The organism is Nocardia sp. NPDC055002, from assembly GCF_053608825.1.
In genome coordinates this window covers 1,296,104-1,352,958 of sequence record NZ_JBSGWE010000001.1, presented here as the reverse complement: position 1 = coordinate 1,352,958, position 56,855 = coordinate 1,296,104, and the positions used below count along the sequence as shown (strand labels likewise).

Annotated in this window: 53 protein-coding genes, 1 tRNA gene and 1 pseudogene (2 of these 55 running past the window's edge); 22 read left to right on the top strand and 33 right to left on the bottom strand. The window is 65.1% G+C overall.

Annotation, left to right across the window (positions count from 1 at the left end; genetic code table 11):
- Positions 1–1,395 carry the 5' portion of a molybdopterin-dependent oxidoreductase gene (locus ACWF99_RS06440; RefSeq protein ID WP_452535127.1) on the bottom strand. It extends 1,137 nt beyond the left edge of the window, so 1,395 of the gene's 2,532 nt are visible here — the first part of the coding sequence; the start codon lies at positions 1,393–1,395; the stop codon falls past the left edge of the window.
- A gap of 227 nt (positions 1,396–1,622) precedes the next feature.
- Between ACWF99_RS06440 and ACWF99_RS06435 the strand changes: the two genes are divergently transcribed.
- The gene (locus ACWF99_RS06435) at positions 1,623–2,030 is read left to right on the top strand and encodes a helix-turn-helix domain-containing protein (protein WP_378630344.1); all 408 of its coding nucleotides are present in this window, start codon (positions 1,623–1,625) and stop codon (positions 2,028–2,030) included.
- Between the two features lies 1 nt (position 2,031).
- On the opposite strand, the gene ACWF99_RS06430 is transcribed toward ACWF99_RS06435, so the two are convergent.
- Together ACWF99_RS06430 and ACWF99_RS06425 are read right to left on the bottom strand one after the other, a co-directional pair.
- Complete coding sequence (locus tag ACWF99_RS06430) at positions 2,032–3,084, bottom strand: fused (3R)-hydroxyacyl-ACP dehydratase subunits HadA/HadB (RefSeq protein ID WP_452535125.1); 1,053 nt, start codon at positions 3,082–3,084, stop codon at positions 2,032–2,034.
- A gap of 49 nt (positions 3,085–3,133) precedes the next feature.
- Positions 3,134–3,625, bottom strand: a complete 492-nt coding sequence (locus ACWF99_RS06425) for a DinB family protein (protein ID WP_452535124.1) — start codon at positions 3,623–3,625, stop codon at positions 3,134–3,136.
- Between the two features lie 432 nt (positions 3,626–4,057).
- Between ACWF99_RS06425 and ACWF99_RS06420 the strand changes: the two genes are divergently transcribed.
- Positions 4,058–4,131, top strand: a tRNA-Pro gene (locus ACWF99_RS06420).
- 572 nt (positions 4,132–4,703) lie between these two features.
- On the opposite strand, the gene ACWF99_RS06415 is transcribed toward ACWF99_RS06420, so the two are convergent.
- The 12 genes from ACWF99_RS06415 to ACWF99_RS06360 all read right to left on the bottom strand — a co-directional run bounded on the left by ACWF99_RS06415 (position 4,704) and on the right by ACWF99_RS06360 (position 18,381).
- Positions 4,704–5,066, bottom strand: coding sequence for a hypothetical protein (locus ACWF99_RS06415; protein ID WP_452535122.1), 363 nt, complete (start codon positions 5,064–5,066; stop codon positions 4,704–4,706).
- Between the two features lie 946 nt (positions 5,067–6,012).
- On the bottom strand, positions 6,013–6,831 hold the full coding sequence (locus ACWF99_RS06410; RefSeq protein WP_452535120.1) for an alpha/beta hydrolase fold domain-containing protein: 819 nt from the start codon (positions 6,829–6,831) through the stop codon (positions 6,013–6,015).
- Between the two features lie 35 nt (positions 6,832–6,866).
- A complete protein-coding gene (locus ACWF99_RS06405) occupies positions 6,867–8,168 on the bottom strand; it encodes an MFS transporter (protein WP_452535118.1) in 1,302 nt (433 codons plus the stop codon).
- 159 nt (positions 8,169–8,327) lie between these two features.
- A complete protein-coding gene (locus tag ACWF99_RS06400; RefSeq protein WP_452535116.1) occupies positions 8,328–9,680 on the bottom strand; it encodes an amidohydrolase family protein in 1,353 nt (450 codons plus the stop codon).
- The gene (locus ACWF99_RS06395; RefSeq protein WP_452535114.1) at positions 9,677–11,182 is read right to left on the bottom strand and encodes an FAD-dependent oxidoreductase; all 1,506 of its coding nucleotides are present in this window, start codon (positions 11,180–11,182) and stop codon (positions 9,677–9,679) included. The genes ACWF99_RS06400 and ACWF99_RS06395 overlap by 4 nt, the downstream gene beginning before the upstream one ends.
- Positions 11,183–11,217: 35 nt before the next feature.
- A complete protein-coding gene (locus ACWF99_RS06390; RefSeq protein WP_452535112.1) occupies positions 11,218–11,769 on the bottom strand; it encodes a carboxymuconolactone decarboxylase family protein in 552 nt (183 codons plus the stop codon).
- Positions 11,770–11,773: 4 nt separating this feature from the next.
- Positions 11,774–12,220, bottom strand: a complete 447-nt coding sequence (locus ACWF99_RS06385) for a nuclear transport factor 2 family protein (protein ID WP_452535110.1) — start codon at positions 12,218–12,220, stop codon at positions 11,774–11,776.
- The gene (locus ACWF99_RS06380; protein ID WP_452535108.1) at positions 12,217–13,767 is read right to left on the bottom strand and encodes an FAD-dependent monooxygenase; all 1,551 of its coding nucleotides are present in this window, start codon (positions 13,765–13,767) and stop codon (positions 12,217–12,219) included. The genes ACWF99_RS06385 and ACWF99_RS06380 overlap by 4 nt, the downstream gene beginning before the upstream one ends.
- Before the next feature lie 108 nt (positions 13,768–13,875).
- Positions 13,876–14,961, bottom strand: coding sequence for an alpha/beta hydrolase family protein (locus ACWF99_RS06375; RefSeq protein WP_452535106.1), 1,086 nt, complete (start codon positions 14,959–14,961; stop codon positions 13,876–13,878).
- Positions 14,958–16,550 (bottom strand): bifunctional 3-(3-hydroxy-phenyl)propionate/3-hydroxycinnamic acid hydroxylase MhpA, encoded by a 1,593-nt coding sequence (mhpA, locus tag ACWF99_RS06370; protein WP_452535104.1) that lies wholly within the window; start codon positions 16,548–16,550, stop codon positions 14,958–14,960. Before mhpA ends, ACWF99_RS06375 begins: the two co-directional genes overlap by 4 nt.
- Before the next feature lie 28 nt (positions 16,551–16,578).
- A complete protein-coding gene (locus tag ACWF99_RS06365) occupies positions 16,579–17,502 on the bottom strand; it encodes a VOC family protein (protein WP_452535102.1) in 924 nt (307 codons plus the stop codon).
- A gap of 27 nt (positions 17,503–17,529) precedes the next feature.
- Positions 17,530–18,381 carry a fumarylacetoacetate hydrolase family protein gene (locus ACWF99_RS06360; protein WP_225280744.1) on the bottom strand — a complete coding sequence of 284 codons (852 nt, stop codon included), beginning with the start codon at positions 18,379–18,381 and terminating at the stop codon, positions 17,530–17,532.
- 257 nt (positions 18,382–18,638) lie between these two features.
- Here ACWF99_RS06360 and ACWF99_RS06355 point away from each other — a divergent pair, with 257 nt between their 5' ends.
- Entirely contained in the window at positions 18,639–19,340 is a 702-nt protein-coding gene (locus ACWF99_RS06355) for a GntR family transcriptional regulator (protein ID WP_452535100.1), read from the top strand.
- A 48-nt stretch (positions 19,341–19,388) separates the two neighbouring features.
- Here ACWF99_RS06355 and ACWF99_RS06350 read toward each other — a convergent pair whose 3' ends face one another.
- Positions 19,389–19,838: a cupin domain-containing protein gene (locus ACWF99_RS06350; protein ID WP_452535098.1), complete on the bottom strand. Its 450-nt coding sequence runs from the start codon at positions 19,836–19,838 to the stop codon at positions 19,389–19,391.
- A 13-nt stretch (positions 19,839–19,851) separates the two neighbouring features.
- Entirely contained in the window at positions 19,852–20,298 is a 447-nt protein-coding gene (locus tag ACWF99_RS06345) for a lipocalin-like domain-containing protein (RefSeq protein ID WP_378660308.1), read from the bottom strand.
- A 309-nt stretch (positions 20,299–20,607) separates the two neighbouring features.
- Here ACWF99_RS06345 and ACWF99_RS06340 point away from each other — a divergent pair, with 309 nt between their 5' ends.
- From ACWF99_RS06340 to ACWF99_RS06330, 3 genes are all read left to right on the top strand, one after another.
- Positions 20,608–21,876, top strand: coding sequence for an MFS transporter (locus tag ACWF99_RS06340; RefSeq protein WP_452535096.1), 1,269 nt, complete (start codon positions 20,608–20,610; stop codon positions 21,874–21,876).
- A gap of 24 nt (positions 21,877–21,900) precedes the next feature.
- Complete coding sequence (locus ACWF99_RS06335; protein WP_452535094.1) at positions 21,901–23,511, top strand: FAD-dependent monooxygenase; 1,611 nt, start codon at positions 21,901–21,903, stop codon at positions 23,509–23,511.
- A gap of 165 nt (positions 23,512–23,676) precedes the next feature.
- Complete coding sequence (locus tag ACWF99_RS06330) at positions 23,677–24,375, top strand: hypothetical protein (protein WP_378660379.1); 699 nt, start codon at positions 23,677–23,679, stop codon at positions 24,373–24,375.
- 147 nt (positions 24,376–24,522) lie between these two features.
- Here ACWF99_RS06330 and ACWF99_RS06325 read toward each other — a convergent pair whose 3' ends face one another.
- Entirely contained in the window at positions 24,523–24,921 is a 399-nt protein-coding gene (locus ACWF99_RS06325) for a hypothetical protein (protein ID WP_452535093.1), read from the bottom strand.
- A 173-nt stretch (positions 24,922–25,094) separates the two neighbouring features.
- Between ACWF99_RS06325 and ACWF99_RS06320 the strand changes: the two genes are divergently transcribed.
- Both ACWF99_RS06320 and ACWF99_RS06315 read left to right on the top strand, forming a co-directional pair.
- Positions 25,095–25,820: a response regulator transcription factor gene (locus ACWF99_RS06320; protein WP_452535092.1), complete on the top strand. Its 726-nt coding sequence runs from the start codon at positions 25,095–25,097 to the stop codon at positions 25,818–25,820.
- Positions 25,820–27,232, top strand: a complete 1,413-nt coding sequence (locus ACWF99_RS06315; protein ID WP_452535090.1) for a sensor histidine kinase — start codon at positions 25,820–25,822, stop codon at positions 27,230–27,232. Before ACWF99_RS06320 ends, ACWF99_RS06315 begins: the two co-directional genes overlap by 1 nt.
- Before the next feature lie 103 nt (positions 27,233–27,335).
- Here the strand turns inward: ACWF99_RS06315 and ACWF99_RS06310 are convergent, their stop codons facing one another.
- From ACWF99_RS06310 to ACWF99_RS06300, 3 genes are all read right to left on the bottom strand, one after another.
- Positions 27,336–27,689, bottom strand: a complete 354-nt coding sequence (locus tag ACWF99_RS06310) for a carboxymuconolactone decarboxylase family protein (RefSeq protein ID WP_452535088.1) — start codon at positions 27,687–27,689, stop codon at positions 27,336–27,338.
- Positions 27,690–27,770: 81 nt separating this feature from the next.
- The gene (locus ACWF99_RS06305; RefSeq protein WP_452535086.1) at positions 27,771–28,415 is read right to left on the bottom strand and encodes a 3-oxoacid CoA-transferase subunit B; all 645 of its coding nucleotides are present in this window, start codon (positions 28,413–28,415) and stop codon (positions 27,771–27,773) included.
- Positions 28,412–29,173: a CoA transferase subunit A gene (locus ACWF99_RS06300; protein ID WP_452535084.1), complete on the bottom strand. Its 762-nt coding sequence runs from the start codon at positions 29,171–29,173 to the stop codon at positions 28,412–28,414. Before ACWF99_RS06300 ends, ACWF99_RS06305 begins: the two co-directional genes overlap by 4 nt.
- A 173-nt stretch (positions 29,174–29,346) precedes the next feature.
- On the opposite strand from ACWF99_RS06300, the gene ACWF99_RS06295 reads away from it, so the two are divergent.
- Both ACWF99_RS06295 and ACWF99_RS06290 read left to right on the top strand, forming a co-directional pair.
- A complete protein-coding gene (locus ACWF99_RS06295; RefSeq protein ID WP_452535082.1) occupies positions 29,347–30,135 on the top strand; it encodes an IclR family transcriptional regulator in 789 nt (262 codons plus the stop codon).
- A 534-nt stretch (positions 30,136–30,669) separates the two neighbouring features.
- Positions 30,670–30,921, top strand: a complete 252-nt coding sequence (locus ACWF99_RS06290) for an ATP dependent DNA ligase (protein ID WP_378660376.1) — start codon at positions 30,670–30,672, stop codon at positions 30,919–30,921.
- 15 nt (positions 30,922–30,936) lie between these two features.
- On the opposite strand, the pseudogene ACWF99_RS06285 reads toward ACWF99_RS06290, so the two are convergent.
- A pseudogene (locus ACWF99_RS06285) lies at positions 30,937–31,388 on the bottom strand (IS21 family transposase); the annotation flags it as partial.
- Between the two features lie 302 nt (positions 31,389–31,690).
- On the opposite strand from ACWF99_RS06285, the gene ACWF99_RS06280 reads away from it, so the two are divergent.
- From ACWF99_RS06280 to ACWF99_RS06270, 3 genes are read left to right on the top strand one after another with little or no spacing between them, the layout of a single operon-like run.
- Positions 31,691–32,317, top strand: a complete 627-nt coding sequence (locus tag ACWF99_RS06280; protein WP_452535080.1) for a hypothetical protein — start codon at positions 31,691–31,693, stop codon at positions 32,315–32,317.
- 36 nt (positions 32,318–32,353) lie between these two features.
- Positions 32,354–32,824 carry a hypothetical protein gene (locus ACWF99_RS06275; protein ID WP_452535078.1) on the top strand — a complete coding sequence of 157 codons (471 nt, stop codon included), beginning with the start codon at positions 32,354–32,356 and terminating at the stop codon, positions 32,822–32,824.
- Positions 32,825–32,828: 4 nt separating this feature from the next.
- A complete protein-coding gene (locus tag ACWF99_RS06270; RefSeq protein ID WP_452535076.1) occupies positions 32,829–33,299 on the top strand; it encodes an NUDIX domain-containing protein in 471 nt (156 codons plus the stop codon).
- 330 nt (positions 33,300–33,629) lie between these two features.
- Here ACWF99_RS06270 and ACWF99_RS06265 read toward each other — a convergent pair whose 3' ends face one another.
- Entirely contained in the window at positions 33,630–34,649 is a 1,020-nt protein-coding gene (locus ACWF99_RS06265; RefSeq protein WP_452535074.1) for a PucR family transcriptional regulator, read from the bottom strand.
- A gap of 48 nt (positions 34,650–34,697) precedes the next feature.
- Between ACWF99_RS06265 and ACWF99_RS06260 the strand changes: the two genes are divergently transcribed.
- Complete coding sequence (locus tag ACWF99_RS06260; RefSeq protein WP_452535072.1) at positions 34,698–35,114, top strand: hypothetical protein; 417 nt, start codon at positions 34,698–34,700, stop codon at positions 35,112–35,114.
- Here the strand turns inward: ACWF99_RS06260 and ACWF99_RS06255 are convergent, their stop codons facing one another.
- From ACWF99_RS06255 to ACWF99_RS06235, 5 genes are read right to left on the bottom strand one after another with little or no spacing between them, the layout of a single operon-like run.
- A complete protein-coding gene (locus tag ACWF99_RS06255) occupies positions 35,115–36,650 on the bottom strand; it encodes an AMP-binding protein (RefSeq protein WP_452535071.1) in 1,536 nt (511 codons plus the stop codon). It lies immediately after the preceding gene.
- Between the two features lie 15 nt (positions 36,651–36,665).
- A complete protein-coding gene (locus ACWF99_RS06250; RefSeq protein WP_452535069.1) occupies positions 36,666–38,141 on the bottom strand; it encodes a carboxylesterase/lipase family protein in 1,476 nt (491 codons plus the stop codon).
- Positions 38,138–39,223 carry an acyl-CoA dehydrogenase family protein gene (locus tag ACWF99_RS06245; protein ID WP_452535067.1) on the bottom strand — a complete coding sequence of 362 codons (1,086 nt, stop codon included), beginning with the start codon at positions 39,221–39,223 and terminating at the stop codon, positions 38,138–38,140. The genes ACWF99_RS06250 and ACWF99_RS06245 overlap by 4 nt, the downstream gene beginning before the upstream one ends.
- A 9-nt stretch (positions 39,224–39,232) precedes the next feature.
- A complete protein-coding gene (locus ACWF99_RS06240; RefSeq protein WP_452535065.1) occupies positions 39,233–40,378 on the bottom strand; it encodes an acyl-CoA dehydrogenase family protein in 1,146 nt (381 codons plus the stop codon).
- Between the two features lie 28 nt (positions 40,379–40,406).
- Positions 40,407–41,456 (bottom strand): phosphotransferase family protein, encoded by a 1,050-nt coding sequence (locus ACWF99_RS06235; RefSeq protein WP_452535063.1) that lies wholly within the window; start codon positions 41,454–41,456, stop codon positions 40,407–40,409.
- 34 nt (positions 41,457–41,490) lie between these two features.
- On the opposite strand from ACWF99_RS06235, the gene ACWF99_RS06230 reads away from it, so the two are divergent.
- From ACWF99_RS06230 to ACWF99_RS06220, 3 genes are read left to right on the top strand one after another with little or no spacing between them, the layout of a single operon-like run.
- Entirely contained in the window at positions 41,491–42,609 is a 1,119-nt protein-coding gene (locus ACWF99_RS06230; protein WP_452535062.1) for an esterase/lipase family protein, read from the top strand.
- Positions 42,610–42,618: 9 nt separating this feature from the next.
- Positions 42,619–44,139, top strand: a complete 1,521-nt coding sequence (locus ACWF99_RS06225; protein ID WP_452535061.1) for an MFS transporter — start codon at positions 42,619–42,621, stop codon at positions 44,137–44,139.
- A complete protein-coding gene (locus tag ACWF99_RS06220) occupies positions 44,136–45,491 on the top strand; it encodes a QsdR family transcriptional regulator (protein ID WP_452535059.1) in 1,356 nt (451 codons plus the stop codon). Before ACWF99_RS06225 ends, ACWF99_RS06220 begins: the two co-directional genes overlap by 4 nt.
- A 103-nt stretch (positions 45,492–45,594) precedes the next feature.
- Here the strand turns inward: ACWF99_RS06220 and ACWF99_RS06215 are convergent, their stop codons facing one another.
- The 3 genes from ACWF99_RS06215 to ACWF99_RS06205 form a co-directional block, all read right to left on the bottom strand.
- Positions 45,595–46,386 carry a class I SAM-dependent methyltransferase gene (locus ACWF99_RS06215; protein ID WP_452535057.1) on the bottom strand — a complete coding sequence of 264 codons (792 nt, stop codon included), beginning with the start codon at positions 46,384–46,386 and terminating at the stop codon, positions 45,595–45,597.
- Positions 46,387–47,664: a serine hydrolase domain-containing protein gene (locus ACWF99_RS06210; protein WP_452535055.1), complete on the bottom strand. Its 1,278-nt coding sequence runs from the start codon at positions 47,662–47,664 to the stop codon at positions 46,387–46,389.
- A 138-nt stretch (positions 47,665–47,802) separates the two neighbouring features.
- A complete protein-coding gene (locus tag ACWF99_RS06205) occupies positions 47,803–48,387 on the bottom strand; it encodes a TetR/AcrR family transcriptional regulator (RefSeq protein ID WP_452535053.1) in 585 nt (194 codons plus the stop codon).
- Positions 48,388–48,475: 88 nt separating this feature from the next.
- Here ACWF99_RS06205 and ACWF99_RS06200 point away from each other — a divergent pair, with 88 nt between their 5' ends.
- Positions 48,476–50,197, top strand: coding sequence for an ABC transporter ATP-binding protein (locus ACWF99_RS06200; protein WP_452535051.1), 1,722 nt, complete (start codon positions 48,476–48,478; stop codon positions 50,195–50,197).
- A gap of 46 nt (positions 50,198–50,243) precedes the next feature.
- On the opposite strand, the gene abc-f is transcribed toward ACWF99_RS06200, so the two are convergent.
- Together abc-f and ACWF99_RS06190 are read right to left on the bottom strand one after the other, a co-directional pair.
- A complete protein-coding gene (gene abc-f, locus ACWF99_RS06195) occupies positions 50,244–51,851 on the bottom strand; it encodes a ribosomal protection-like ABC-F family protein (protein WP_452535049.1) in 1,608 nt (535 codons plus the stop codon).
- Between the two features lie 236 nt (positions 51,852–52,087).
- Positions 52,088–52,576 (bottom strand): DUF6326 family protein, encoded by a 489-nt coding sequence (locus ACWF99_RS06190; RefSeq protein ID WP_378630521.1) that lies wholly within the window; start codon positions 52,574–52,576, stop codon positions 52,088–52,090.
- Positions 52,577–52,735: 159 nt separating this feature from the next.
- Between ACWF99_RS06190 and ACWF99_RS06185 the strand changes: the two genes are divergently transcribed.
- The 4 genes from ACWF99_RS06185 to ACWF99_RS06170 form a co-directional block, all read left to right on the top strand.
- The gene (locus tag ACWF99_RS06185) at positions 52,736–53,875 is read left to right on the top strand and encodes a sensor histidine kinase (protein WP_452535047.1); all 1,140 of its coding nucleotides are present in this window, start codon (positions 52,736–52,738) and stop codon (positions 53,873–53,875) included.
- A complete protein-coding gene (locus ACWF99_RS06180; RefSeq protein WP_452535045.1) occupies positions 53,872–54,528 on the top strand; it encodes a response regulator in 657 nt (218 codons plus the stop codon). Before ACWF99_RS06185 ends, ACWF99_RS06180 begins: the two co-directional genes overlap by 4 nt.
- 250 nt (positions 54,529–54,778) lie before the next feature.
- Positions 54,779–55,615 (top strand): CPBP family intramembrane glutamic endopeptidase, encoded by an 837-nt coding sequence (locus ACWF99_RS06175; RefSeq protein WP_452535043.1) that lies wholly within the window; start codon positions 54,779–54,781, stop codon positions 55,613–55,615.
- 136 nt (positions 55,616–55,751) lie between these two features.
- Positions 55,752–56,855 carry the 5' portion of a sensor histidine kinase gene (locus ACWF99_RS06170; protein ID WP_452535041.1) on the top strand. The gene runs 72 nt beyond the window's last position, so only the first 1,104 of its 1,176 coding nucleotides appear in the window; it begins with the start codon at positions 55,752–55,754; its stop codon lies off the right edge, out of view.

Here is a 56,855-nt window from a genome sequence, read left to right as displayed (position 1 = left end):
CCGCAACCGGTCGGGGTGGTCGGTGAGGATCTCGTCGGCGATCGAGTTGCACGGGATCAGGCCGTAAAGAATCCGGGCCCCGGAAACCGGTGTGCGGGTGGGACCGTCGACCATGCTCAGCGTGTCCGCGATCGTGCGGGCGATCGGCACCGCCACAGCGTCGAAGAACACGTCGAGCGTGGTGCTCGCCGTCAGTCCGGCCACGTTCCGCGAGATCGCGCCACGTCGCGCGGTCGCGGCGATCAACCGGCGCGCGGGCGTGGCACCGTAGCGCATCGCCATGGTCGCGACGCCACGCCGCAGGCGCTGCGCCCTCCCCGCCCCGGCCTCCTTCGGGATGGCGTGCCAACGTCCGGCGAGCGGAAACATCCACGAATGGATATGCACCCCACCGGGTTTGGCGAAGTTGCCGGTCAGGATCCACAACATCTTGTTCAGGTAGGCGACCAGGGTGCTGTTGGGTGACTGCTGCACGCCGAGGTCCTCATAGGTGGCGACGCTCTTCGCGGCGGCGATCCGGCGCGCGACGGTGCGGATCAGCGTCTCGTCGAGACCGCAGCGGTGCGCGTTCGCGCTGATGTCGACCGCCCGCAACGCTCGCAACACCGGTGCGACACCGGTCGCGTGTTCGGCCAACCACCCCTCGTCGTGCAGGTTCTCCTGCACCAGCGTCGCCGCGATCGCCGACACGCACCACGCGTCGGTGCCCGGCTTGACCTGCAGGTGATAGTCGGCCAGCGCCGCGGTCTCGCTGACGCGCGGGTCGATGACGATCATCGTCCGGTTCGGATCCCGCGCGATTTCGCGCAGCACCGGCCGCGCCTGCGCGATGCCGTGGGACTGCCAGGGATTCTTGCCGACGAAGATCGCGACCTCGGTGTGCTCGAAATCGCCGGTGGTGTGATTGCCGTAGAGCTGGGAATCGACCCAGGATTCACCGGTCTTCTCCTGCGCCAGCGCATTCGACATATACCGGCCACCGACCGCGTGATACAGCGCCCGGCCGTAGGCGCCACCGAGGTGATTGCCCTGCCCGCCCCCGCCGTAGAAGAAGATCGACTCGCCCCCGTGCGTGTCACGAACCCCGGCGAGCTTGGTGGCGATCTCATCGAGCGCGGTGTCCCAGTCGATCGGCTCGTACGTACCGTCCGCGGTGCGTCGCAGCGGAGTGTCGATGCGGTGCGCGCCCGACTGGTACTTGTCGAGCCGTAGCGGCTTCTCGCACGTGTAGCCCGCCGACCCCGGATGTTGTTTGTCGCCACGAATCTTCACCAGGTTGCGGCCATCGGTCTGGATCTCGAGACCGCAGTTGCATTCACAGAGAATGCAGGCCGTCTTGCGCCACCGCGCGGTCTCGGCGGTGTTGTCATCGGATTCCGGGCTGGTCAGACGCATGCTATGCAGTATTGCATAGAACAGGACATCGGCGCGGGCTGATGGCGGTCAACGCGGTCGCTGACCTGGTCTTCCGCGTCGGCCGACACGAATCGGCGGTCGTTATCCCGAACAGTCCAGTGGTGGAGATTTTGTGACGAGCGCCGCAAGTTTGCTAGGACTATTGCCGGGAACACAGTGCGCGTCTCATGATGGTCTTCTGACCAACTTGACGCCGAGGAACTGCTGTGACGCACTTCGCCGCCCGCCTCAACGAACTCTTCGACAACCCCTCGGGTCCGGACGTGCGTCAGTGCACAAACCGCCAAGTGGCGCGCATGCTCCAGGCGGCCGGTCACAGCATCTCCGCACCGTACCTGTCCCAGCTACGATCCGGGAATCGCGAGAATCCCTCGGCGAAGACTGTTTCGGCGCTGGCCGACTATTTCCAGGTCACGCCCGATTACTTCTTCCTCGCCCCGCATCATCCGGGCGTCGACGATCACACGCTCATCCGAGCGCTCGAACTCGAGGAACCGCGCGCCCTGCTGCTGCGTGCTGTCGGCTTGTCGAGTGAGGCCATGGACATCCTCGTCGCGATGGCCGAGCGTCTCCGTGTGAGTGACAGATTGCTCGCCATTTGCCTCGACGATTGACCTAGCGGTCCGCGCACTGGATCACCGCAACCGCTCGTCCGAAGATCTTCCTGCCGTCCTGTGTGGCGGTGACCGCGATCGTCGCGGTCTTGCGGTCTGCGTCGACCGCCTTCACCCTGCCGGTGTATTCGACGATCGCTCCGCTGCCGGAGACGTAGACCGGGCTGGTCGATCGCACCGCGTATTCGGTCACCGCACCGGGACCGCCTGCCCATGAGGTCACGTACCCCGCACCGATCCCGATCATCAGCATGCCTTGCGCGACAGGCGATTCCAGATTCACCGACGCCGCCGCCTCCTTGCTCCAGTGAATGGGGTTCGGGTCGCCGGCCACGCCCGCGTAGTTGACCAGGTCACCGAGCGTCACAGCCACGATCCTGGGCGGCAGCTCGTCGCCGACGGCGACGGTGCTGAACGGCACCATATTCCGGCCCGGGTCCGCGGTCGGTGCCGGGCGCGCCGGCGCGGCATGCTCGGGTGTGTGGTGCTGTCGCGGAATCGACGCGCCATGACGGAAGTTCTGCATCACCAGTCGATCGCATATTCGCGCCGCGGCGACGTTCACCTCCGGCCGGCCGGCGAACGACGTGCGGGTGGTGACGACTTCCTTGCCGTACTGGTCGGTGACCGCACACTTGAATCCGAAGATGTCGCCCCCGAACGCTTTTCGGCGTGATTCGAGTTCGACCTCGAAGCGCAACGAATCGCCCGCGAGGATCGGCCTGTCGATGATGAGGCCGTAGTCGGTCTGCATGATCTGGGTCAGGTCATAGCCTTCGGCCACCCGATCGAACATCTCGATCTGGGCCAGAAACGCGGGGATCGAGACGAAAGTCAACGGCGCGACCAGGCCACCGTAACCGTGGTCTTCGGCCGCTTGCTCGCAGTGGTGCGCGGGATGATCATCCTGAACCGCACGGGCAAACTCCCGGATCTTCTCGCGCCCGACGACGTAGCAGTCGCCGGTTCGATAGGACTGCCCGACCGTCGTCGCGGAGGCCACCGAATCGGCGGGTGAATCGAGCGATCTGGAGTCGTCTGGAGTTGTCCGCACACTCAGCAAAGTAACCAATTGTTAGCCGTGCGAGCGATATTTGCTGTTCTCAGAGTGTCGTAGTCCGATCGATCTGCTCGCGCAGGATGTCACCGTGGCCTGCGTGGCGCGCGAATTCCTCGATCATGGCGAGCAGAGTCCACCGCATGCTGACAGTCCCCTCCCGGGGATTGCGCTTGGTGTCCTCCAGGTCGAACCGCGCGGCGATCGCCCGTGATCGGCTGCTCGCACGCTCGAACTCCGCGATGACGTCGGCCAGCGACTCGTCGTCGGCCACGGCGAACGTGCCCTCGTCGCGTTTCGAGTATCCGTCGCATTCGGCTTCGTCGAGCCCCGCCCAGAACCGCTGGAACCAGATCCGCTCCGCGGCGGCGGCATGTTTGATCAAGGAGATCGGTGTCGTCAACGACGCGACAAGCCGTCGCCGAGCATCGGCGTCGGACAACCCGCGTGCGGTCGCGATGAGCGCCTCGCGGTTGCGATCGAGCGCGTTCTCGATGATCGTTCGCTCGGTGCCGGTGGTAATCGTGTTGGTAACCATAAACTTTCACTCCATTCTCTTGCTGATCGAAGGCCCCGGGGTGGCCGGCAGTCGGCAGGGCACGGCTCGGCGCGTCCAGTGACGGAGGCGAACCAGGGGAGGGGGAATCTGATGTGTTCGTCGCGGAACGCGCGCTCACCAAGGCGATGCGGGTCGATCTTCACCGCAGCCGATACCGGTCGAGCGCCGAAGAACTCGACGCCGCCTGTCGTCAGTCTGTCATGCCACTGCTCAGCGCGGAACCCCGCGCGCCGAACCTGGGAACCTTCACGGAACCGGATGGGACCCCTACGAACTCGACGCGGTTGCAGGCTCCGCCGCAAGTCCGCCGACACTCCTCCGGATCGACAAAAAGGTGCATCTACCAGCCGATTAGTACCTTCGCCAAGAGGTGAGGTAATCTTTTCGAGCACCCGGAGACGGGGGCAAGAACGGGCTGTGGCGCAGCTTGGTAGCGCACCTGACTGGGGGTCAGGTGGTCGCAGGTTCAAATCCTGTCAGCCCGACAGTAGAAAACCCTCTCTGACCTTGGTCGGAGAGGGTTTTCTTGTACCTGGTCATTTGACGTTTTTTGCCCCGCCACCACAGAAACCCCTCATTTTTGAATATGATCGGTTGTCCAGGATTGGTGGAGGCCTCACCGTGCGTCCTGATCTTTCGGCTCGCTCCTCCTTGGACCCGGACAGCGCCGACGGTGCTCCTATCGAGTGCTTCCTTCAAGCGATAGCGGGCGATACAAGGAGGATGTACGCGTGCCGCTCGCCATAGTGTGTGAAGGTCCCCTCGCTCGGTGATGGTGGATGAAGCGTGGCTCGCGTGATCGAGGTACCCATCCGCATAGGGTGGGACCGCCCCGCGACGTGGCGGCGGCGCGTGGGTGAATGGGGAAGGCTCGTCTCGGCCGATCGATCAGCCGAGACGAGCACGTTCGCGCACGAGTCGAGAGCGCCAGCCTGGGTTCCAACGAAAGACGCGCCTCGTCGTTGTGGTTATGCCGGGCAAACGATGTCCACAATCTCATCGCGGCGGCGATCGGGCCCGGCCCGCAGACCAGGCGTGCCTGGCCGGATCGCCACCTCTAGGCGTGGTAGTCGGATAGGGCGAGTGGTTGTGGTTCCTGCGTCAGTGTTGCCAGGGCGGTAGCGATTTCGTGGATATCGGCCTTGACGTAGGTAGCGGTGGTGCCAGGTCGGTGGGTGGTGTGGCCGGCGTAGGCACGGGCGGTGGCGTAGCCGTAGTGGCGTTCGACCCAGGTGAGGGTCGTGTGCCTGAGCCAGTGTGTGGTGACTTGTTGTGCGGCGACCCAGGGGATGTGGGCGGCCAGTCTGGACCAGAGGTTGTCGTAGCGGCGGGCGGTGAGGGGCTGTTTGTTGCCGAAGCGCAGTAGCGGGGTGCCGGGGGTGCTGCCGCGTCGGGTTCCGTGGCGTTTGAGGTGGTTCATGAGGGCCCTGCGCTGAGTTACGAAGGTGATTTGTTGGTCCGGCTTTCGAGGGTTGCCGAAGTGGTAATGGCGCTGGAAGAGCGGACCGTTCGGCCACGACCGACTTCTGGTAAGTGCTCAGGCGGCCGCATGATCGGTGAGCGACGTAGAAAGATACTGCTGGGTCGCGACCCGTGGCAGTTGCCGGCCCGCGCGCAGACACAGGTGGTCGTAGCGTCGACGCGTAGCCCCGGCCGCACGCGCTACGACGTCCAGGTCAGGCTGAAGAGTGGGTACCACGCTCGTGCCGAGTTCCGCCACGGTGCCCGGTTCGGAAGTGGGGCACCGACTGGACCACCATCACACGCAGGCAGACGTCGTCGACCTTTCCGCTCGGACAGGGTCTCGGCCAGCGGCACACCCTGCTGGGCGCGCAGCCTGCCGGTTTCCTTCGGCGGCTCGGATCCACTGGTTCGGCGGCGGTGGAGTGCTGCACCATCAGTGTCAGGTTGCGGGTGCAGGAGGTGCGGATCGCTTCGAAGGGAACCTGGTTCTCGTTGCGGTAGGTCTCGAGTTCGTAGACGAAGCGCCGGCCTTGGCGATGCTGGTGCTCACCGCCGAGCCGACGACGTTGGCGATCAGCGGGCCGACGCCATGGAGGGCGAAGAAGAACAGCACGTAGGTGATGTTGCTCGACCCGTTACCAGGGAAGGCTGCATGAGCTGGAAAATCACGCGATCGCCGCGTAGAAGCTCACGCCCTGTTGGGCCGCGATGCAGACGATGGTGGGCGCCGCGGTGAGTAGGGCTACGCCGGGCAAGCGGTCGCCGTGATCCTCGAGGATCTCGAAGCGACGACCGGGTGGAACGAGACCGGGGTTGACCGAGCTATTGGCGCGGGCCCGCCGGACCAGAGCGTGATAGGCCTGATCAGCGCTGAGTACCGGTTTCTTGTGGATGTCGAGATGTCACGACAAATGTGCCTTCAGCCACGCCGCGGTGAGCTCGATGTTGGCTCTGGTGTCGAATTCATGGCCTTCGTGCCCTGCGTTTCCGAGTACACAGAACGTCGACGGAACTCCTGCCCGAGTCAATGCGTCGTGCAGGTATCGCCCTTGCGATTCGGGAACAATTCTGTCGCGGTCGCCGTGTGCGATGAGAAATGGCGGTGCGTGAGGGTGTACTCGGTGCACTGGGCTCGCTGCTCTGACGCGCTCGTCATTGGCGGCGATCGGCCCGTGGCCGAAGAGTGAGTCCTCAACGGGCGGTTCGAGGATGAGCTGTTCGAGCCATGAGCGCCGACTGTTGGCTATCAGGTCCGTCGGTGCGAACCAGGTGGCTACCGCCTGGACCGAACTCCGCTCTTGAGGGTGGTCACCGACATGACCGTCGAGATCTGGGTCGTCGGCACTGAGCGCAACCATCGCTGCCAAACAGCCGCCCGCCGAGGCTCCCCACAGTCCGATGTTTTGCACGGCCAGTCCGTAGTGGGATCCGTGTGCGCGCAGCCAGCGCACCGCGGCTTTCACATCGTGAACCGGCGCCGGGTAGGTCGCTTCGGGTGCGAGGCGATAGTTCACCGAGGCGACGGCGATTCCTGTCCGAGCCACCGCCGCCAATCTGTCCTCGGAGTTGTCGCGTTTGTCGCCGGCTTTCCAGCCGCCGCCGTGGAGGTAGACAACGACCGGAACATCGGTATCCGACTGCGGTCGATACAGATCCAATGCCAGCGTCGTCTCGTCGACGACGGCGTAGGGAATGTCGTACTCGGTGGTGCTGGGGCGCATAGTTGTCCTGACTGGTTCGTCGATGCCCAGATGCCTCACGCGGAGGTTTCCTCGAGCGAGCGGTTGCGGGTTTCGATGGCGCCGAAAGCGACAGCGGCAAGTGCTATCGCGGCGGCGACACCGAGGGCGGTGAATACTGCTGGTGTGCCGCCGTGCCCGGAGAGCATGAATCCGAAGATCGTCGGGGCGATGATCGATGCGAGTTTGTTGAGGCTCGCGGTGGCAGAGGTGGCCCAGCCGCGCATGCGGGTCGGGTAGAGCTCGCTGGTGTAGAGGTAGAGGAAGACCGCGGGCACGGTGGTGCCGACGACCATGGTGCAGCCGCTGACGAACATGATCTGCCAGGAGGTGTGGCCGAGGAGTCCGATTGCGATGAAGCCGTAGAGTGCGCCGATCGCTGCCACGGCTAGACCCGCGATCAGTAGTGGCCTTCGGCCGACGCGGTCGATCAGGGATACCACGATGTAGATGACGACCAGTTGCAATCCGCTGGTCACAATGGCAAGCAGTAGTGACTGTGATTGAGGCAGTCGACCGACCTGGACGTACATGGTCGGCAACCAGCTGAGACACCCATAATTCACGAAGAAGGTGGCGAACCAGACTACGGCCAGCATCAGCGTGCGAGCGCGGTACGCAGGGGAGAGCAGTTCAATGAATCTGAATGTGTCCTCGGTCTGCGTCGACGATTCCTCCGGCTTCAGGAGTTCGGTGCCGTGCCCGGCAGCGTCGTCTTCCATCGCCCGCACGTAGCTGTCGGCCTCGGCGGCACGACCTTTGACTGCCAGCCAGCGCGCGGACTCGGGCAGTGCGAAGTAGGCCCATGCCGCGATGACCAGGGGGAGCGCGCCGATCGCGAGCAGCACCCGCCAACCGGTTTCCGGTCCGAACGCACTGGTCGCGGCGAGCGCGGTCAACGGTGCGAAGAAGATTCCCCAGGCAAACAGTGACTGGTAGATCCCGAAGGAGCGACCGCGACCGTGTCGTCCGAGATACTCGCTCAGCAGGATCGCAGCGATCGGGATCTCCGCGCCGAGACCGAGTCCCTGTACCAAACGAAAGACCAGCAGGCTTGTTTCGTTCCACGCGAAGGCGCATGCGAGTGACATGCCGCCGAAGAGTACGAGGGAGATGATGAATGGTCGGCGCCTGCCGACCCGGTCGGCGAGGGCCCCGGCCAACAGCATTCCGATCCACTGCCCGACGTAGCCGGCGCTGATGATCAGGCCCGCTTCGGCGAGGCTGATGCCGAAGGACTTCACGATCAGCGGCAGAACGACGGCGATGGTCATCGCGTCGAAACCGTCGAAGAAGGTGCCGGCACCCAGTTGACTCATCAGCCGAGTATGAAAGCGGCCGAACGGAATTCGGTCGATCCGTGCAGCGATCAATGAGGGACTCGATGCCGGGGCGATAGTGACGGTATCTGTTGTGGAAAGTTTGGGGTCGAGCATGGTGGTCCTCCAGAGGGCGTGCGTGTGGCTGGACTCGTGGCGCTACGCGCGTTGCCGAGCTGGTGGCCGGTTGCGGGCGAGGATCTGCTGCTGGGATCGCCGAGCCGAATCCATCAAGGTCGCGGGGTCGATATCCGTGAAGCGGCCGTCGCGTTTGACGACACGGCCTGCCACGAGGACCGTGTCGACATTGCCCTCGTGCGCGGCGAGCACGACCGAGTAGACCGGGTTGGTCACCGGCCCGAGATTCAGGTCGCCGGCGCGGAGTAGGACGATGTCGGCTTGCTTGCCCGGCGTCAGGGAGCCGATCTTGTCGCTCATCCCGATCGCTCGAGCCCCTTGGACCGTGGCGAATTCGAGGAGATCACGCACCCGCAACTCGGGCACACCGTCCACCGAGGAGTGTCCGCCACCCATCCAGGAGCGGTGGTAGGCGTACAGCATGCGCATCTGGGTGAACATGTCACCGCTGCATTTGGTTTCGGTGTCGCCGCTGAGGCTGGGTCGGATGCCGCGGGCGAGGAGCTTGTCGAGTGGGATATCGCCCATACCTTGGGAATTGAGTTCGCAGTGCACGCCGAGCGATACGGTGGCTCCGGCGTCGGCGATCATGGCGAACTCGTCGTCGTGGCTGCGGCTGCAGTGCACGAAGGTCATGTCGTCGCAGAGCAGGCCGAGGCCGGCGTACTGGGCGACGGCGCGGTGGGGAGCGTTGTGGGGGTAGGCGCCGACGTGCACTGTTGTCCGGATGTCGAGTTCCCGTGCGAGCCGCAGATCCGCAACCCAGGTGTCCTCGGCTGCCATCTCGGGGCCGCGTGCGGCCATTGCCAGCGTCAGTAGCTGGTCGTCGCTCGCGAAGTATTCGGCGCGCAAGCGGCGAATATCGTCAGGATGGCCGAGTTCACTGCGGTTGGTCCAACGGTCATCGGTCAGCAGTGGCCAGCCGTGGGCGAAGACCGCGCGGATGCCGGCCTCTCGCAGACCGGTGATGGCGGCGTCCGAGTGCGCCGGGGTGTTCTGGATGTGGGACCAGTCCACCATGGTGGTGGTTCCGGCGCTCAATGCTGCTGCTGCGCCGAGCTTGTTGCCGATATGGACGTCATCGGGCTGGTAGGAGGCGCCGATACCGACCAGCATCTCGGCGAAATACCGTGCCGGATCCATATCGGCGTAGCTGTGGCGCACCGCGCTCTGCCAGGTGTGGCGATGGGTGTCGATCATCCCGGGGATGGCGATCAAGCCGGTGCCGTCGATCACCTCGGCGTCGGAGATGTCCAGGCGTTCGGCCATGGCCGAGATCTGGGTGCCTTCGATGAGGATGTCGCCGACCAGGTCGCCGAGATCGTCGTCCATGCTGACGATGTGCGCTCCGCGCAGGAGCAGCCGCGCGGTCATCGCTCGACCTTCAGCCATCGCTCGATCTGCGCCACGGCGCGTTCGGGGGTCGGCGTGGCAGTATCCGCCCACGCTACATAGCTGTCGGGGCGCAACAACAGACTGCGCACATCGTGCAGTCCCGCTGGTGCCGGGGCCATAACCCCGGATACGACGCGGACCGGTGTCCGGCCGAATTTCAGTTCGTCATAGTGGTTTTCACCCGTGCAATCGATGAGCACGAATTCGTGGCCACGGAGCAATTCGCCGGTCCTGACGAGGCCCTCGCGAGTCTGCAATACGAGGTCGGGTGCGCGCTCGCCGACGAACGGATGATCGGTGGCCTCGCGTGGATAGGGAAAACTCAGGCCGTTCAGATCGCGAACCAGCGTCCGACCCACCTCGGGCAGGGGGAAGAGGCGCTGTTCGAAGAAGCGTCGGTAGGCAAGTCCCTCGGGGCTGAAATCGAACTGCATAGCGCACTGTGCGGCAACGCTTTCCAGCAGCGCTTCGGTCACCGGTCGTCGCTCGGCTTCGTAGGTGTCGAGCAGCGATTCCTCGGCGACACCATTGATCACCGCGGCCAGCTTCCAGCCCAGATTGAACGCATCCTGCAGGCAGAAGTTCATGCCGACACCGCTGGCGGGGTAGTGCACCCGGGTACTTTCACCGACCAGCACGATTCTGCGGTCCCGGAAGCGCGAGGCGGTACGGGTTTCGTCGGTGTAGCGCGAACCCCAACGCAGTTCGGTGAAGTCCAGGGATTCTCCGAAGATCTCGCGCACGCACTGGTGAACCTCGGCGACGGTGACCGGCTCGGATTTGTCGGCGTGGCGACGTTGCTCGTGCACGATGTTGAACCGGGTGATGTGACCGGTCTCGTCGAAGGGAAAAGCCGCGGCCCAGCCGTGCTCGTTGTGCCCGTTCGCGCGAGGTGCGTCCCACGGGAAGTCGAGGACGACGTCGGCCACCATGCCGGTGAATGTGGCGTCGTGGCCGTCGAATTCGATACCCGCCGCCCGTCGGACGATGCTGCGGGCACCGTCGGCCCCGACGACGTATCTGGCGGAGTAGGTCTGTTCGGTGCCGTCGGTCAGCCGTGCTCGAACAGCGACGCCCGCGTCGAACTGCTCGATGGTTTCGACCGCTGCCCCGCGCACGATGCGCGCTCCCTGTGCGGATGCGTGTTCGGCGAGCAGCTCCTCGGTGATGTTCTGCGGCAGGATGAGCCGGTAGCCGAACCGTGATTCGAGATGGCCCCAGTCCAGCGGCTGGAGCCCCGCCCAGATGTGGAACGGGACCAGGGGGTTGTCCCGGATCGCCCGTGCCCGGTCGATGAAGGTCTGTGCCAGATCTCTGGTGTCGAACAGTTCGAGCACGCGGGGCAATATGGTGCCTGCCCTCGATCCCACCGGCTCGGACCGGCGTTCCAGGACAACGACATCGACACCGGCCGCGGCCAATTCGGCAGCCGTCATCAGTCCAGATGGGCCGCCACCGACGACCACTACGTCCACGTTCATGGTTCTTCCTTAGGTTGGGGATTGACGGAATCGGCTCAGTTGGGGTCGGCGGGCGCTCCGATATCGAACAACCCCATGAGCTGAGCCAGGGTGCGGTAGTAGCCGACCAATGCCGTCACCTCGGCGATCGATGTCCGGTCGAGCGGCTGTGCTGTGACGCGGTCGATCCCGGTGAGCGTCGGCTGATCCACCGCCCATGCGGTGAGCATCGCGACGGCGGCCTCTCTGGCGTCGGCCGTGACGAATGTTCCGGCATGTAGTCGAGCGAGTTCCGTCTCGTCCAATCCGGCTGCGCGACCGGCAGCTTCGTGCGCATACCGTTCGAATGAATTTGCGGTACAGCGCGCGACGGTGAGGATCGCGATTTCGCGCTCTCGACCGGTGAGGGTGGTTCGGTAGCGCAGGGCGGCACCGAGTGCCTGCAGCGGTCCGCCGATCTCGGGGAATTCGACCATGAGGCCGAAAGGGCCCTGGAGCTGACCGGCCGCATCGACGAGTGGAAAGTGTTGCGGCCCAGATGCTCTTGGTCCGTTCACGATCGCGTCGTACACCTGTCGCTGCTGTCGGCTCAGTTCGTCGGTGTCCACGGGTTCAGACCTGTGCGACGTAGGTGCGATGGAACCAACCACTGGGGGCGGATCCCTCGACGACGATGGCGCGTTCCCGAATGAGCCAGCTGGTGTCGGCTTGCTTGCGGAAGGTGTCGCGCCACATGCCCCAGTGGTCGGGGGCTGCTTCATCGGTGATGGCGAAGAAGAAGGTGTCCACCTGTGCTTCAGTGGGGCCGGTGAAGCAGATGTCGACAGTGGTGATGTGGTGGCGAATGTAGGCGGCCTCGCCGTCGCGGATGACTTTGCCGAGTTCCGACGGTGGGATGGGTGTTCCGTCGGGCAGGACCAGCACGGCGTCGGTGGTGAACAGTGCCAGCATGTCGGCGAAGTCCATCTTGTCGCGGGCGGTATGTGCGTAGCGGTGGACTACTGCGTGGATGAGCGCCCGGTCATCGGTGCGTGCGCGGGTAAAGCTGCGTTCGGTCATCGGGGTTGTCCGTTCAAGAGATTTGTGCTGAGTGAGTGTGTGTTTCGAACGTTGAGCCACTGTTCGAGCCGGCTCAGTACGTCGGCCGGGTCGGGCGGCAGTTCGGTCGTCCAGGCGAGGTAGGTGTCAGGGCGGACAAGCAGGCACATGGCCTTGTCCAACGCTTCCGGGAGCTTCGCGGGGTGTGCTTGCACCAGACGGACCGCGGGGGAGTCGAGGTCACCAAGTGTCCCGGTGCCGCTGAGGTCGAGCAGCACGAATTGTCCGTCGCGCAGCAGCTCGTAGAGGCGGACGGTGGATCCATCGCTGCGAAGCAGTTCGAAGTCGGGCACAGGGTGCCCGACCATGGGGTGGCCGGGCCCCACCGACGGATAGGGAGTTTCGAGGCCGTTCAGCTCGAGCTGCAGGAGGGAGTTGACCGCCGGTATCGGGAGGAATTTCTCTTGCAGGGCGGTCGATAGTGTGAGGCCCTCGGGGCTGAAGTCGAACTGGATCGCTACCTGCGCGTCGACGCTGCGCAGTAGATCGAGGCTGATCGGTCGGCGCTCTGTCTCGTAGGTGTCCAGCAGCGCTTCATCGGCGTGGCCTTGCAGGACGGCGCCGAGTTTCCAGCCCAGATTGAACGCGTCCTGTAGGCAATAGTTCATGCCCATTCCGCTGGCGGGGTAGTGAATTCGGGCGGATTCGCCGACCAGGAATACTCGGTCGCTGCGGAATCGGGTCGCGATCCGCTGTGCGTCGGTGTAGCGGGAGGACGCCCGCAATCCGGGGATGCTCACGGTTTCGCCGAGGATCTGGCTTACGCATTCGGTCAGGCCGGCGAGGGTGACGGGGGCGGACTTGGGTTCGGTGCGGTCGTCACGGTGGACCATCACGAACCGTGTGAGTCCGGGACCGAAGGGAAACGTGGTGAGCCAGCCGTATTCGTTGTGCCCGACACGAAGTCCGCCCGGCCAGGGAAAAGCCATTTCGGCATCGGCGATGACGCCGGTGAACGTGGCATCGCGGCCCTCGAAGGCGATGTTCGTCAGTTTGCGGACCGCGCTGTGCCCACCGTCTGCGCCGACGACATACCGTGCACTGGACTGGCATGGGTGCCCGTCGGAGTCGAGGGAGGTGACCAGCACCCTGTCTGCGTCGTCGTACTGCAGGTCGACGACTTCCTGGTGGAACCGGATGTCGACACCCTTGTCGGTCGCCCAGTCGTGCAGGATCAGTTCGGTCTCGTGTTGCGGGAGGAACAGCGTGAACTGGAACCGTGAGTCGCGGGTCGTCCAGTCGATGGGGTGCATGCCGCCCCAGATGTGCCAGCTTTGAAAGGGGTGCGGATTGATCTCGCAGGTCCGGCTGATGAATCGGTCTGCGATGCCGCGGGCGTCGAAGAGTTCCAGCGGTCGCGGCAACAGTGTGCCCGCCCGCGACACCGGGTCGCTGCTGCGCTTTTCGAGGACGAGAACCTGCGCGCCGGTGGCCGCGATCTCCGCGGCGACGGTCAGCCCGGAGGGCCCGCCGCCGACTACGATCACGTCGACGTCATTGTCGGTCATGGTGTCTCCTTAGAGACGAGTCGTGCACCCGGACAGCAGTGCTCGACGTCGTTGGATATGTTTCGTTGGATGGGCATCGGGTCGATGAGGCCGACCCGGCGGGTGGGCTCAAGCGTCGTAGAGTCGGTCCGCGAACCAGTCGGCGACGATGACATGCTTTTCGTGCGAGTGGTTGTAGAGGCAGTGATCGCCGTCGGCCCACTCGTCGAACCGTTTGTCGACACTCGCGGCGCCGTCGTATAGCGCGCGTGCGCTCTCGATCAGGAACACTTGGTCCGGGGTGCCGTGCAGCACAAGCAATGGGCAGGTGAGGTTTTCGAGCAGAGCCGGTGTCAGCCGGAACTCCTCCATTGCCTCGCGGGCCTTCACGGGATCGTCGATCCCGGTGACCGCGGTGATCTTGGTGATGAAGCGGCGGTAGCGATCCAGGATTTCGGCAGGTCGCACGGTGCCACCGTTGACACAGCACGCCGCGACGCGGTCGTCGGTGGCTGCTGTCAGCGCAGCCAGGTAACCGCCCATGCTGTTGCCCCAGATGCCTACTGTCCCGGCGAGGCGCCGGTCGTCGAGCAGATGGTCGATCACCAGCGAATATGCCTGTGCGACATCAGAATCCATATACAAGCCCTGGACCAGGCGGGTCTCGCCCTGGCCCGGGCCGTCCACGAGGAACACCGCGACGTTGCGTTCGAGCAGGTATTGCGCGCCGACGTGGTACTCCTCGCGCCAGCCGTCGAATCCACCTGTGACGATGACGACCGGCGGAGCGGGGACATCCGGCGGTCGCAGCAACCAGCCACACACAGCGCCGTCGCGGTACGGAATCTCGACATGGTCGACCGCCGGCTCGCTGAGCGCACCCGCGCGTCCGAAGTGCTCGATCAGCAATCGATACATAGCCAGCTTGCGCGGGTCGTTGTCGGGCAGTGGAACTTGGCCTACCCGATAGCAGGCCGAGGAAAGCAGGTGCCACTGCCGTGCGCTCTTGGTATATCCCCGGGACAGAGCCACCGCGGCGCGCTGACCGTTGATCGCGCCGAGTTCAGCCGCGGCTTCCGCCCACGACTGCCCGGCGTCGACACGGGCGTACAGATCGACGACATCCGCGTAGTCCATGCCGTTGCCGGTGAGTCGTTGCAATGGCATGGCGCGTTTGTGCGCCTCGGCCTCGGCGCGCCACGCAGGCTCGGTCATCGAGCGACCTGTGCCGGAACGGCTACGTCGAGGCTCGTCTCGATTTGATCGACGAGCGAGGCGATCGCCGCGAGTTCATCGGTGGCCGCGAAGATGTAGAAGTCGGGCCGGTACAGGATGGCGACCACTCGGTGTTCGGCAAAGTAGTCGGCGTAATAGCCGTCGATATCGACGACCTCGCCACCGGATCCGGGTGCCGACAGCGTCACTACCTTGCCGCCGAGATGTTCCAGCACCGCGGTGCGATGGGCGTCGATGTCGACGTCACTGCCCGGCGCCAGCAGCAGGACCCAACCCGAGCCGAGCACGTCGTCGAATCGCCCGATGGTTTCCCCGATGGCGATGCGGCCTTGCGGGGCAAGGGTTCCCGCGATATCCGTACCGGCGTCGGTGCCGAGCAGCCCCGCCTCGATATGCGGGAAGGGCGGCGGCGGCGGTACATCGCCCCGACGGAAGGCTTCATCTCGTGCGGCCGCTGTGTCGGGATCGAACGTGCAGGAGACTCGCCCTGCCTCGATGGACATCCCGATCAACGTGGCCACGTGCGGTGCGCGCTCGGTGCGGTAGGAGTCCAGCACATTGGTGCCGCCGATGCCACGCATCGCGAGATCGAGGCGCCACGCGAGTGCCTTGGCGTCACGTACACCGGAGCACATGCCCTGCCCCATGAACGGCGGCATGACGTGCGCCGCGTCGCCGACGAGGAAGATCCGGCCGTCGTGCCAGCGATCGGCGAGCTTGGACTGAAAGGTGTAGATCGCCTGTCGAACGAGTTTCGCGTTCTTCTCGGTGACGCCATAGGGCGCCATCAACTCCCATGCCACCGCGGGGTTTTCCATCTGCGCGGCAGTTTCTCCCGGCAGCAGGGCGAATTCGAAGCGTCGATGGTTCTTGCCCAGCTGGAACAGACAATGCGGGCGTGCCGGATCGCAGATCTGGCCGTTGTCGAAGCCGAAATCGAGCGGCTCGAGCGGCTCCAGATCGCAGACCAGCCAGGTTTCGCGGAAACCGAAATCCTGCTGCCCCGCACCGATCTGGCCCCGGACGAAGCTGTTGGCGCCGTCCGCCCCGATCAGATACCGCCCCCGAACGATCCGGACATCGTTACCCAAGACCTTCTCGCCCTCGGCGCCCAGGTGCACCGAACGGAACTCCACCTCGACGTGGTCGGGGTGGCGTACCAGCGCGACGGCCTCCCATCCCTGATGGATGCTGACCGTGGGTAGCGCACGCACGGCGTCGTCGAGAGCCTCCTCGATCAGAGGTTGGTACATGATGTAGTCCGACGGCCAACCGGAGATGCCGTCACGGTCCCAGTCGAAGGTGATCAGTGTTTCGCCCGCGGCGTTGCGGAACACGTACTTGGTCGCGCGAAACATGTCCTCTTCCAAGCGTTCGGCGATGCCGAGCGATTGGAAGATCCGCATGATCTCGTGGTCGATGTGCCCTGCCCTGGCCCGCCCGTACAGCGTGGGCCAGCGCTCGAACACTGCCACCGAGTACCCGGCCTTGCCGAGCAACCCGGCCATGGTCTGGCCGACCGGGCCGTAACCGACCTGTACGAAGTCGTGAATTTCTTGCTGGGACATCATCGTCTCCTGGATGGATGAATCGGGATCAGCCGACGTGGTGTGCGCCGGTCATCAGCGCGGCCAGGTCTTCGGGATGCAGAAACGACGGCGGCGGTGGCGGTCCCCAGTTGAACAAGCCTTTAGCGCCTTCGAAGGCTTGCGGCGTCCACAGTTGGTCATCGACGATGCAGTCCATGTCGGAGTAGTACTCGGAGAAATTGCCCGCCGGATCTTTCAAGTACCAGAAGAAGTTCGATCCCGCGTGGTGGCGGCCGAGCCCCCATACGTGCCGTTCGGGGTTGCCTTCCAACATGGCGGTCGCGCCGCGCCCGACGTCGTCGATGTCGTCGACCTGCCAGGAGGTGTGGTGGAGGAAGTTGACCGGTGCCTTCAATACGAGCACGTTGTGGTGATCAGTCGAGCACCGCAGAAACGCCCCGTGGCCCTTGATCTCGTCGGAGAGCTTGAACCCCAGTCCGTCGGTGAAGAATCGGCGGGTGGCATCGAAGTCGATCGTGCCGATCACGACATGGCCGAGTTTGCGCGGACGTACCGGATCTTCCCGCAAGACACCAGGGGCGCGGAGGTTACTACGTTCGATCCGGCCGGGTCCGTTGTAGGCGGTGGCGGGTTGCACCGACTGCGCCAGCCGGTCGTCGACTCGAATAACCGCCCGGAAGCCGGCGACCGGTTCCAGCGCGGTGACGGACCCACTCGTCAGGTCCACCGGCAGTCCGAGCCCCCGCAACCGGATGGCTGCCGCGGCGATATCGTCGGAATCGTCGGCACCGATCACGATCTCGACCAGGCGGCGACTAGGTGCGGTGACTAGCCGCAACTGGTCACCGGCGTCTCGGGTCGCCAGCCAGCCGTCGTCGGCGGGGGCGAGGCCGAATTCGGTGTAATAGTCCCGAGTGGTCGTCGGGTCCGGAACCCCGATGGTGACCGAGGACAGTCGATGCAGCGCCATTGCCTGCTCCTTCGAAACGTTGTGCGGTCAGTGACCGGCGACCAGGAGGTGCCGCATCTCGCCGACGCCACGGACATAGCTGGTCAATTCGTCGTTCGGTGCGAGAAACCGTTCGGGAGTGCGCCCTAGACCGACGCCGGCGGGAGTGCCGGTAAAGATGACATCGCCCGGCAGCAACGGCGTGATCGCCGACAGGCGTGCGATCAGTTCCGGCACCGGGAAGACCATGTCGGAGGTCTTGCCCTTCTGCATCTGTTCGCCGTTGATCAGGCAGCCCAGTTCGAGGTCGTCGGGGTTGTCGAATTCGTCCGGGGTGACCAGCAGTGGGCCGATCGGGCCGAACCCGGGATGCGATTTGCCCATGCTGAACTGCGGGGCAGGGCCCACGCGCTGGCGGTCACGCTCGGAAAGATCCTGTCCTACCGACACGCCCGCTACGTAACGCCAGGCGTTGTCGGCCGGGACACGGTGTGCTTCGCGGCCGATCACGACCACGAGCTCGACTTCCCAGTCGACCTTCCCCTCGGGGAGCTCGATGGTGCCGTACGGGCCGGCGAGTGAGGTCACGAACTTGGTGAAGACCGGTGGTTCCTCGGGCACAGCGAAAGATGACTCGGCTGCGTGATCGGCATAGTTCAGTCCGATCGCGAAGACCTGACGCGGCTGTGGCGCCGGATTGCCGAACGCCGACGAGGGGATATCGGCGAGTGGTCGACCCGAGTCGGTGACGGTGGAGCAGAAGGTGACCAGTTCGTCCCACCGGCCATAGGCTTCCTGCATCGTCGAGCTGAACCGGTCCGAGCTCGCCTGCGCGATATCCACGACGGTGTCGGATGCCGTGACCAGTGATAGTCGGTCGGAGATGTTGGCGAATCGCACGATGCGTGCTCCCTGGTTCAGGGGGAGGGCTATGCCATCCCCGCGCGTTGTTGTGCCTTGAGTCACTTTCGAAAGTAGCAACCTTGTTTCGATAGTTCAAGTGGCTTTCGTAAAACTGGCACGTGTTGCCGCGGGGTTGCGGGTAACCCTGGGTCTCCAGGTTCGCTCGGCGCCGGGGATGTGGACAGGTTACTTTCGAAACTATCGATCGAGTTTCGATACCTTAATGGTGTTTCGTATGGTGCTACCGTGGTCGCATGGTGAAGAGCAGCGGAACGACTCGCACAGACGGCGTCTACCAGGCGCTGCGGGCCGACATTCTCGGTGGGCGGCTGATTCCTGGGGCGCGGCTGAAGTTTCCGGAGCTGTCGGAGCGCTACAAGGCGAGCGTGGGTGCCACGCGCGAGGCACTGACAAAACTGGCGGCCGAGGGATTGGTAACGACGAAGGCCCATCAGGGTTACCTCGTACGGCCGCTGTCGCATCAGGATCTGGCCGATCTGACCACTGCTCGCGTCGAGATCGAATCCCTGGTGCTGAAGCTGTCGGTGCTCGACGGCGACATGCACTGGGAGGCGGATGCCCTTGCCGCACACCACCTTCTGGAACGAGCGCAGTTCCGAGACCCTGCTGACCCGAATCATCCGACCGATGAGTGGTCGACAGCGCACGTCGCATTCCACAATGCCCTCTTGGCCGGCTGTGGCAACCGCCGGTTGCTCGACACCGCGCAAGCGCTGCGTCAAGAGGCCGAGCTCTACCTGCAATGGTCGGTGTCCTTCGGCAACGAACCGGACCGCGACCTGGCGGGCGAGCACCGCGCGCTGCTGGACGCCGCCTTGTCCCGCAAGGCCGACCTCGCGCAGGAACTTTTGCGCGATCACATCGCACACACCGCCCAACTGCTGATCAGTTGTGCACTGGATGAACCGAATTCGGCGGTGGTCGAGCCCCGGTAGGAAGTCCCACACCAAGGGGCAAGACTGTGGTCGGTGGGGGCTGGCCGTTCACGAGATCGGTTCGGCGTCCAAGAGTACGAACAGCACTCGGCAGGCTCGGTCCGAGCGATTCACCCATCCGTGATTGGTTCCCCGCTGTATCAAGACGTCGCCAGCGTGCATCAATGTCGAGTCGTCGTCCATGACAGCGTAGATCTCGCCCTCGATGATATAGGCGTAGTCCAGCGACGCGGTGCGGTGCATGTCGGGTGCGGATTCAGTTTCCGCCGGGGGGAAGTCGACAATTCGCAAGACGGTGCCTCTGTCGGGTGGTTCGAGCGGGACGGCTGCGATGACAGGGTCTGCGTACTCGCTGGTGTTGTCGGGAGCGCCACGGTGCAACCACAGGTTGGTCGTCTCGACGCCGCGGGTCAGTTGCGGCCGGGCTTTGCCGTCGGCAACGAAGACTGCTCTGCCGGCCTTGTCGTGACCAGTGACGATTCGCCGAATGTCAGACATGAGTTGTTGCCTCCTATTTCGTTCGCTGCCACAGGATGTAGCTCGCCAGCGGCTCGCCGCCGAAGTTCATCGGTGGAGTGTCGAGTTTGAGCGTGTCTGCTTCGAACACGCACGTGCGTCGCAGGTCCCGGCCGACGAAGTTGGGAAACGTGGAGAACTGCACGTGGTGGATGACGGTGCCGGCCGTTTCATCGACGTCGAATGTCCCGCAGTAGTTGATGATCGACTCGTAGGCCCTGCGCTTCTCCGTCGCTGTGCCACCATCGAGCGAGTCGTCGATGAACGGCGCACGGTCCACGGCGGACAGGGTCGTGCTCATCAGCCCGCCGTCTGTGTAGAACAGCAGGCCTCCGCAGGCTTCGACTGGACCCAGTGGCGGGTCAAGTGCTTCGCCTCCACGAAAGATCCTCCAGTCGATCATCTTCCAGCTCCCCACGAGCTGCTGGCGGACTGTGGTCATTCGATCTCCTCGGTCGGTCATGTCGGTTGGTGCACTTCGGCGGTACCAAACATTCGAGCAGAAGCTTCTCATGCGAAAATCTATTGATGTGTCGAATATCGCGTGATACTTTCGAAAGTGATTCGGGACACATCAACGGCCCTCTCCTGGACGCCCGCGGCGACTGTGCACCACGACCGCTCTTGGAAGGTGATGCTCAGCCGCGGCGCAAGTCGTCGCGATGCTGAAGGTGCGCGCTCTGCTCAGTCGAAGCGCTGACGCTGTCCGGACCCGAATCCTCTGCTCTGTTCTGGGAAGGACACCTCTGCGATGACGCAGCCCACCGACCGCCTGGCAGCCTCAACTCCCCGCTGGGCGTTGCCCATCGGCGTGTTGATCCTTTTCATAGATGGCTACGACCTATTCGTCCTCGGGGCGGTCGGTCCATCGCTGCTCGACTACTCCGACTGGGACGTCAGTTCGTCCACGCTCGGGCTACTCGGCAGTGTGACCGCGCTCGGCATGCCGTTAGGAGCGTTCGTCGCGGGCCGTGCGAGCGACACCTGGGGGCGCAGGATTCCGATCACGGTGTTCCTGACGTGGGTTTCGGGCTGCATGATTATCACCGGTCTGGCACCCAACCTCACGGTCTTCGGCGTCGGCCGTTTCCTGACCGGAATCGGGCTGGGAGCTCTGACGCCATTGGTGGTGGCCTTCGTAGCCGATTGGGCAGCACCGGCACGTCGTAGCTTGCATGTCGGTACCGCTCTGACCGGAATCGCCGTCGGCGGGATGGTGGCCGCGTCCGTTGGCCGGGCGGTGCTGCCCGACCTGCATTTCCAGTGGTTGTTCCTGGTTGGGGTACTGCCATTTGCACTCGTTCCGCTGTGTTGGAAGCTGATCCCGGCGGGATTGCCGACCGACGACCGGGCGAACACGCTGGAAACTTCACTGCCCGAGACGACACCACTGCGGGACGTGTTCGCACCCCGAGTGCGTGCCGCCACCTTGCTGTTCGCGACCGCCGGATTCTTCGGCCTGGTGCTGGTATACGGCGCCAGCACGTGGCTACCGACACTGATGATCCGCGCGGGGTACGACCTGCATTCCGCGTTGGAGTTCACCATCGCATTCAATGGTGGTGCGATCGTCGGAACGCTGGCCGCCACGGTCTTGGCGGATCGTGGCGGCCATATCAAGGCCATCACGGTCGTGTCGTTCCTCTGTGCCGCGATCGCCATGTTGGCGTTGAGCACACACCAATCGAGATGGCTGGTGCTGGCGATGTCGGCGGTAGCGGGACTGGGCGCGCTCGGCACGCAGAACTTGATCAACGCCTATGTCAGCCAGTATTACCCAGCCCGGCTGCGTGGCACGGCGCTCGGTGTGAGCCTGGGCCTCGGTCGACTGGGCTCGATCGTCGGGCCGAGCTATCTCACGCTCGTCACCGTCCTCATCGTCGCGCCCGGCGCGGGCTTCTACGGGTTCGTCATTCCCGCTGTCCTCGGCGCCGTCGCCATCAGCCTTGTACCCGTTCGCCGTCGCGCGCAGCAGCAACCACAACGGACGACAGGCGAACTTGCCGTGGAAACGCCTTGAAACACAATGCATTTGGAGACCGTCATGAATTCGATGAGACCGAAGACGTACACCACTGACGTCGTGATCGCCGGCGCCGGACCGGTCGGCCTGACATTGGCCCATGAACTGGGGCAGCGTGGTATCGCCTGCGTTGTCATCGAGCCCCGCATCGTGGCGGGGGCCGCGTCGCCGCGGTGTAAACAGATCAACCCCGTGTCGATGGCCACCTATCGTCGGCTCGGCGTCGCGGACGCCATTCGCGCCAACGCGCGCCTGCCCTTCGGCTGGTCGGATTCCGCGGTCTTCTGCACCAGCCTCACCGGACACACCATCGAACGCTTCGACGGCGTCTTCGCGCTCTCGGATATCCAGCGCGACGCTCTTGCCGAACCTGCTCAATGGTGTGCACAGAACCGGCTCGAAGAAGCACTCCGAGACAGCCTGGGCGTCCGCCAGTCGGTGACGACCTGGTGGGGATACGCACTCGACGAGCTACGTCAGGATGATTCCGGAGTCGACGCCGTCGCTGTCGGCCCAGGTGGGGAGCGTCGGCAGATCCGCGCCAAGTACCTCGTCGGTGCGGACGGCAGCCGTAGCCGCGTGCGCCACGAGATCGGTGCTCAGCTCTCCGGCCGCGGCCACGAGGTGCAAAACGTCCAAGTCATCTTCGACGCCCCGGAACTCTCGCAAAGGCACCCGCAAGGCCGCGCCGTGCAGTACTGGGTGGTCAATTCCGAAACCAACGGACTCATGGGGACGTTGGACACCGAAGACACCTGGTGGGCCATCATCGTCGATGCGCCACCCGATCTCACCGAGGAATCTGCCCGCCGCGCCGTTCACGCCATGATCGGCGAAGAATTCCCGATCAGCATCCGCAGCCTGGACCCCTGGCAAGCTCGGATGCTCGTCGCCGATACGTATCGAAGCGGTCGCTGCTTCTTGGCCGGCGACGCCGCACACCAGAACCCGCCCTGGGGTGGATTCGGCGCGAACACCGGCATCGGCGATGCTGTCGATCTCGGTTGGAAGTTGACCGCTGCCATCGAGGGTTGGGCAGGTCCACATCTGCTCGATTCCTACGAGTTCGAACGCCGACCTATGGCACTGCGTGCGATCGCCGAGGCCGAGCGCAACATGCAGGTACTCACCGGCGAGCTGGTCCAGCCCGGGCTCAACGGGGACAGCGACGATGGCATACAAGCCCGGCTGAAGACTGCGGAGTTGATCCGGCAAACCAAAACTGCCGAAATGTACACCCTCGGTTTCGTACTCGGAGCGACCTACCAGGACTCGCCGATGATCGACTCACCGAACACGATCGTGGACCAGGGCCCGACGTCCAACTATCGACCATCCGGAACACCAGGATCCCGGCTGCCGCATCTGTGGCTGGATCGCAGTCGGTCGCTATACGACGTCCTCGGACCGGGTTACACCCTGCTCGAGATCGCCGCGCCTGCCGTACCGGAATGGGACGCCGCCGCGCAACAGCGGCGACTCCCGTTCACCCGATATCGGCTACACCGACCTGACCTGCACGGCTACTTCGGTGCTCGATTCGTTCTGGTTCGCCCCGATCTTCATATCGCGTGGCGAGGCGACACCACCCCGAACGCAGGTTCGGTACTGGACCGGGCTCGGGGTTTCTGACCCGACGGCTCTCGAAACGTTCCACTCGGAGTGCAAGCAGCTCGGCCGACCTGGACCGATTGACATCGCACCAAACAAATACTTCGTCCGATGCGCGTGCTGGCTGGGGCGACGTTCAGGCGCGGCCGAAAGACCGTGCAACACCATTCAGAGAAAGTAGTCATGATGAGGAAAGTTTTGGCAGGGTCGGCGTTGCTCGCCACCGCCATCTGCGTGAGCGCGGGCGCTGCTTCGGCGGTGCCGGGTAACCAGTCGACCGTGAATTACACGCTGAGCGCGACTGATCGGTCCACCCTGATCAGTACCGACGCGGGTTCGATCACTGCTGATGACGGGGTTCTTGCGATCAAGGCAGCGAACGGGGCGGTGCTCGGTGGAACCGAGTTGTCGTTCAGGGTCGATGATTTCGAGTTTCCCATTGCTGCGGAGGTCAAGGACCGGACCGCGACTTTGACCCCGCAGTTCGACGTGGCGCACGCTGTTTACAAGCCGGTCGCGTTGCCGTATGAGAACCAGGCGCCGTGGAAGTCGGAGTACGAGCGTGAGCAGGCGGCGTGGTCTCGGTTGACCAGCACTATCGCGTTGGGTGCCTCGGTCGGGACCACGGTCGGTGGTCTTGGTGGTGCGGCGATCGGTTGTGTGCTCGGTGGTATCGCCGGTGCGACTGTTGCTTCGGCCACGATTATCGGTCTATTCGGTGCGTTCATTCCGGCTGCTGCGGTTGGTTGTATCGGTGGGATTGTGGCGATCGGAGCGATCGGGACGGTGTTGGGTCAGCTGTTCGTGACTGCTCCGGTCGCGATTATGGCTGCGGTGCAATATTTTACGACGATCAACGCCCCAGCCCCGGTCCCCACGAAGTGAGAAACAGCCCTGCGGCACGGCCAGGTTAGCCGTGCCGCAGGGCTGTTCAATCGCAGTCGGACGCTTCATCGGGTCGACTGGTCGTTCCTGTCGACCGCTGCGGGACCACCACGCGATGGTCGCCAAGTCCGGTCTGTCGCAGCTACGTCACGGCCGGGAGATGCCGCATGCCTCGAAGGCTGCCTTGGCCGACGCGATCTGCTCGTCCGAAGGTTTGCCCTCCCGTCGGTTCCCACGACTGAAACCGGCGTCGCTGAGACACTGCTTCTGCTCATCGGTGAGCTGGGGCCGCTCGGGCATGGGGATCCCGCATGCGGCCAGCGCCGCCTGGATCGCATCGATCTGTTGCTGAGAGTGCTTGCCGTCCGGCCGGTTTTCCCGGCTGAGGCCCTGGCCGGCCAGGCACTGCTTCTGCTCATCGGTGAGCTGGGCATGGTGGCCCTTCCCTTCGCCCGGCGCGGCCGATGCGGATCCGGCGCCCAGACCTGCAGACAGAGCCATCCCCATCATGGCGATGGCCACGAACGAATTGCGGACGATACGCATACCGACGATTCCTTTCCTCGACTCAGTCGCCGCGAACGCGGCGACTGCCTGAGTCTCGACGGCGCGGCTGGCGGGCTCTCGAGGAGTTCCTTGCGGTTTCCTGGGCACCGGTTCACAGGAGATCGCCAGGAAACCTCGAGCCACCTCACACCGTCGACGGGCATCCTGTCGCTATGCCCGCGACACCGACGCCACTGCCCGCAGGCGAGTCATCGTCGACGCCACCGCGGGTCCTCGTGGTCGACGACGAAGAGAACATCGCCTATCTGGTCGGCACCGGTTTGCGCATGGCCGGGTGCACGGTGGAGATCGCGTCGACCGGCCGGGAAGCGCTGGCGCTGGCGGACAGCTATCGTCCGGACGCGATCGTGCTCGACATCATGCTGCCCGACGACGACGGCTACGTGGTCCTGACCAAACTGCGCGGTCGCGGATGCGACGCACCGGTGCTGTTCCTGGCCGCGCGATCCGATACCGCCGAACGAGTCCGCGGATTGACCAGCGGCGGTGACGATTACATCGTCAAACCGTTCGTCCTGGAAGAAGTTGTCGCCCGCGTCCAGGTCGCGCTGCGCAGGAGGGGCGCGATCACCGAACTACCCGCGCAATGGCGGGTGGCAGATCTGGTGCTCGACGACGAAGCACACCGCGTGTGGCGGGGTGACGAGGAAATACATCTGACGGTCACCGAATTCACCCTGCTGCGATGTCTCATCACCAACGTCGGCCGAGTGGTCACCCGAGCACGGATTCTGGATCATGTGTGGCAGTACAACTTCGACGGCGAGTCCGCTGTCATCGAAACATTCATCAGCAGCCTGCGTAAGAAGATCGACCGCGGCGGCCCGAAGCTCATCCACACCGTGCGCGGGGTGGGTTACTGCATCCGGGACGTCTGATGTCGCTGGCGAGGCGGCTGACCCTGGCGCTCATCGCATTGACCCTGACCATGCTGGCCGCCGGTGGCGCGGTTGTCGTGATCCAGCGCCACTACCTCGTCCAGCAACTCGACACCCGACTGTCGCAACTGGCACAGAATCCGATGGTGCCGTTATTGCTGAGCCAGCGGTCGAGACAGGTCAGCAGGTTCCCAGCCGCATTCGCCGACATCTACCTCGGCATTCGCAACGCCGACGGCACACTCACCACTATTCAGGCACCCACTGACGACCCGAGCGTGGAGCCGAATCTGCAAGGCATGCAGTCACTTCCCGTGCCGTCAGGTCGCCCGACCACGGCGGGAGTCGCGTCGGAGATGCGGGTGATGACAATCGAATCCTTCGGTGCCACCGCGGTCATCGGGATCTCGGCCCAGAACGCACGCGATGCGACGTCGCGGTTGATCCTCGCACTGGCGGCGGCCGGTGTCATCATCGGACTGGTTGTCGGTTCGGTCGTCTGGTGGGTGCATCGGCTCGGCTTGGCGCCCATCGCGCGGATGACAGAGGCTGCCGATGCGATCGCCGCCGGAGCCACAGATCGTCGTGTCGAGGCGTACCGGCCGGGGACCGAGGCTGCCCGGTTGAGTCAGGCGTTGAACACCATGATCGACACCATTCAGGCCACCGAGGACCGGATGCGGCGATTCGTCGCCGACGCATCCCACGAACTCCGCACGCCACTGACAACCTTGCGCGGATACTCCGCCCTGTACTCGTCCGACGGGCCCGTCGATACGGACGGGGCTCAAGACGCGGTGCGTCGAATCAACGACGAAGCCCGTCGAATGGCGGGGATCGTAGAAGCACTGCTGGACCTGAACGATCTGGACGAGCACGGCATCGCCGATCGTGGACTGGTCGACGTCGTGCCTCTCGTCGCGGCTGTCGTCGACGATCTGCATGTCATCCAGCCCGAGCGCTGCATTCGTGTCGAAATTCCGAAATCCCTTTGTGTCACCGCAGTTTCGGATCGGGTGGTCCAAGCAGTGCTGTCGCTGGCTACGAACGCGCTGCGGCACACCCCCAGTGATGCCACGATTACCATCCGCGTCATCGGAATCGACAATTCGGTAAGGATCTCGGTCGATGACACCGGGCGGGGTATCGCGCCCGAGCACCTCCCGCATTTGTTCGACAGGTTCTATCGAGCCGACAGCGGCCGGGCGCGCAGTCGGGGCGGCAATGGTCTGGGTTTGGCGATCGTCGCCGCGATCATGCACGCGCACAACGGTACTTTTGGAGTCGACGCCCAGCTGGGTCGCGGTAGCAGCTTCTGGATCGAATTCCCCCGAGGTATCCCGGAATGCGGCGATGTCGGTCAGCGTGGTCGTTCAACGCGCACCAGGCCCGACGCGATCACTACCAGTTGAGTACGGTGGCGGACAGCCCAGTTTTCGTCATCGCCCGCTGGACCTGAGTGCGTGCGGTCAGCGGGGCTCACCTACCTCTGTTCGGCTCGGGTCGATTCTTCACCTACTCGGCGTCCGCGTCGAAGGTCTGTTGCACGATGCGCATGGCTGAAAGTGCTGCGGGGGCACCGCAATACCCGGCGGTGTGGATGATCGATTCGACGATCTCTTCGCGCGTGAGGCCATTGGTGAGTGCGCCACGTACATGGCCGGCGAGCTCCTCGTGCGCTCGCAGCGCAGTCAGCATCCCGAGATTGAGCAGACTGCGGCTGCGGCGGTCCAGTCCGGGGCGAGTCCACACCGCGCCCCAGACGTGTTCGGTGACGAACCGCTGCAGTTCGGCCGATTCGGTTCCCTCGGTCAGGGCCAGCGCCTGGTCGACGAACGAATCGCCCATCACCTCCCGGCGAACCGACATGCCTGTCTCCGACAGCGCGGATTCGTGTTGGGGGCTATCGGCAAACGGCACTGCTACCTCCTGGTGGCATAGGGCGAGTTCTCAGCCGAGGACTGTACCGATGGTCAGTGGCGATCCGGTGGCGCGGCGCACTTGCTCGACGCTCACCCCGGGCGCGGTCTCGCGCAGAATCACCTGGCCTTCGGCGATGTCGAGCACAGCGATGTCGGTGATCACCCGCTGCACAACAGCTTGGCCGGTGAGGGGCAGGGTGCACGTGTCGACGATCTTGGGTGAGCCGTCGCGGGTGGTGTGCTCCATCAGCACGATCACTCGGCGGGCTCCGTGTACGAGGTCCATCGCGCCGCCCATGCCTTTGACCATCGCGCCGGGCACCATCCAGTTCGCTAGATCACCGGTTCGCGAGACCTGCATTCCGCCTAGTACCGCGGTGTCGATGTGTCCGCCTCGGATCATGCCGAACGAGAGCGCCGAGTCGAAGAACGATGCACCGGGTTCGACCGTCACGGTCTCTTTGCCCGCGTTGATCAGATCGGCGTCGACGTCGTCCTCCGCCGGGTAGGGGCCGGTACCGAGGATGCCGTTCTCGCTGTGCAGCACCACCGCTACTCCGTCGGGTAGGTGGTTCGGGATCAGAGTGGGCAGGCCGATGCCGAGATTGACGTACTCCCCGGGTGAGAGCTCCTGTGCCGCGCGGGCGGCCATTTCTGTGCGGGTCCAGCTCATCGGGTGGTCTCCTGTCGAACGGTCCGCTTCTCGATTCGTTTGTCCTGGGCGCCGGTGTGCACGATCCGCTGGACGAACACCCCCGGGAGATGAACGTGTGCTGGGTCGAGTTCACCGGCCGGGACGAGCCGCTCGACCTGGGCGATGGTGATCCGACCGGCCATCGCGACCAGTGGGTTGAAGTTCAGGGCCGACTTCTCGAAAATCAGGTTTCCCTCGGTGTCGCCGAGGGCGGCGTGAACGAGGGCGAAATCGGCGACGATGCATTCTTCGAGGACGTAGCGGCGGTGTCCGAACTCCCGGACTTCCTTCGGCGGCGAGGCCAGCGCCACCGACCCATCCGGTGCGTAACGCCACGGGAGGCCGCCGTCGCTGATCGGGGTCCCGACACCGGCTGGGGTGTAGAAGGCGGGTATGCCCGCTCCGCCGGCGCGAAGGCGCTCGGCGAGGGTTCCCTGCGGGATCAGTTCCACCTCTAGCTCGCCGCCGAGGTACTGGCGCGCGAACTCCTTGTTCTCACCCACATACGAGGCGGTCACCCGTGCGATTCTCCCGGCCGACAACAAGATTCCCAGGCCGTAGTCGTCGACGCCGCAGTTGTTGGAGAACACTGCGAAGTCGGTGGCTCTGCCCTCGGTGATCGCCGCGATCAGTGCGTCCGGGACACCACACAAACCGAACCCGCCGACTGCCAACGTCGCCCCTGAGCCGATATCGGCTACGGCGGCGACTGCCGTATCCACCACTTTCGAGTTCATCCGGGACTCGCCTTTCATCTAACCGTCCATTCTTTGGACGTCTGTTTCCTTCGTGCCTACACAACACTCCGGCGCTTCATACTGGCAAGATGGATATCCATGGGAGGTGAAATTGCTCGGCGAGTGGACAGGTTGGTGGTATGTCGTCCATTGAATGGACGTAGGATGCGGGCGTGAGTGGAGAGCTGAATCCATCTGTGCTCGGGCGCGCGGCGTCGCTGCTGCGTGCGATTGCGGCCGGCGGTGATGTGGGAGTGTCGACCAGTGATCTGGCACGGCGGGCCGATCTCGCGAGGCCTACCGCGCATCGGTTGCTCTCTTCGCTGGCCGAGGAAGGTTTTCTCGACCGCGACGTGGGCTCGGGTCTGTGGTTTCTCGGACCGGAACTGTTTCTCATGGGCTCGCTCGCGGCGGAGCGTTACGACATCATCGACGTGGCTCGTCCTGTGCTGCGTGAGCTGGCCCGCGAGACCGGGGAAAGTGCGTTCCTGTCCGCCCGGCGCGGCGACGAGACAGTGTGCCTGGCGGGCGAGGAAGGCAGCTTTCCGCTGCGCTCGCACGTGCTGCACGTCGGCATTCGGTTCCCGCTCGGTGTCGCCTCGGCAGGCCTGGCGATTCTCGCCCATCTACCCGACCGTGACATCGAGGACTACCTCGGCCGCACGGACCTGAGTGCGCAATGGGGTGCGAGTCATGCTCGTGACGAGCTCGTTCCGCGTATGGACGCGATCCGAGAATCCGGCTGGTGCGTGAACCCGGGCCTGCTTGTCGAGGGAAGCTGGGGGATGGCAGCGGCGGTGTTCGACCGCCGCGACGAACCCCGGTGGGCTTTGAGCCTGACCGGGGTCGAGAGTCGGTTCCGCGCCGAGCGTCACGACGTGCTGGGTACGCTGTTGCTCCGCCACGCCCACGCACTCTCCGTTGCGCTGAGCCGTCGCGGGTCCGGATCATCTACTCGATGAATCTGCTGATTGCGCCGCGTCCCGAACCGTTTCGTGAAAAGCCCTGGTGCTGAGCACTATTGGGTCCTGACGGGTAGCTTCTGAACAACTGGAACGCGCGCCAGGCGGTCGCAGGTTCAAATCCTGTCAGCCCGACAGTAGAAACCCTCTCTGACCTGGGTCGGAGGGGGTTTTTCTGTGCCTGGAGATTTGACGTGGTTTGCCGATTTCTCACAGAAACCCCACAGTTTCGATTCTGATCGTTCGTCCAGTAGGGCCTCGATGGCTCTCTCGCGGCCCACGTTTTCCCCGGTCGGCTGTCGTTGGATATACACATCATCGGCGGGGTGCATGCGCCGACGGTGACGCGGGGTAAAGCGCTCTGGCGGCAGTTCCCGCCTAGTTGTCGAGTGATGCCTGGCGACGGCCCACTTCGAAGGGTGATTAGGTCAACCGGAGGTGACATCGTGAGGTGACCTGCGGCCATCGTGCAGCGGGGAGTGTGACACGTTGGCGGGTCGGCGCGCGGGACAGATCGGGTCGTTGCTGGTCGCGGTGCCTGATGATCGTGGCAGTCTCGAGTACGCCGGTAGTGTGGGGGCCGGCGCCGCGATGCTCATCGATCTGCGTGAACGCCTGGTACCGCTGCAACAGTCGGACCCGCCGATTCCTGGCCTCGGACCCACCCCGGACGGAGTGGTGTGGGTCCGGCCCGCGCTGATCGGGGAGGTGGCGTTCACCGAATGGACCGGCGACGGCCGGTTGTGGCATCCCAGCTTATGTAAGTGGTTTGAGACTGACCGTTGACCGCTGGCTGGGCGGTGTTGCGGGAGTCAGCCGGGGGCTTCCGGGACGTGATGATGGCCAGTCGGGCGAGATCCGATCACACGGCGCGCAACCCACGCGCGGCGAGGCCGGGTGTTCACCGCCGCCAGCCACTGACCAACTTGGGCGTTGAAATCGGTTGGGCCGGTGAATGTTCGGCCGGGCAAGAAGGAACGTTTTGGGTAGTCGCGGGCCCGCTCGATGATGCCCTTCGCTTCGGGGTCATCGGGCCGGCAAATGACGACTTTCGTTCCCAAAGTTCCTCGGAATGCGTGACATTCGATGGTGAGCTCGCTGCGCCCATCACGCCACCGCCTGATCGCGCCTTCACCATCCCACACCAGCACTCGCGGCACCACACCCAACCGTCCGATCAACGTCCACCACCCCGCGAACAGGTCCTCGGCGTGACGGCTCGGGATCAGCACCACGGAGCGCCACCTCGAATACCCCATCGACGATGGTAGGGAATCGCCGACATGGATCGCCGACGAGCGCCTGAGCTCCGACACAGATCACAGGCCGCAGCCGGGCGCACGATGCCGGTCGGCACGCTGGAGGGGAAGAGGTCACCATTCACCCAAATCATTGCCCAGCGTAAGGAAAATCGGTGTGTGGGAGGGCTTGCGGCAGTAATGTCGGAGGCTCTTCGGGGAAGCGCGGACCAACCTCGCTGCAGGTGTGTCATCGGAACTTGGTGGGAGGGGCGATGGTTGGTAGGGCGCTGGCGTTCCTGGTCGGGGCCAGACTGGTGGTGTTCGCGCTGGCGCATGCCGTGGATCCGTTTCACCAGACGCGTGAGTATCGGCATCAGGTGGCATGTGAGAAGAGTGCAGGCAGCTGCTTCGACGAAGAGATCGTCACTATCATCGAGAAAGATACGTCCACTACGACTTCCACCCACTTCAACAGCGATGGAACCACCAGCACGACCACGACGAATCACCTCACGATCAGGTGGATGCGCGACGGGACGCAGCACTCGCACGACGTGAACGGCGAACTCTTCGCCAAGGCCCGGGAAGGTGGGCAGGCGACACTGCGGACGTGGCAGGGACAGGTCGTCGGCGTCGTCATCGACGGGCAGTCCGATTCCTACAATCCGCGTCAGACCGGGCGTCTGGGGTGGTGGCTGTGGCTGGTGTTCGTGGGGGTCGGGCTGGCGTTGGTAGGGATATTCGAGCCGGTGGGGGTGTTCATGGGGGCGTTCCGGCTGGGTGCGTGGGCTTTCGCCGGAGCCGTGCCGCTCGGAGTGTTCGTGCCGACTCTGCTTGCCAACGGGATGGAGCCGAATTTCGGGTTCTTCGTCCTGGCGGGGGTCACGGTGCTGTTCACCGGGGCCGGGATGACGATGCTGGTCACCTCGGTTCGCGACTGAGCTTTCTACGACCGGAGAGCAGATGTGTCGGCGTCGATGTTCGTCAACCTGCTCGCGCCGGCGCGAGACCGCATCGACATCCCGGTCTATGCGGTGGTCTTCCTCCATGAGGCGTATCCGCGGCTCAACGATCTGTTGACCGAACGCGCCGAAGCGGGTTTCGCGTTGGGGATCGCGGTGGGCGACGCCGACAGCGCTAACGTCCAACAACGTGGCATGGAAGAAAGATTCGGGCACGGCATCGAATCACGCTGTCGTCTGGCCTTGATGCATTATCGGGCGTTGGAATCAACGCCGGGCATCGAGCTGCGGACCCACGACACGACGCTCTATAACAGCATCTTTCGCGCCGACGACGAAATGTATGTCAATGCCCACGTGTGGGGTGTGAACGCATACGGTGCACCCGTGTGGCAGCTGCGCCGTACCGTCGACGGTGGCCTGTTCGGCACCTACACCGCCAGTTTCAACGCGGTCTGGCAAACCGGCCGACCGGTGAAAGGCTGAGCCGATGGCGCGTACCGAATACTATGACGACCCAGCCGCGCCGGAGCCGAACAGCCTTGTTGTCGCGGCGTCCGCAGTGGTGTGCGACGACGTCGGTCGTATCCTGCTGCAACGCCGCACCGACAGCGATCTGTGGGCATTACCGGGCGGCGGGATGGAAATGACCGACAGTCTGCCCGGCTGCGCGGTGCGAGAGGTCAAGGAAGAGACCGGACTCGACATCGAAATCACCGGTCTCGTCGGAACTTACACCGATCCGCGTCACGTGATCGCCTACAGCGACGGTGAGGTGCGGCGCCAGTTCAACGTGTGCTTCCTGGCTCGCATCATTGGGGGCGACCTCGCCATCCCCGACGAGTCCACAGAGCTGAGGTTCGTAGTCCCCTCCGTACTGGACAGCCTCGACATGCACCACACGCAGCGGCTCAGGCTGATCCACTACCTCGAGGGGCGAAGCGCGCCATATCTTGGCTGACGATTCGGCGACAACCGCGCGTGAGTGCGTCAGATGGCCGCGCGCATTGCTCGCGACGGTTGAAGCTGCGCGTGTCAGCTGCCCGACCTCGCCACCTGTGGGTGTGACCGGTGCGCGCGGGTCAGTTCGTGCGGCCCTCGGACGTGACCGCGCCCGTTGGGCACATTCTCGAAGTGGTCAACCGTTGTGTCCGATTTCTGACCACTGATCAGTGGGTCTTACCGGGCGTCAATTCGATCGGCTGCGACGCTATCCCGCTGTCACCGGGAGGCAATTCGCCTCGGGGGCCGCAGCGATTGCGCCACCTCGGGCATCGACCCGACTGTCGGGTTACCCATTGCGCGATCCGGGGCCTGAGATGTCGAGACGGCGATCACGGCCGGCCCGCGGAGATGGGGAGAACATCGAATGACCGGTCGACGCCGTTTCCGTGATCCCGAACCGATACTCCGTGGTTGAGCGCTGCGCACGCCATTGCCCTGAGATTCGGTAGGCCTCGAGGGCCACAAGAATTTGTCCGGCGTCGATCGGTGTCGCCGTGCTGTATCCGGTCAGCTCGGCGACCCGATTGAGTCGATAGCGCACCGTGTTCGGGTGACAGAAGAGCCGTTCGGCAGCGATGCGGGTGTCACCGCCAACATCGAACCAGCAGCGCAGTGTCTTCAGAAAGACATCGCGCATGGGTGGGGAGAGCTCGAGGATCGGTCCGAGCACCGAGAGCTGGATCTCGGCCGTCGCCTCGGGCGCCGCGGCCAACAGCACGCCGATCGACGGACGGTCGTAGCGAACCACCGCGTTCTCGGTGGGGTAGGCGGCGCTGCCGGCCGTCCTCGCCTGGCGATGTGCATTCGGAGTGGCAGCGAGGCGCTCATAGATCGAGCTGATGCCGACGCCGCCTTCCAATCGCGCTCCGATCAGTGCGCACGTCGTGTTCAGCGCACAACCGTTGGGTAGTGACAAAATTCCATTGAGTCCATCTGAGCGCAGAACCCACGATGAGCGAACACCGTGGCTGTCGAGTTCGCCTACAAGGTCAGCGATACCGATGACTCCGGCGTCAGCCGCTGCGGCGGCGACGACGAATTGCCCGTGATGCGGAAACCGAAGGATTGCTGCGCATTCGACGATTTCGGCCTCGGTCATGGTGTGGCAGGTGAGCAGTGCCTCGTGCGCTGTGCGATGCGCTGGTGAGTAGTCGCTGACCCGTGCCACGGATGCTGACGGGTAGACGAGCAAGATCGCGCGCACGCAGTCGTCGACTGCGGCCCACAAGCTCGGACTCGCTGCCAGCAATTTCGAGCCTGCGTCGGCGTCGTCGGTGACGTAGCCGACCATCGCCTCCCACAGCATGATCGCACCGAGGCGAAACGCCCGACCGACCGTCGCAGCAGGAAGCTGGTGTGCCGCACCGAGCCGACCGATCGCCTTCGGCACTTCCAGATCGACCGCGCTCGTCGACGCCAGGGTGTGGAGGACGGTGGTCATCGCTGTCAGCGCAGTGGTTCTCAGAGCGCGGTGCGCGACAGTCGCCTCACACCCGAAGCCGGTCAGCTCGTCGACCATACGATCGGCGAAAGCTGTGGCCAGCTTTTCGATATCGCGCATCAGCTGCTCACACCATTGCTCGGCGAGATCGGCAGGGATAGCCAGCCGTGGATTGGCGAACTGTTCGCTGCTTGCGTCGTCGGGCATCGTCTTCCTCAATTACCTCGAGCAGTCCGGGTTCAGGGTTGTCGGTGTTCCAACCGAATCGGTGTGTCTATCTACTGGTCGATAGCCAACGGTGTCGTATCAGTGCAGAAGAAGGCGCTGTGATCACGGTGTTGTTCGAGGGTTGTCAGATACAGTTCGAGCGAGCGTTTCGCGATCGATGGCCCGCTTGAGGATCTTGCCCGTCGCACCCTTCGGCAAGGCCTCGACGAACTCGATCACGCGCGGAACCTTGTAGGCGGAGAGTCGCTCGCGCGCCCAGTCCGACACATCGGTGGCCCCGAGCGTCGAGTCCGGGCGCCCCACGATGACGGCGGCTACCTCTTCGCCGTAATAGTCGTCGGGAATGCCGATGACGGCCACCTCGACGACGTCGGGATGGGTGAAGAGCACCTCTTCGACCTCGCTCGGGTAGACGTTGTACCCGCCGCGGATGATGAGGTCCTTGGCCCGGTCGACGATGCGCAGGTCGCCGTCAGTGTCGGTGGTGCCCAGGTCACCGGTGCGGAACCAACCGTCGTCATCGAGAACGGCGGCGGTGTCGGAGGGCCGTTGCCAGTAACCTTTCATCACCGTCTCACCGCGGATGAATATCTCGCCGATCCTCGACGGCGGGCACGGCCGGCCTTCCTCGTCGCGGACCTCTATCCGGGTAAACGGTGTCGCGCTGCCGACCCAGCCGACCTTAGCGCCACGGTCGATGTCGGTGAAGGCGCCGAACGCCGTGGTTTCGGTAAGTCCGTAGCCCTCGAGGATGGTGCAACCGAATCGCGCTTGAAACTCCTTCGTCACCGCGGCGGGCAGTGACGCGCCGCCGGAGATCGCGATCCGCAGTTGAGCGAAATCGGCCGAATCGGCCTCGCCCGCCGTGTGCAGCATCGCGTTCCACATGGTCGGCACCCCTGCCAGCACGGTGAGCCGGTCGCGACGCAGCATCGCTGTCATCGCCGCCGCGTCGAACCGGGACAGCAATGACAACGAGCTGCCCGCGGTGAAGGTCGTCATCATCACTGAGGCCTGGCCGAAGACGTGGAACAGCGGTAGAGCCGTACCTGTGCGGTCCGATCGCGTCGACCGGCTGCATGCGACGCCGATTTCGCCGGCGGCCAGGAGATTGGCCACGGTCAGTTGCGCGCCTTTGGGTCGTCCGGTGGTGCCCGAGGTGTAGAGGATCGCCGCTGTGTCGTCGCGGTCGCGGTCGCGGACCGGTGTCGTCGCCGGACCCGAGTCAGCCCCCGGTCGCAGTGTCCGTATCGGAAGGCCACGCGCGATCGCGGCTGAGGACGCGGCGGGACCCAGTGCGTGCCAGGCGATCACGAGCGCGCATCCCGCGTCGCTGAGGATGTAGTCGATTTCGTGTCGAGTCGACATCGTGTTGACCGGAACAGCGACAGCACCGGCGACTTGAATACCCATGTACGCGACGACGAATTCGGGAACCGACGGTGCGATGAGCAGGACTCGATCGCCGACCTGAAGCCCGGAGTCGATCAGTGCCGCCGCGTAATTGATACTGACCGAACGTAATTGGTGGTAGGTCCACGCGCTGACATCGCCGGTGGCTGCGCCTTCGCCGCGCATCGCGACTGTGTCGGGGTGGGAGTCCGCGTGTCGGCGGACGGGATCGAAAAGGTTTGGCATGGGTGTGTCCTGTCGTCAGGGGTACCGGGTCGCGCATTCATCCGGGCGCGGATTACCGACCAAGGCCGACCGGGGCTCGTCGAAGGTCATGACCAGCTGGTTCTCGGCGTAGGAAGGCCAGCCGGGGTCGCCGTTGGTGGCGAAGCCGATCCAGGCCGAGTGCATTTCGTCAGCGATCCGCTGGGGCGGGTTCGGGCCGGTGAGGCTGGTGGCTACGGCCAGGGTGTCGAACACGAACGGCACCTCTAGTGCGTGCATCGCGCCCAAACCCTCGCGCCGCCAGCCGAACTCGTAGAGGTATGCGGGAGTATCGACAGCGGCCTGTAGCTCGACGAGTTGCCTGGTCGGATTACGGAACACGGCGTCGGTGGCAATTGCTGACAGCAAGTCTCCGGCGGTTGCGTCAGGGCGATTGGTCGCGTAGGGCGTGATCGCCGAAGCGTCGATGCCCCAGCGTGCGAGCGCGAACGGCAGTGTGTCGGCGGTGATCGCGTCACCGAGCCCGGTCGGTACGGTGAACAGCCGGAACTCCTCGGTGGTGTAGCCCGCGAGCAGGGCGATTCCGCGAGCCGAGCCCGCCGCGATCGCCTCGACCGGCACCGTGGGAACAACGTCACCGTCCACGACGGGAAAGAAGCTCATGCCGGCACCGACAGTCAGCACCGACGCACCCCAACGTGTCGGGTTCGGGTCGCGGGCGAAGTCCACGCGCACCGCCTCCTGCGCGAGCAGCAGAGCCGAGGGCGACACTGTGGCAAAGGCTTCCGCAGTCGCGGGTACTCCTAGTGCCGCGGCGAGTTCGCCGCTGAGCAATCGGGCGTCCTCGACAGTCGCCGCCATCGCGGGATTGCCGCTCTGCATGATCGCGCGAGCGAACAGGCCGCGCGCTGCCGGTGAGCCCAGCAGCGCGGCGATGCTCATCGCGCCCGCTGATTGGCCGAAGACGGTCACCTTGTCGGGGTCGCCGCCGAACGCAGCGATGTTGTCGCGGACCCATGCCAGGGCGAACAACTGATCGAGCAGGCCGCGGTTGGCCGGTGCGCCGCCGAGCACGGCGAATCCCGCGGCGCCGAGGCGATAGTTGATGGAGACGAGCACCACGCCGTCGCGGGCGAAACCGGCGCCGTCGTAGGCGGGTACTGCGTTGGCGCCGTGGACGAACGAACCTCCATGGATCCACACCATGACCGGCAGCCCGCCACCACCGGGCGTCCAGACATTCACGTTCAGCGATCCCGCGCCTGCCACGGTGTGAGTGCCGAGGATCTCGTCGATCCTGTTCGGATAATGGCCCTGTAGGCAGGTGGGCCCGTGTGTGTCCGCGTCGCGAATCCCGTCCCAGCCCACGACCGGTTCGGGCGCGCGGAACCGCGCCGGCCCCACCGGGGGTGCGGCATAGGGCACCCCCAGAAACGCGCTAACGCCGTCGACGGTCGCACCCCGTACCTTGCCACCGGTCACTTCGACCACCGGTCGGTCGATGCTTGTCACAGATCCACCAGGTCGTAGTCGGCGACGCGATCCATCAGGAACCGCAGATGGTCGTCGGAACTACCCAGCGTCTGCTCGATGGCGGTGAGTCGGGCGAAGTAGTGCGATATCGGGTGCTCCGTGGTCATTCCGATGCCGCCGTGCAACTGAACAGCCTCCTGGCCGACGAAGCGCGCCGACCGACCGACCCGCAGCTTCGCGCGCGAGGCCACCGTCTGATCGATCAGGCCGTCGGCCAAGGCCGTCGAGGCATACATCGACATGGCGCGGGCCAGCGTGACCGCGATGTGCAAGTCGGCCGCGCGGTGGGAGAGTGCCTGAAAGGTCCGCAGCGGTGCACCGAATTGTGTTCGGGTGCAGAGATATTCGGCAGTGATCCGAAGGGCCTCGGTCATCGCGCCCACCGCTTCGCCGCACAGCGCGGCCTGTGCGGCGACCTGTGCGGCTTCGATCGCGTCCTCGGCGCGGCGCGAAGCAAGCGGTTCGGCCGCAGCGTGTTCGAGGACGATGTCGGCTACACGGCCTCCGTCGTGGGTCGCGCTGCCGCGTCGCGAGACGCCGACATCGGTGGGGTCGACAACGAACAGGCCGATGCCATCGGGTGCGGTCGCGCTGACAACGAGCAGGTCCGCTTCGTCGCCGTAGAGAACGGGTGATTTGTGCCCGCTCACCCGCCACGAGTTGCCCTCTCGTCCCGCAGCGGTCGTCAGTGTCCGCAGTGGCCAGCGCGAGCCCGGCTCCTCGTGGGCGAACGCGAGCCGCAGCGCCCCGGCCGCGACTTTCGGCAACAGGTCACGACGTTGCGCGGGACTGGCCGCTTCGACCAGCAGGCCGCCAGGCAGATAGGCGCAGTCGAGCACCGGTACTCGGGCCAGACCAGCGCCGAGTTCCGACATCACGATCATCGCCTCGATCGGGCCTGCGCCCTGGCCGCCGTCGGATTCGGGAAAGGTCAGTCCGAGCAATCCGAGATCGGCGAAGGTGGCCCAGAGATCATCTGCTGCCGTAGGGACATGGTCGGCCAAGACGTTGTTGACAGTGTCGCGCAACATCGTCTGTTCGGCTGTCGGTTCGAATTTCATGGCCTGGGCTCACAATCCGAGGATCGTCGAGGCGATGATGCTGCGCTGCACCTCGGTCGATCCTCCGTAGATGGATGTCTTGCGGCAATTGAGGTAGGCGGCTGTGGTGCGACCGGCCCAGCGGTCGACATCGGAGTGCAGCGCGCCGGGACCGGCGAGCTCCATCATCAGTTCGGTGGCGGCTTGCTGAAGTTCGCTGCCGCGCAGTTTCAGAACCGATGACGTGGGGGCCTTTACTCCGGAGGCTGCCCCGATCTGGACCAATTCGAGTGCGAGGGTCTCGTTTTCGAGTTCAGCCAGGCGTGCCGCGAAGATCGGGTCGTCCAGCAGGGTGCCCGCGCCCATGCGGGTGTGCCTGGCGCGCGCTTTGATCGTGGACAACCGGACCTTGGTGCGTCCGACTGCGGCCATGCCGGTGCGCTCGTTGCCGAGGAGGAATTTCGCGTAGGTCCAGCCGTGATTCTCCTGTCCGACCAGATGCTCGGCAGGCACCCGGACGTCATCGAGGAAGACCTCGTTGACCTCGCGGCTGCCGCCGACGAGCTCGATCGGGCGCACGGTGACACCGGGTGTGTCCATCGGGATCAGCAGCAGCGAGATCCCCGCTTGTTTCTTCGCCGCAGCGGGGTCGGTGCGGACGAGGCAGAACATCCAGTCCGCGTATTGGGCTGCGCTGGTCCAGATCTTCTGCCCGTTGACGAGGTAGGTCACGCCGTCGCGCGTGGCGGTGGTTCGCAGCGAGGCGAGGTCCGAACCGGCTTCAGGCTCGGAAAAGCCTTGGCACCACCAAATGTCGAGGTTGGCTGTCGGGGGGAGGAACCTGGCCTTCTGTTCCTCGGTGCCGAACCGGGCGATGACCGGGCCGATCATGTCGACGTTGAAGGTCAGGGGCTCGGGTACCGAGGCCAGGGCCATCTCGTCGTACCAGAGATGTAGTTGGATGGGTGTCCAGTTCCGTCCACCCCACTGCTGTGGCCAGTTCGGCACCGCGAGGTGGTGGGCGTTGAGGATGCGCTGGGTGGTGATGAGCGCCTCGCGGCTGAGATCGCGCCCTTCGCGCACGCCATCGCGGATCTCGGGCGGGATCTCCTTGCGGTACAGCGATCGCAAGTGATTGCGGAAGGTGATCTCATCGCTGGTCAGTGCCAATTGCATTGTCGTTGTTCACTTTCTGCGCTGGTGGTCACATGCCGGTAGTAGTGGCCACCACGTCGGCGAGGTCGACGAGGTGATCGATTTGGTCGGTCGCCGGTGCCCCGGCATGGGTGCTGTTGTCCGGGTTGTCGAGAACTCGGCGGCGGACGCCTTCGGCGATGATCGCCAGCTTCCAGAGCCCCAGCGCGTGCCAGAAGGCCAGAGCGGCGGGGTCACGGCCGGTGTGAGCGAGGTATTCGTCGACGAGTTCTTGCCGGGTGGGGAACCCCGCCAGCGTGGTCATCTCGAACCCGGCGATCGATGGTTCGCCGGGTTCCGGCCAGTAGGCGAGCAGACTGCCGAGGTCGGCGAGTGGTTCGCCGAGGGTGCACAGCTCCCAGTCCAGGACCGCGGTGATGGTGCCATCGGCTGGCGCGGTGATCATGTTGCGCAGGTGGAAGTCGCCGTGCACCAGGGTGAGTTCGTGCTGTTGAGGTATGGCGGCGCTCAGTCGCTGGGTGAGCTGATCGACCTGTGGCAGGTCCCGGGTGCGGGATCGGTCCCATTGCCTGGACCAGCGGCGTAGCTGGCGTTCGGCGTAAGGACGATGGCTGGCCAGGTCGGTCAGTCCCGTGGCGGCCAGGTCGACGGCATGTACTTGGGCGAGCGCGCGCGCCAGCGCCAGCCCGGTCGAACGGCGCTGATGCGGGGTCAGGGTCTGCGCGACAGCCACGTCTTCGATGACCTGGCCCTCGATGTGCTCGAGCAAGATCATCGGGACGCCTTCGTGTGCACCGACCCCGAGCACCTGCGGCACCGGCACGCCTGTGCCCCGCAGGGCGCCCACGACCCGCGCCTCGCGGACTACGTCGTGTGCGGAGGCCAGCAGGTCGCCCAGCGGTGGTCGGCGCAACACCCACCGTCGACCGGCTGTGTCGGTGACCAGGAACGTCAGGTTGGAATTGCCCGCCCCGATCCGAGCGACCTCGACTGGGCCGGCGCATCGCACACCGAGCGAGATCAGCCACTCACCCAAGAACGGACGGTCGATGGCCAACTCGGCAGCGCTGCCGGTGTTGTGCGCGGATGGCGGAAACACGTCGTATCACTCCTTGCTATGGAACGAATGCTCTATGACGTTCCATCAAAACGAGGCGCTGTGTCAACAGGTCGAGCGCATTTGCCTGAAAAATAACGATTCCAGCTTTATTGAGAGTAAAGCAATGCTAGAACTGGGGCAGAACAACGATGTCCTAGGAGTCCACATGTCTTCCCTCGTCCGAATCGCTTGCCCTCGCCGTCGCCTCGGCTCCCTGAAACGGCTGGTCCTGGCCGCGACACTGGCCGGTCTCGCTGTTGCCGGCACGCCCGCCACCGCACAGGCCGCACCGCAGTACCCCGTCCCGTACGGGCTGATCGACGGAATCGCCCACTTCGTCGACCGGTCCTCCCCGCCCGCCGCGAACGACTGGAGCTGCCGTCCGAGTGCCGAACATCCAGAGCCGGTGGTTCTGGTTCACGGCCTCACTGCCACGATGGCCGCCAACTGGCAGACCATCTCACCGCTGCTGGCCAACAACGGCTACTGCGTGTTCGCTCTGAACTACGGCTTCGACCCGGCCGCGCCCGTGCCGTTGAACCTGATCCCGGCAACCAAGTCGATGCGCGAATCCTCGATCAATGATCTGGCGCCGTTCGTGGATCGTGTGCTGGCGGCCACCGGCGCACAGAAGGTAGACATTGTCGGCCACTCCGAAGGCACTGTGATGCCGCGCTGGTTCATCAAGCACGGCGGCGGAGCTGCCAAAGTCGCCAAGTCGGTGAACCTGACCCCGCTCAACAACGGCACCCAGGCCGGGGGGCAAGGCCTGATCGCGCTTGCCCTCGACGCGCTCGGCGTCTGGGATGACCTCCAACTCCGTGCCGAGGCTTACGGATTCGGGGCCAGCCTGCAGATGACGACCGGTTCGGACTACCTCGAAGACGTGAACTCCGGTGACGCCTACCCGGCCGGTATCGACTACACCTTCATCATGACCCGCTGGGATCAGGTCGTGGTTCCGCACACCAGCGGCATGGGACCGATCGCCCCGAATGTGACCAACATCGTTGTGCAGGACCAGTGCCCGCTCGCCCTCTTCGAACACGCGGGTGCGGCAGGGGATGCTGTTGTCGCACAGCACATCCTCAACGCACTGGACCCGGCGAACCGGGTCCCGGTGAACTGCTTCGGCCGCCCCCGCAACGGCTGACCCGCGACCATGACGAGTTCTCCGTTCGAGATCTGGAATCGACAACTGGATCGGTTCCCCGCCAACGGAAAGCGAGCGATGTATCTGGCGATCACCGTCGCCGCGACCGTGGTGCTGTACTACCAGCTCTACGTCCAAGGCGCGGTCGCGACGAAAGTCCTCGCCGACCTGGACATGTCGTTGACCTACTTCATCCTCGGCCAGGTCGTCGGTGGCCTGATCGGGGTACTCGGCTCGCTCGCGGCCGGCCTCGCCGATCGGTGGGGACGCGCAAATCTGGTTGTCTACGGCTTGATCGTGGTGTCGCTATTGGTCGGGATCGCGGCGCCGAACGTCCATAGTTCCCTTGCCTACATGGTGGTTTTCGGGCTGATCGCCGGGGTCGAAGGGGTCGTGCTGGTGGCGACTCCCGCCCTCATCCGCGACTTCTCACCACAGCTCAGCCGTGCATCGGCCATGGGGTTCTGGACCCTCGGGCCGGTGCTCGGCAGCTTGCTCGTCACGGTCGTGTCGAGCAACACCCTCGATACTCACCATGATTGGCAATTTCAGTTCCAGGTAGCCGGAGTAGTCGGGGCGGTGATCTCGCTGGTCGCTTTCGTCGGGCTGCGCGAACTCGCACCCCAGCTGCGCGATCAGCGGATGGTGAGCCTGCGTGATCGTGCGTTGCTGGAAGCGCGGGCACGCGATATCGCCCCAGATCAGTCGACGCGCGGGCACTGGCGGCAGATGATGACCAGCCGGATCCTCATTCCGGCCGGTGCGATCAGCTGCTATCTGCTGTTCTACTACGTCGCTGTCGGATTCTTGGTGCTGTTCCTGGTCACCACTTTCGGCTACAGCGACGCCCGTGCGAACAGCCTGGCCACCTGGTACTGGATCGTGAACGCACTGAGCCTCATCGTGTTCGGGGTGCTGTCGGACGTACTGGGGGTGCGCAAACCCTTCATGATCGTCGGTGGGCTCATCAGCGCGTTCGGGATCGGCTGGTTCGCTGTCGCCACCGGCGACAGCAGTACCACTTACCGCCTGTTCGCGGTGATCATCGTGGTGATCGCCCTCGGCACCGGAATGACGTTCGCCACCTGGATGGCCGCCTTCACCGAAACGGTGGAGGCGCGCAATCCGGCGGCGACAGTAACCGGGTTGGCGGTATGGGGCGCTTGCGTACGGGTTGTTGTCGCGCTGTCGTTCACCGCGCTGATCTTCGCGATTCCCGCCGCCGGGGTGCTCGCCGACTTCGGCCCACACGTAACGCACACCTCGGCGGCATTGAAGGCCGGGGCCATTGTGCCCGAAGCGGACCTGCAATTTCTGGCGCTACACGGCGAGGACGTCCGCCGCGCCGCCCACCACGCCCCGAAGCAGTGGCAACAGCTGTGGTGGGTATGCCTCGCGGCACAGCTGGTGTTCCTACCCTCGGTATGGCTGCTCGCGGGCAGGTGGCGTCCATCATCGGCGCGTGCCGACGCGCAGCGGCACCGGGCCTCGGTCGAAGAAGAGCTGTTCACGCTCGTGGTTCGGAAATGACCGCGATTCCCGCGTCGGACGAGAAGGTAGTCTCGGCCATCATGACCAGGTCCGATCCGAAACCGGCTGACGTCCGGCCCCGCCGCCGTTCCACAGCGGTGCGACCGTCCGACGACACATTGCTCGACGGCGTCCTCACCGTCTTCGCCGCCCACGGCTTCGACAACGTCACCATGGACCAACTGGCCACCGCCGCCGAGACCTCCAAGCCGACGCTGTACTCGCACTTCGGATCCAAAGACCAGATCTTCGATGCGTGTGCCCGCCGGGAGGCGGCGCGGCTGTTGGAATGGATGCGGGAAAGCTACCGGCGCGCACAAGGTTTCGACCTCGACCGGCACATCGCGACGACCACACGCGCACTGTTCGACTTCGCCGCCACCCACGCCGAGGGCTTTCACATCCTCTTCGGTTCGGCGACCGCGGGACGCTCACACGCAGTGCGGACCGCCACGATCCAGTCGGTGACCGACACCGTCGCCGAACTGATTCGGCACCAATACGGCGGCCCCGATCTGACGTGGGGTGCCAGCGCCGATTTCTGCGCGGCGACAATTACCGACATCGGGGTACGTGGGGTGCGGCAAGCGCTCGTCCAGCACCTCGATTTCACCGCGGCCGCGAATCTGACGATCTCGATCATCGTCGCGGCTATGCGCCACCTCGACCCGGCGGCCGTGCGTGCCGTCGACGCCGGCGCTGCTCGAGCGTCAGGGGAATTGGTCCGTGTCGGCGCGTCGGAGGGGGTGTCACGGCCTCGCTCTCCCGCCCTTGCTTCTTCTCGTGCGGCTCCTCGCAACGACGTGCTGGATTCCGCGATCCGTGCCTTTCAACGCGGGGAACGGGTCGAATTGCATGCGGTGGCTACCGAGCTCGGGATCAGCCGAACGACCATCTACCGCCGATTCGGCACCAGAGAAGAGCTGCTCGGTCTCACTCTCGCCCGCCAGTTCGAGCAGGTGATCACCGCGATCGACAGCCGCTGCACCAGCCGCGGCGTCCATCGCATCTGTGAAGTGTTCGATCAGGCGATACGCCAGTTGTCGGCTGATCGTGCACTGCGCACCTACCTCCAGAACGAATCACCGGCCGCCCTTCGTCTGGTTACCCAGGCGGACGGGCCGGTCCACCGCGGCAGCGTCGCCCTGGTCGAAAAGCTCATCCAGCGCGCGCAAGAACAAGACGGCTACCGTCCCCCGATCGACCGAACCACTCTTGCCTATGCCCTCGTCCGCCTCGGCGAGAGCTTCCTGTACGGCAACGCGGTTGCCGATGTCGAAGGCGACATGGACCACCTGCTGGAGATGCAGACAACACTGCTCGGTGTTTCCGGCCCTGTCGGCGGACCGTGAGACACAGGCTGCCCCCAGACCATCTGGGGCAGCCTGTGTCTCATTGATCCGATTCGGAGGATTGACCGCCGCTGCGGCACTGGCGCAGTGATCGGGTAGTCCTCTACCTGGGTTCCAGGAAGGCCGTCCGCCGCGACAGCTCGGCCCGTAACTGCTGGAATCGGAATAGTCCTGGCCGGCCGACGACGGCTTCGTAGCGGTCGACGACCTCGTCGACGAAGACGGGGATGTCGGCGGCGGGAATGCGGGCTGTCCAGTCCGCGAACCCGACCGTGCACCACCGGGCGAAGGCTTCGCGTGAGCCGAAGTCCCATTCCCGGTCGGTCACGGAGTACGTGGTGACCTCGAGGTCGGCGCTCGCCGCGATCGCGGGCAGCGCGCCGGGGTCGATATGCACGTAGGGGCGTGCGAATCCGGCGAACGCTGTCGACCAGCGCGCATCGGCGGTGACCGCCATCGCGACGTCCTCGATGCTCGGGCGAGGCCCGCCGCAGACATACTGCACGAGCACCCGCCCGCTGGGTTCGAGTGCCGCGGCGATGTGCCGGTAGGCCGTCTCCTGGTCGAGCACCCAGTGCAGTGCGTTGAACGAGACAACGAGGTCGAAGTCGCGGGGGAAGGTCATCGTCGTGACATCGCCGACTGCGAAGTCGACGTTCGTGAGCTGGTCGTCGGCCGTGCGGGCGGCCTCGATCATCCGCGGTGACGGGTCGATGCCGAGCACGGAACCAGCGGGCACCCGCGCCGCGATCAAGCGTGTCACATAGCCGTCGCCACAACCCACGTCGAGGACGTGCTCGGCCCCCGCGAGCGTGACGGACTCCACGGCGTCCGTCGCCATCGCGCGCTGGAGTTCGCTGATGTGGGCGTAGCCTGCGCCGTCCCAGTCGGCCATCTAGGACCCGCCCTGCGACGGAATATCCTTCTTGACCGGCGGGGCGTCGTCCGGGGCGAGGTACGCGCCGATCTTGCGGAACAGAGCGTCACCGCCGTTCGAGTAGCCGCCCGACGCGCTGAACGCTTGGGGCTGGTAGGTGACAGCAACCGCGATCGCGATCTTCTTCGACGGCAGGTAGGCGTTGACCGCGGCAGAGCCGTAGAACAGTGGGTTCTGGTAGGACCAGTCGCCGGTGAGCCACAGGCCCAGACCATAGGTCTGGAAATCGTCGAGCGCCCGGCAGTTGACGCAGCCGGGGACCGCTGTCGTCTTCCCTCGCAGGTCCGTTGTCGTCATCGCCCGGTACGACTCCCCGGACAGCAATTCGCCGCTGCCGATGGCGACGGCACTTCGTTCCAGGTCGTAGATGTCGCTCGTCTGGATGGCGCCGTGGCTGAGCGTCCACGAGGGATTCCAATAGGTCGATTCCTCGTAGAACGGAACGGCGGGTGCCAATTCGAAGAACTCGCGGCGTTCCGAGGTGAAGGAGTGCAGGACCGGCTCGGGGATGTAAGGGGTGAGGTTCGGCTCGGTGTTCTTCAGGTCGAGCGGGCCGAGAACCTTCTCCTGCAGGGCATCCGCGAGCGATTTACCCGTGACCTTCTCCAGCGCCAGGCCGAGGAGTACATAGTTGGTGTGCGCGTAGGCCCAGTTGGTTCCGGGCTCGAACCACAGGGGGTCGTCGATCGCGAGAGCGAGTTGTTCCTGGGTGGTCCACGCCTTGTACGGATCCGCGTAAGCGATCTCCGCGAATTTCGCATTACCGAGCACGAAATCGTGATAGCCCGAGGTCATCTGGGCCAGTTGGCGCAGATTCACCCGGTCCGCGTTGGGAATGGCGGGCAGGTATTTCGAGAGCTTGTCGTCGAGGCTCAGTTTCCGCTCGTCGGCCAGGATCAACAGCAAGGTCGACACGTAGGAGATCGCGACGGCACCGTTGCGGAAATGCATCGCGGTGGTGGCGGGCACGCCCGTCATGGACTCGCCCCTGGCGGCGGTGACGATCTCTTTCCCGTCGACCGTCACGCGCACGATCACCGACTTCAGGTGCGCCTGCGCCATGTAATCGTCGACGATCTTCATGATGGCCTCGGCCTGCACCGGGTCTTCACTCGTGAACGTCGAGGGCGCGCCCGAGGCCGATCGGGAATCCTGCGCGGTCTCGTTCGATGAACAGGCCGCCGCCAGCAGACCCACTGTGCAGACGAACACCAGAACGTTCCGAGAAACGGACATTGGTCACCTTCCTGGCTACCGTCCCCCGAAATGTGGTTCGACCGAATAGGCGATTCTACGCCGCGGTGACCCCGAAATTCGGACGCGTGGCTGGGGTGTTCGGGCGGGTCGAGCCGCAGCAGGTGGCCCAGATATCGGTCACCCGGGCGAGCGGATCGCTTTGCGCAGGCTCGTCAGTGCCTGTGTCTGCGCATGCATGCGGCTGCCCGACCCGCGGTTGACGTGGTCGACGGCGGCATACAGCAGCGCCCACATCATGTTCAGGATCCACGAGGCGTCGAGCGCTGCGTCGATCGAGCTGTCGTCGCGCCCCCGCTCTATCGCCGCGATCGCGGCGTCGTCGGACAGGCACGATGTGGTCTCGTCGTAGACGCCTGACGTGAAGAACATGACCGTGAGGACATCGCTGAGTTCGAAGTACTCCTGACACAGCCGAAGGACCGCGTCGAGCCCTGTCCCGTCGGCCAGGCACGCACGCTTCGAGGCGTCGGCCACGGCCTGTTCGGTGAGCCGCCCGACGGCAGCGATCAGGTCGGATCGTTCGGAAAAATAGCGGTGCAGCGTCGTACGCCCGACGCGCGCCTTCGCGGCGACTTCCGTCAGCGACGCGTTGGGCGATTTCGCGAACGTCGCCACTGCCGCATCGAGAATCGCGCGACGGGTGCGTTCGCGGGCACTGGTCTCTTCGACATCCTCCACAGGGGCAGCATAAACGAGGTCCATCCTGGATATTCACTTTACTAAAATGGAACAATGATGTTCCATTGATGGGGTGACGACGATAGCGCCTCCCATCGAAACCGCTCCACCGATGACCATGTCGAACCTGGGTGTCCTGATCGGCTATGCCCGACCGCACACATGCACCCTGCTGATCGGACTCGTACTCGCCCTCGGCAGTTCCGCGACGGTGATGGCGACGCCGATGGTGACCAAGTCGATCCTCGACGCACTCGGCACGGGCGCGTCGATCATGGGCCCGACCGGTGCCCTGTTGGTGCTGCTCGTCATCGGCGCCGCACTCGGATGGGGTTACTGGATTCTGCTCGGGACCGTCGCCGAGAACATAGTCTTCGACGCGCGCACGTCGCTCGTTCGACGACTGCTCGGCGCGACGGTTCCGTCGGTGCAGGCGCGTCCTACAGGCGAGTTGGTCACGCGCGTCACGGCAGACACCTTGCTGCTGAAGGAGGCCGCGTCGTCAGCGGTGATCGGCATCATCAACGCCACCTTCCTGACGGTGGGCACCGTGATTCTCATGGGTGTGCTCGACATGATGCTCCTCGGCGTCACCGTGCTGGCTATCGTCGTCGTCGGCATGCTGTTCGGAACGCTCATGCCGCGAATTGCCAAGGCGGACGCGCAAACTCAGGAATCGCTCGGCCACCTCGGCGGCGTGCTGGAAGGCAGTCTGCGTTCGGTGCGCACCGTCAAGGCGGCACGCGCCGAGCATCGCATCGCCACGTTGATCGGCGCCGACGCACGCAACGCCCGGACACACGCGATCGAGTCGGTGCGCGTCTCGGCAACGGCATGGACCGTCGCGTGGACCGGCGTGCAGGGCGCCATTATCGCGATCCTGGCCATCGGCGCCTGGCGCGTCGACAACGGTTCGCTGACCGTCTCGACGCTGATCGCGTTCCTGCTGTACGCGTTCACCTTGATGGGACCGATCCAAGAATTGACCACGCACATCACGGCCATGCAGTCGGGTATCGCGGCCGCCATGCGTATTCGGGAGATGGAGACGCTGCACTCCGAAGCAGATGTGGCGCACGAGCCTGCGCCGGCGACGACCGCCGAGCCCGACGCCGCCTTGCGTTTCGACGACGTCACGGTCCGCTACACACCTGACGCACCGCACGCATTGAAGGGATTGACGCTGCGGATTCCGGCGACCGGCCATACAGCCATCGTGGGTCCGTCCGGCGCGGGCAAGACAACGGTGTTCTCGACGATCCTGCGATTCGTCGAACCCGACACCGGGACCGTCTCGGTGGGCGGCGTGGCGTACCGGAACCTGACGATGTCGGAGGTTCGTGCGCGGATCGCGTATGTCGAGCAGGAATCCCCTTTGGTGCCGGGCACATTGAGCGACAACCTGCGGTTCCTGCGGCACGGTGCCACCGACGACGAGGTGGCCGAGGTTCTTCGCCTTCTCCGACTCGACTCGGTCGTCGCGGCCCAGCCGAAAGGCCTGGACACCCACGTTCGCGACACCGACCTTTCGGGCGGGCAGCGGCAACGGATCGCGATGGCACGCGCGATGCTCGGTGACGCCGACGTGCTGCTTCTCGACGAAGCGACGTCGCAGATCGACACTCTGACCGAGGCATCGATCGTCGAAGCGATCGCCGTGCGGGCGCGCACCCACGCCGTCGTCACGATTGCTCACCGCTTGTCGACCGTGCGGCACGCCGATCGGATCGTCGTGATGGACGACGGCAGCGTACGCGCGGTCGGGACGCACGACGAGTTGATGCGCGCCGACGACCTCTACGCGCGGATGGTCCGTGCCGGTGGATTCGGATAATCGCATGTTGTCTCGGCCATGGTGGGCCGCGGCAGGTCTACACAGTTCACACGGAGGCCGACGCCTGTAAGGCGAGGTGGGTGCCTTCCCAGCGGCTGCGCAGTCGCCGGTCGTGGCTGACGACCACGATGGCTCCCGGGAAATGAGCGAGCGCGGTTTCCAACTCCTCGACCAGACCTGGCGACAGATGGTTGGTCGGCTCGTCGAGGAGCAGCACGTCGACGGGTTCGGTGACCAAGCGCGCCAAGGCGAGGCGCTGGCGCTGGCCGGTGGACAGGTCCTCCACACGCGTCGTGAACTGGGAGACGTCGAACAGGCCGAGTGAGAGCAGTTGGTCGCCGTGGAATTCTGGGTCACCCGGGCGATCGCGCGCGAAGGCGACGAACATCATGCGTCCGCGGACGGCGGGCGGTGGTTCCTGCGCGAGGTAGCCGATCTTGCCGGTCCGGGTGACGGTGCCGGTGTCGGGTGCGAGCTCGCCGGCCAGCACGCGTAGCAGGGTGGTCTTGCCCGCGCCGTTCGGGCCGGTGATCAGCAGGCGGTCGCCTGCGGCGAGCGTCACGCTGGTCGGCTCGAGTCTGCCTGCGACGGAGATCCCGGTGGCCTCGAGCCCGGCCCCGTGTGGGCGTGTGGTCGCCAGGGTGGGCGCGAATCGAAGGGGTTTCGGCGGTGCCGGCACCGGGTTGGCGAGCAGGCGCCGCAGCCGTTCCTGCGCATTGCGAACCCGGCTGGCCACTGATTGCTGCACCCGTCCACCGGCTCGGCCGTAGGCCATCTTGTTGTTGTCTGCCATCGCCCGGCCCGGTGCGACCCTGCGGGCGGTGGTGTCGGCGGCCTCGCGGAATCGTTCGGTATCGGCCAGCCATCGCGCGTGCGCCTGCACCCATCGCGCTCGCTCGGCTGCCTTCTCCGCCAGGAATCCTGCATAACCGTCGTTGTATCGGACGACGCGCCGGCGGTCCGCGTCGACCTCCAGCAGGCTGGTAGTCACCCGTTCGAGGAAGGCCCGATCGTGAGAGACCGCCACCGTCGTGCCCCGCCGGGCGAGCAGGTGGTCTTCGAGCCAGGTCAGGGCGACGTCGTCGAGGTGGTTGGTCGGTTCGTCCAGTAACAGCAGTTCCGGAGCAGCCGCCAGCACCGCGGCCAGGCGCAGTCGGACCTGCTCACCGCCCGACAGCTCGCCGATCGTGCGGTCGCGATCCACCAGGCCCAATCCCAGTCCGTGGATAGCCTGTTCCACTCGCGCATCGGCGCCGTAGCCGCCGTGATGTTCGAAAAGTAGTGTCAGGTCACCGTATTCGTCGATTCCGGACTCGTCGCCGTCGGCCATCGCGATCTCGAGGCGGCGCATCCGGGCTTCGACCGCTCGCAGCTCGGCGAGGGCCTGGTCGATGAGCTGCTGCACAGTGAGGTGCTGGGGGAGTTGCTCGTCTTGCGCGAGGTAGCCGACACCACCCTCGGCGTGGACGACGATCTCGCCGTTATCGGGCTGCACCCGCCCGGCGAACAGACGCAGCAGGGTGGTCTTGCCGGAGCCGTTTTCGCCGATGATCCCGGTGCGCTCGCCGACGTCGAGCGAACATGTCACATCCGTGAGAACGGGATCGCCGTCGTACGACTTGCTGACCGCGAGCGCGGTGATCTGGGTTGGCATGGCACACTCCGAAGCATTCGAGGACGACGCAGTCGGGGGACCGCGGGGCCGGGTGAAAAGCTCGGAAGAATCGGGCAACCTCGCTTGCGTACGGCAACTGTCGCACCACGGTAGCAAGACGACGATGGCCTGATCACGGCCGCTCGAAGTCCTCGTGGACATGGTGCCCGACCAGTCTGCGAAAGCCTTCCCCGCAGGTACGGATCAACGTCTGCGAACCCGGCTTCACTCTTGGTTCACGCTTGCTGCTGCGCGCGAACGGTTTCGAGGTCCGGGCCGGTCGCCATGGTCGCCGAAGGTGCGGTGCGGGGCCAGGTCCAGGCGTACCGCAGGATGAGGGCGAGAAGGATCAATTCCAATGCGACGCCGAGGCCGTAGAAGTACAGCCAGGACGCGCCCACCACATTGAATACCGTGACGGGGACGTAGAGCGAAGCCACGATGAGGTTCGCGATGCGGTTGACCCCGGCGGGCAGCGTCATCGACAGCACGACCATGAAGATCGGGATAGCCATGAGGATCAGCGCTGAGGTCGAAAAGGTTTGGGAGAGGCTGAATTCGAAGACCCTGCCGTCGAGGATGTCCTCGACGACGCCGGGCGTGAAGAAGTTGAGAATGTCCACGTAGGCGTACAGGAACATGAAGCTCGTCCATGCTGCGGCGAGCTCGGCTCGCACCGGCATCGGCTGGTCTTCCAGGGTGGTGGTGAGTTGACGTGATTTCATCATGGGCTCCGTTGTGGGGCGGATCGGTAGGTCCACGATCGCTGAGCCCGGCGCCGGGCACACCCGCCCGGAGGCTGGAGTTCACCTGGCCGATGGCATGGTCTCCGTCTCGTACTTTCGGCGGATACGCCGAGGCGCGCCGATCCCTAGGCTGGAGCCGTGGTCACTGTCCGTCGCTCCATCTGGCACGAGCCTCGGCCTACTGACGCCCCACCCATCGGTCGTCTCGACTGGCTGCTGGTGGGGGTGTTCACGGGCGCCACCTTGGTCGAAGGCATCGTTGCGCCGGGCTTGGCCTGGCGACCCGTTGTGGTGGTGCTCGCGCTGGCGCTGATGCCTGCCCTGCTCTGGCGGCGAAGCCGCCCCCTGATGGCCGCCCTGGTCGGGTGGGGCGTCGCCGGTCTGCTCACGATCCTCCAGCTGACCACGCACGCCGGGGACCTCGGCCTCTACTCCATGATGGCCGTCCTGATCCTGCTCTACTCCCTGGTGCGGTGGGGCTCGGGACGGGAGATCGTCGTGGGCACGGCGTTCGTGACAGTCGTTGTCGCGCTGGGGATGTACGCCTCCTCCGCGGGCTGGTCCGATGTTTTCGGCGGGAGCGTCCTCTTGCTGTTGCTCGTCGCCCTGGCGGCGGTGTTCCGCTACCGGGCGGACCTCTGGCATCGCCAACAGCGCGAGATCCGCAATCAGGAACGGGTAGCGCTGGCGCGCGAGCTGCACGACACCGTCGCCCACCACGTCTCGGCCATCGCGGTGCAGGCGCAGGCCGGTGGCGTGGTCGCCGCCATCCAGCCCGAGAAGGCTGCCGAGATCCTGGCGGCGATAGAGTCCGAAGCGTCGCGAACCCTGGCGGAGATGAGATCCATGGTGCGGGTGCTGCGTGAGGAGGACGCCGTCGCCTACGCACCGCAGCTCGGTGTCGCGGACCTGCCTGCTCTGGCGCGCGCCGACGCGACGCCCACCGTCGAGGTCTCGCTGTCCGGTTCGTTGACCCGGCTGGCACGGCCCGTGGACGCCGCGCTCTACCGGCTCGCGCAGGAGTCGCTGACCAACGCCGTACGGCACGCCCCGAGTGCGACCCGCGTCGGAATCGACGTACGCCGCGAGGGTGACGCCGTCAGGCTGCGTGTCAGCGACGATGGACAGACCGAGCCGGGGCCGGTCCCGGAGCCTGGATTCGGGTTGCGCGGCATGGCCGAACGCGCCCAGCTCCTGGGCGGATCGCTCTCCGCGGGGCCGGGGCCAGAGGGCGGCTGGGTGGTCGAGGCCGTGCTTCCGGTGGAGGCGCCGGCATGAGCATTCGTGTTGTCGTAGCCGACGACCAGGACTTGGTCCGGACCGGGCTGGTGATGATCCTCGGCGCGCAACCCGGCCTCGAGGTCGTGGGAGAGGCGGCAGACGGGCTCGCAGCACTCGACCTGGCGACCCGGCTGCGTCCCGATGTCCTCCTGGTCGACATCCGGATGCCCGGGCTCGACGGCGTCGAGGTGACGCGACGCCTTGCCGGGCCAGGCGTCACGGACCCGATGGCGGTCGTCGTGATCACCACCTTCGACCTCGATGAGTACGTCCTCGGCGCCCTACGCGCCGGCGCCCGCGGCTTCCTGCTCAAAGACGCCGGGCCGCAGCTCCTCGTGCAGGCCATCCACGCGGCGGCCAACGGCGACGCGCTGATCGCCCCCAACGTCACCCGCCGGCTGCTGGCGAATTTCGCCGGCCAGGCGCCGGTGGTACCGGTCCAGCCGATCGACCCGCTCACCGAGCGCGAGGAGGAGGTGCTCGCGCTCGTGGCGCGCGGCCGGACCAACGCCGAGATCGCCACCGAGCTCTTCGTCGGCCTGAGCACCGTCAAGACCCACGTCGCATCGTTGATGACCAAGCTCGACGCCCGCAACCGCGTCGAGATCGCGATGTGGGCATACGACACCAGACGCGTGCGAGCCGACTAAGCGGGTCCAGATTGTCTACTTTCGGCGGCTGATTCATCGGCGCCGAGGACGTCGGGTAGGGGAGCTTCTCAGGGTAGAACTCCGGGTCTTTCCAGGATTCGGAGACCGAAACCTATTGCTACGGTCCGTGCATGAACCATGATGCCTGCTTTTCGGCAACGAATTCTGGTCTGTGTGGACCGTTGTCAACGTCGAGATCGAAGCGAAGACGGGTAGGCGAGGATTCTGTCGCCCGAGGTGGTGGGCAGTCATGACGACAGTCCGTGCGCGCGGCAGTGCTACCGGATCGAATGTCATCGAAGTCGCGTGGTTCTTCGCGATCGCCATCGTGCTGTGCTATGCGCTGTCCGTTCCGATGGTCTTTCGGCTGGTCTCCACGGACTTCGACAACCTGATCGTTCCGATCCTGCAAATGACCCCGCTGCTCGCTGCGATCATCATGTGGCTCGCCCGACGACCCGGAACGTTCGGAGAAACATTCGCCACCGGGTGGCGTGGCACACCCAAGTGGGCAGGCATCGGCATCGGCCTCATCACCGCGATCGCCGCCATCCAGGCCGGCATCGCACTGGCATCGGGGATCTGGCCGCTCAACCCGCTCGACCAGATCTTGGCGGCGACAATATGGGTCATTCCGGTCTTCCTCCTGCAGTCGGTCTTCGCGATCGGCGAGGAGTTCGGCTGGCGCGGCTGGCTGGCGACCCGCGCCGCGTCATGGGGATTCTGGCCACTGGCCCTTGCCAGCGGTGTGGTCTGGATCGTCTGGCACCTGCCGGTGCTCGCCGTCATCGGAGACCGCCCACCGTGGGACATCGTCATCTATTTCGCGGGCATGCTGCCGTGGGCGCCGCTGCTGCTCGCACTTCGCTGGCGGTCGGGCAGTGTCTGGCCGGCAGTCATGACGCACGGAGCGATCAACAGCGTCCGGGTGTACCTGCTGCAATCGGTCCCCGATGCGACAGATCATCTGCTCATCGAGGTGATCGGCTGGGTGCTGACGCTCGCCGCTGCGCTGTGGCTGATGCGCACGAGCCCGGCGCCGATCGTCCAGGGAGCCGCTGAAGTTCACGCCCTTCCGCGAGGCTGAACGGTAGCGCCCCACGGAAACCCCTGGCCCGGCGAGTATCCCGCGCAGGCCATCTACCCGAAGTCGTGGTCGATGTGCCCGGTTGTCACTCCTGAGAGCGACGCGCCGGTCAGGTCGGAAAATCTAGGGTGAGCACATGGTGGACGAAGGGCTCGTGCGTTGGTGGCGGGCACATCCGGTGGCGGCCGACGCAGGGACCGCGTTCGCGTTGCTCGGCGTGTGTGTGCTGATGGGTTTGCTCGTCAACGGCGGGGTCGTGTACTTCGGGCTCACGGTCGCGTTGCTGGTGCCACTCATCGGGCGGCGACGGTGGCCCTCGGCTACAGCGGTGGCGGTCGCGGCGGCGGCGGGCGTGCAATGGCTGACCGTGCGCGACACCATCGGCGCGCTGCCCGCCGATCTCGCCGTGCCGGTCGTCGTCTATACCGTCGCGGCACACGGTAGCCGCGACGCAGGCAGACTCACGCTCGTCGCGGGCTTGGGTGGCGCGGTGCTCGGCGGCTGGAGCTGGCCGCAACTGCCCATGCCTGCGGTGGCCCATCTACTGGTCGGGTCGGCGCTGGCGGGAACTGTCGCGGCAGCCTGGCTCGGTGGCGCATGGCAACGATCACGGCACAGTGAGTTCGCCGCGTTGGCGGCGCACGCGGCGCTGCTCGAGCGGGAAGGCGCACAGCGCACACGGCTCGCTGTGCTCGAGGAGCGCACCAGGATCGCGCGCGATCTCCACGACATCCTGGCTCACTCGCTGGCGGTGATCATCGCTCAGTCCGACGGCGGTCGCTACGCGGCCCGGGCCGAACCCCACCGCGCGATCGATGCGTTGCGAGCGATCGGCGACCATAGCCGGGCCGCGCTCGCCGATACCCGCCGCGCCATCGGCGTCCTGCGGGAAGACACCCACGGGGAACCGAACCCGGCGCCCACCCCGGGAATCGCCGAGCTGACAGACCTCACCGACGACCTGCGCGCGGCAGGGCTGTCGGTCACCCTGTCCACCGATCTGCCCGCTGATCCGCTCGATACCGGGCTGGGACTGCTCGCCTACCGCATCGTGCAGGAAGGCTTGACCAATGTTGTCAAACACGCGGGCCCGACAGCGCGCGCCGAGGTCTCGGTACGCACCGATGCCAGGTGGCTGAGAGTCGAAGTCACCGACGACGGGCACGCCGGGTCGACGGGCAGCCCGGGTGGGTTCGGCCTGATCGGGATGCGCGAACGGGTCGAATCCTATGGCGGTACC

Bases quoted from the DNA above. Each gene is read 5' to 3' on its own strand.
- ACWF99_RS06425 (WP_452535124.1), bottom strand. From the start codon at position 3,625: ATGGTTACCAACACGATTACCACCGGCACCGAGCGAACGATCATCGAG.
- ACWF99_RS06415 (WP_452535122.1), bottom strand. From the start codon at position 5,066: ATGAACCACCTCAAACGCCACGGAACCCGACGCGGCAGCACCCCCGGC.
- ACWF99_RS06410 (WP_452535120.1), bottom strand. From the start codon at position 6,831: ATGCGCCCCAGCACCACCGAGTACGACATTCCCTACGCCGTCGTCGAC.
- ACWF99_RS06405 (WP_452535118.1), bottom strand. From the start codon at position 8,168: ATGAGTCAACTGGGTGCCGGCACCTTCTTCGACGGTTTCGACGCGATG.
- ACWF99_RS06400 (WP_452535116.1), bottom strand. From the start codon at position 9,680: ATGACCGCGCGGCTGCTCCTGCGCGGAGCGCACATCGTCAGCATGGAC.
- ACWF99_RS06395 (WP_452535114.1), bottom strand. From the start codon at position 11,182: ATGAACGTGGACGTAGTGGTCGTCGGTGGCGGCCCATCTGGACTGATG.
- ACWF99_RS06385 (WP_452535110.1), bottom strand. From the start codon at position 12,220: ATGACCGAACGCAGCTTTACCCGCGCACGCACCGATGACCGGGCGCTC.
- ACWF99_RS06380 (WP_452535108.1), bottom strand. From the start codon at position 13,767: ATGACCGACAATGACGTCGACGTGATCGTAGTCGGCGGCGGGCCCTCC.
- ACWF99_RS06375 (WP_452535106.1), bottom strand. From the start codon at position 14,961: ATGACCGAGCCTGCGTGGCGCGCCGAGGCCGAGGCGCACAAACGCGCC.
- mhpA (WP_452535104.1), bottom strand. From the start codon at position 16,550: ATGTCCCAGCAAGAAATTCACGACTTCGTACAGGTCGGTTACGGCCCG.
- ACWF99_RS06365 (WP_452535102.1), bottom strand. From the start codon at position 17,502: ATGGCGCTGCATCGACTGTCCTCGGTCACCATCGGGGTTCCGGACCCG.
- ACWF99_RS06355 (WP_452535100.1), top strand. From the start codon at position 18,639: ATGGTGAAGAGCAGCGGAACGACTCGCACAGACGGCGTCTACCAGGCG.
- ACWF99_RS06350 (WP_452535098.1), bottom strand. From the start codon at position 19,838: ATGTCTGACATTCGGCGAATCGTCACTGGTCACGACAAGGCCGGCAGA.
- ACWF99_RS06345 (WP_378660308.1), bottom strand. From the start codon at position 20,298: ATGACCACAGTCCGCCAGCAGCTCGTGGGGAGCTGGAAGATGATCGAC.
- ACWF99_RS06340 (WP_452535096.1), top strand. From the start codon at position 20,608: ATGACGCAGCCCACCGACCGCCTGGCAGCCTCAACTCCCCGCTGGGCG.
- ACWF99_RS06335 (WP_452535094.1), top strand. From the start codon at position 21,901: ATGAATTCGATGAGACCGAAGACGTACACCACTGACGTCGTGATCGCC.
- ACWF99_RS06330 (WP_378660379.1), top strand. From the start codon at position 23,677: ATGAGGAAAGTTTTGGCAGGGTCGGCGTTGCTCGCCACCGCCATCTGC.
- ACWF99_RS06325 (WP_452535093.1), bottom strand. From the start codon at position 24,921: ATGCGTATCGTCCGCAATTCGTTCGTGGCCATCGCCATGATGGGGATG.
- ACWF99_RS06320 (WP_452535092.1), top strand. From the start codon at position 25,095: ATGCCCGCGACACCGACGCCACTGCCCGCAGGCGAGTCATCGTCGACG.
- ACWF99_RS06315 (WP_452535090.1), top strand. From the start codon at position 25,820: ATGTCGCTGGCGAGGCGGCTGACCCTGGCGCTCATCGCATTGACCCTG.
- ACWF99_RS06310 (WP_452535088.1), bottom strand. From the start codon at position 27,689: ATGTCGGTTCGCCGGGAGGTGATGGGCGATTCGTTCGTCGACCAGGCG.
- ACWF99_RS06305 (WP_452535086.1), bottom strand. From the start codon at position 28,415: ATGAGCTGGACCCGCACAGAAATGGCCGCCCGCGCGGCACAGGAGCTC.
- ACWF99_RS06300 (WP_452535084.1), bottom strand. From the start codon at position 29,173: ATGAACTCGAAAGTGGTGGATACGGCAGTCGCCGCCGTAGCCGATATC.
- ACWF99_RS06275 (WP_452535078.1), top strand. From the start codon at position 32,354: ATGTTCGTCAACCTGCTCGCGCCGGCGCGAGACCGCATCGACATCCCG.
- ACWF99_RS06270 (WP_452535076.1), top strand. From the start codon at position 32,829: ATGGCGCGTACCGAATACTATGACGACCCAGCCGCGCCGGAGCCGAAC.
- ACWF99_RS06265 (WP_452535074.1), bottom strand. From the start codon at position 34,649: ATGCTGTGGGAGGCGATGGTCGGCTACGTCACCGACGACGCCGACGCA.
- ACWF99_RS06255 (WP_452535071.1), bottom strand. From the start codon at position 36,650: ATGCCAAACCTTTTCGATCCCGTCCGCCGACACGCGGACTCCCACCCC.
- ACWF99_RS06245 (WP_452535067.1), bottom strand. From the start codon at position 39,223: ATGAAATTCGAACCGACAGCCGAACAGACGATGTTGCGCGACACTGTC.
- ACWF99_RS06240 (WP_452535065.1), bottom strand. From the start codon at position 40,378: ATGCAATTGGCACTGACCAGCGATGAGATCACCTTCCGCAATCACTTG.
- ACWF99_RS06230 (WP_452535062.1), top strand. From the start codon at position 41,491: ATGACGTTCCATCAAAACGAGGCGCTGTGTCAACAGGTCGAGCGCATT.
- ACWF99_RS06225 (WP_452535061.1), top strand. From the start codon at position 42,619: ATGACGAGTTCTCCGTTCGAGATCTGGAATCGACAACTGGATCGGTTC.
- ACWF99_RS06220 (WP_452535059.1), top strand. From the start codon at position 44,136: ATGACCGCGATTCCCGCGTCGGACGAGAAGGTAGTCTCGGCCATCATG.
- ACWF99_RS06215 (WP_452535057.1), bottom strand. From the start codon at position 46,386: ATGGCCGACTGGGACGGCGCAGGCTACGCCCACATCAGCGAACTCCAG.
- ACWF99_RS06210 (WP_452535055.1), bottom strand. From the start codon at position 47,664: ATGTCCGTTTCTCGGAACGTTCTGGTGTTCGTCTGCACAGTGGGTCTG.
- ACWF99_RS06205 (WP_452535053.1), bottom strand. From the start codon at position 48,387: ATGGACCTCGTTTATGCTGCCCCTGTGGAGGATGTCGAAGAGACCAGT.
- ACWF99_RS06200 (WP_452535051.1), top strand. From the start codon at position 48,476: ATGACCATGTCGAACCTGGGTGTCCTGATCGGCTATGCCCGACCGCAC.
- abc-f (WP_452535049.1), bottom strand. From the start codon at position 51,851: ATGCCAACCCAGATCACCGCGCTCGCGGTCAGCAAGTCGTACGACGGC.
- ACWF99_RS06190 (WP_378630521.1), bottom strand. From the start codon at position 52,576: ATGAAATCACGTCAACTCACCACCACCCTGGAAGACCAGCCGATGCCG.
- ACWF99_RS06180 (WP_452535045.1), top strand. From the start codon at position 53,872: ATGAGCATTCGTGTTGTCGTAGCCGACGACCAGGACTTGGTCCGGACC.
- ACWF99_RS06175 (WP_452535043.1), top strand. From the start codon at position 54,779: ATGACGACAGTCCGTGCGCGCGGCAGTGCTACCGGATCGAATGTCATC.